The 57671-nt window shown below is 31.9% G+C and carries 56 protein-coding genes, 2 pseudogenes, 1 riboswitch and 1 other annotated feature (2 of these 60 running past the window's edge); of the genes and pseudogenes, 36 read left to right on the top strand and 22 right to left on the bottom strand.

The annotated features are described in order from the left end of the window. The 3 genes in view from EL082_RS11560 to EL082_RS11550 are tightly spaced (each overlapping or abutting the next) and all read right to left on the bottom strand, a layout consistent with a single transcriptional unit that may run on beyond the window. Positions 1-1264, bottom strand: the 5' portion of a protein-coding gene (locus tag EL082_RS11560) for a bifunctional homocysteine S-methyltransferase/methylenetetrahydrofolate reductase (protein WP_049416659.1). 575 nt of this gene lie to the left of the window's left edge; the window shows 1264 of its 1839 coding nt (coding positions 1-1264); it begins with the start codon at positions 1262-1264; its stop codon lies off the left edge, out of view. After that, the gene (gene metC, locus EL082_RS11555) at positions 1218-2393 is read right to left on the bottom strand and encodes a cystathionine beta-lyase MetC (RefSeq protein ID WP_002466548.1); all 1176 of its coding nucleotides are present in this window, start codon (positions 2391-2393) and stop codon (positions 1218-1220) included. Before metC ends, EL082_RS11560 begins: the two co-directional genes overlap by 47 nt. Next, positions 2390-3493, bottom strand: a complete 1104-nt coding sequence (locus tag EL082_RS11550; protein WP_002466535.1) for a PLP-dependent transferase — start codon at positions 3491-3493, stop codon at positions 2390-2392. The genes metC and EL082_RS11550 overlap by 4 nt, the downstream gene beginning before the upstream one ends. 60 nt (positions 3494-3553) lie before the next feature. Further along, positions 3554-3930 (bottom strand) — a binding site (T-box leader). A gap of 266 nt (positions 3931-4196) precedes the next feature. Here EL082_RS11550 and EL082_RS11540 point away from each other — a divergent pair. From EL082_RS11540 to ychF, 4 genes are all read left to right on the top strand, one after another. After that, the gene (locus tag EL082_RS11540) at positions 4197-5036 is read left to right on the top strand and encodes a ParB/RepB/Spo0J family partition protein (RefSeq protein WP_002466534.1); all 840 of its coding nucleotides are present in this window, start codon (positions 4197-4199) and stop codon (positions 5034-5036) included. Positions 5037-5183: 147 nt separating this feature from the next. Continuing rightward, complete coding sequence (locus EL082_RS11535; RefSeq protein ID WP_002466537.1) at positions 5184-6062, top strand: mechanosensitive ion channel family protein; 879 nt, start codon at positions 5184-5186, stop codon at positions 6060-6062. 20 nt (positions 6063-6082) lie between these two features. Continuing rightward, positions 6083-6286: a DUF951 domain-containing protein gene (locus EL082_RS11530; protein WP_002451525.1), complete on the top strand. Its 204-nt coding sequence runs from the start codon at positions 6083-6085 to the stop codon at positions 6284-6286. A gap of 11 nt (positions 6287-6297) precedes the next feature. Further along, positions 6298-7395 carry a redox-regulated ATPase YchF gene (gene ychF / locus EL082_RS11525; protein ID WP_002451524.1) on the top strand — a complete coding sequence of 366 codons (1098 nt, stop codon included), beginning with the start codon at positions 6298-6300 and terminating at the stop codon, positions 7393-7395. Positions 7396-7557: 162 nt separating this feature from the next. Here the strand turns inward: ychF and EL082_RS11520 are convergent, their stop codons facing one another. Together EL082_RS11520 and EL082_RS11515 are read right to left on the bottom strand one after the other, a co-directional pair. Further along, the gene (locus EL082_RS11520) at positions 7558-7749 is read right to left on the bottom strand and encodes a hypothetical protein (RefSeq protein ID WP_002451523.1); all 192 of its coding nucleotides are present in this window, start codon (positions 7747-7749) and stop codon (positions 7558-7560) included. A gap of 61 nt (positions 7750-7810) precedes the next feature. Further along, positions 7811-8632, bottom strand: coding sequence for a GH25 family lysozyme (locus EL082_RS11515; protein ID WP_002466546.1), 822 nt, complete (start codon positions 8630-8632; stop codon positions 7811-7813). 375 nt (positions 8633-9007) lie between these two features. Between EL082_RS11515 and rpsF the strand changes: the two genes are divergently transcribed. The 3 genes from rpsF to rpsR are packed head-to-tail and all read left to right on the top strand — an operon-like array spanning position 9008 to position 10128. Then, complete coding sequence (rpsF, locus tag EL082_RS11510; protein ID WP_002451521.1) at positions 9008-9304, top strand: 30S ribosomal protein S6; 297 nt, start codon at positions 9008-9010, stop codon at positions 9302-9304. Between the two features lie 21 nt (positions 9305-9325). Beyond that, positions 9326-9841: a single-stranded DNA-binding protein gene (gene ssb, locus EL082_RS11505; RefSeq protein ID WP_002466536.1), complete on the top strand. Its 516-nt coding sequence runs from the start codon at positions 9326-9328 to the stop codon at positions 9839-9841. Positions 9842-9885: 44 nt separating this feature from the next. Continuing rightward, complete coding sequence (gene rpsR, locus EL082_RS11500) at positions 9886-10128, top strand: 30S ribosomal protein S18 (protein ID WP_002451519.1); 243 nt, start codon at positions 9886-9888, stop codon at positions 10126-10128. A 216-nt stretch (positions 10129-10344) separates the two neighbouring features. On the opposite strand, the gene EL082_RS11495 is transcribed toward rpsR, so the two are convergent. From EL082_RS11495 to EL082_RS11485, 3 genes are all read right to left on the bottom strand, one after another. After that, positions 10345-11568: a tyrosine-type recombinase/integrase gene (locus EL082_RS11495; RefSeq protein ID WP_049416665.1), complete on the bottom strand. Its 1224-nt coding sequence runs from the start codon at positions 11566-11568 to the stop codon at positions 10345-10347. A gap of 13 nt (positions 11569-11581) precedes the next feature. Then, complete coding sequence (locus tag EL082_RS11490) at positions 11582-12970, bottom strand: SAP domain-containing protein (RefSeq protein ID WP_049416667.1); 1389 nt, start codon at positions 12968-12970, stop codon at positions 11582-11584. A 67-nt stretch (positions 12971-13037) separates the two neighbouring features. Beyond that, positions 13038-13574 carry a helix-turn-helix domain-containing protein gene (locus tag EL082_RS11485; RefSeq protein ID WP_049416668.1) on the bottom strand — a complete coding sequence of 179 codons (537 nt, stop codon included), beginning with the start codon at positions 13572-13574 and terminating at the stop codon, positions 13038-13040. A 28-nt stretch (positions 13575-13602) separates the two neighbouring features. Between EL082_RS11485 and EL082_RS11480 the strand changes: the two genes are divergently transcribed. The 12 genes and pseudogenes from EL082_RS11480 to EL082_RS11415 all read left to right on the top strand — a co-directional run bounded on the left by EL082_RS11480 (position 13603) and on the right by EL082_RS11415 (position 24445). Continuing rightward, positions 13603-13962 carry a hypothetical protein gene (locus EL082_RS11480; RefSeq protein WP_049416671.1) on the top strand — a complete coding sequence of 120 codons (360 nt, stop codon included), beginning with the start codon at positions 13603-13605 and terminating at the stop codon, positions 13960-13962. Position 13963: 1 nt separating this feature from the next. Further along, positions 13964-14305: a hypothetical protein gene (locus EL082_RS11475; RefSeq protein WP_049416672.1), complete on the top strand. Its 342-nt coding sequence runs from the start codon at positions 13964-13966 to the stop codon at positions 14303-14305. A gap of 96 nt (positions 14306-14401) precedes the next feature. Continuing rightward, a pseudogene (locus EL082_RS11470) lies at positions 14402-16654 on the top strand (phage/plasmid primase, P4 family). A 271-nt stretch (positions 16655-16925) separates the two neighbouring features. Beyond that, on the top strand, positions 16926-17276 hold the full coding sequence (locus tag EL082_RS11465) for a hypothetical protein (protein WP_049416674.1): 351 nt from the start codon (positions 16926-16928) through the stop codon (positions 17274-17276). Next, positions 17273-17914 carry a pathogenicity island protein gene (locus tag EL082_RS11460; protein ID WP_049416676.1) on the top strand — a complete coding sequence of 214 codons (642 nt, stop codon included), beginning with the start codon at positions 17273-17275 and terminating at the stop codon, positions 17912-17914. The genes EL082_RS11465 and EL082_RS11460 overlap by 4 nt, the downstream gene beginning before the upstream one ends. Before the next feature lie 285 nt (positions 17915-18199). Beyond that, on the top strand, positions 18200-18544 hold the full coding sequence (locus EL082_RS11455; protein WP_049416679.1) for a hypothetical protein: 345 nt from the start codon (positions 18200-18202) through the stop codon (positions 18542-18544). An 11-nt stretch (positions 18545-18555) separates the two neighbouring features. After that, entirely contained in the window at positions 18556-19317 is a 762-nt protein-coding gene (locus EL082_RS11450; protein WP_049416681.1) for a hypothetical protein, read from the top strand. Between the two features lie 13 nt (positions 19318-19330). Then, complete coding sequence (locus EL082_RS11445; RefSeq protein WP_049416683.1) at positions 19331-19927, top strand: pathogenicity island protein; 597 nt, start codon at positions 19331-19333, stop codon at positions 19925-19927. Next, positions 19920-20222 carry a hypothetical protein gene (locus tag EL082_RS11440; protein WP_049416685.1) on the top strand — a complete coding sequence of 101 codons (303 nt, stop codon included), beginning with the start codon at positions 19920-19922 and terminating at the stop codon, positions 20220-20222. Before EL082_RS11445 ends, EL082_RS11440 begins: the two co-directional genes overlap by 8 nt. Positions 20223-20278: 56 nt before the next feature. Further along, a complete protein-coding gene (locus tag EL082_RS11435) occupies positions 20279-20764 on the top strand; it encodes a terminase small subunit (protein ID WP_049416686.1) in 486 nt (161 codons plus the stop codon). A 2598-nt stretch (positions 20765-23362) separates the two neighbouring features. Next, complete coding sequence (locus EL082_RS11425; RefSeq protein WP_049416688.1) at positions 23363-23632, top strand: hypothetical protein; 270 nt, start codon at positions 23363-23365, stop codon at positions 23630-23632. A gap of 558 nt (positions 23633-24190) precedes the next feature. Then, on the top strand, positions 24191-24445 hold the full coding sequence (locus EL082_RS11415; RefSeq protein WP_049416691.1) for a GlsB/YeaQ/YmgE family stress response membrane protein: 255 nt from the start codon (positions 24191-24193) through the stop codon (positions 24443-24445). Between the two features lie 74 nt (positions 24446-24519). Here the strand turns inward: EL082_RS11415 and EL082_RS11955 are convergent, their stop codons facing one another. Beyond that, a complete protein-coding gene (locus EL082_RS11955; protein ID WP_162837427.1) occupies positions 24520-24696 on the bottom strand; it encodes a hypothetical protein in 177 nt (58 codons plus the stop codon). Between the two features lie 413 nt (positions 24697-25109). On the opposite strand from EL082_RS11955, the gene EL082_RS11410 reads away from it, so the two are divergent. The 3 genes from EL082_RS11410 (at position 25110) to EL082_RS11970 (ending at position 26834) form a co-directional block, all read left to right on the top strand. Continuing rightward, entirely contained in the window at positions 25110-25739 is a 630-nt protein-coding gene (locus EL082_RS11410) for a LysE family translocator (RefSeq protein WP_002451495.1), read from the top strand. Between the two features lie 20 nt (positions 25740-25759). Beyond that, on the top strand, positions 25760-26338 hold the full coding sequence (locus EL082_RS11405; RefSeq protein WP_049416695.1) for a histidine phosphatase family protein: 579 nt from the start codon (positions 25760-25762) through the stop codon (positions 26336-26338). 283 nt (positions 26339-26621) lie between these two features. Beyond that, a complete protein-coding gene (locus EL082_RS11970; RefSeq protein ID WP_174221800.1) occupies positions 26622-26834 on the top strand; it encodes a hypothetical protein in 213 nt (70 codons plus the stop codon). A gap of 120 nt (positions 26835-26954) precedes the next feature. Here EL082_RS11970 and EL082_RS11395 read toward each other — a convergent pair whose 3' ends face one another. The 4 genes from EL082_RS11395 to ahpC form a co-directional block, all read right to left on the bottom strand. Next, complete coding sequence (locus EL082_RS11395; RefSeq protein WP_049416697.1) at positions 26955-27581, bottom strand: NDxxF motif lipoprotein; 627 nt, start codon at positions 27579-27581, stop codon at positions 26955-26957. 139 nt (positions 27582-27720) lie between these two features. Then, on the bottom strand, positions 27721-29367 hold the full coding sequence (locus EL082_RS11390) for a hypothetical protein (protein ID WP_049416698.1): 1647 nt from the start codon (positions 29365-29367) through the stop codon (positions 27721-27723). 205 nt (positions 29368-29572) lie between these two features. Beyond that, positions 29573-31096, bottom strand: coding sequence for an alkyl hydroperoxide reductase subunit F (ahpF, locus tag EL082_RS11385; RefSeq protein WP_049416700.1), 1524 nt, complete (start codon positions 31094-31096; stop codon positions 29573-29575). Positions 31097-31113: 17 nt separating this feature from the next. Beyond that, entirely contained in the window at positions 31114-31683 is a 570-nt protein-coding gene (ahpC, locus tag EL082_RS11380) for an alkyl hydroperoxide reductase subunit C (RefSeq protein ID WP_002451489.1), read from the bottom strand. Positions 31684-32204: 521 nt separating this feature from the next. Between ahpC and EL082_RS11375 the strand changes: the two genes are divergently transcribed. After that, a complete protein-coding gene (locus EL082_RS11375) occupies positions 32205-32960 on the top strand; it encodes an NADPH-dependent oxidoreductase (protein WP_049416702.1) in 756 nt (251 codons plus the stop codon). A gap of 148 nt (positions 32961-33108) precedes the next feature. Here EL082_RS11375 and EL082_RS11370 read toward each other — a convergent pair whose 3' ends face one another. From EL082_RS11370 to EL082_RS11350, 5 genes are all read right to left on the bottom strand, one after another. Then, complete coding sequence (locus tag EL082_RS11370) at positions 33109-34497, bottom strand: L-cystine transporter (protein ID WP_002466442.1); 1389 nt, start codon at positions 34495-34497, stop codon at positions 33109-33111. A gap of 264 nt (positions 34498-34761) precedes the next feature. Continuing rightward, positions 34762-37275 (bottom strand): glycosyltransferase, encoded by a 2514-nt coding sequence (locus tag EL082_RS11365; RefSeq protein ID WP_049416704.1) that lies wholly within the window; start codon positions 37273-37275, stop codon positions 34762-34764. Between the two features lie 178 nt (positions 37276-37453). After that, complete coding sequence (locus EL082_RS11360) at positions 37454-38323, bottom strand: hypothetical protein (RefSeq protein WP_049416706.1); 870 nt, start codon at positions 38321-38323, stop codon at positions 37454-37456. 116 nt (positions 38324-38439) lie between these two features. Then, complete coding sequence (locus tag EL082_RS11355; RefSeq protein ID WP_002466432.1) at positions 38440-39108, bottom strand: hypothetical protein; 669 nt, start codon at positions 39106-39108, stop codon at positions 38440-38442. Between the two features lie 152 nt (positions 39109-39260). Beyond that, a complete protein-coding gene (locus tag EL082_RS11350) occupies positions 39261-39668 on the bottom strand; it encodes a general stress protein (protein ID WP_002466426.1) in 408 nt (135 codons plus the stop codon). A 213-nt stretch (positions 39669-39881) separates the two neighbouring features. Beyond that, positions 39882-39984: riboswitch (purine riboswitch) on the top strand. A gap of 266 nt (positions 39985-40250) precedes the next feature. Between EL082_RS11350 and xpt the strand changes: the two genes are divergently transcribed. The 6 genes from xpt (at position 40251) to EL082_RS11320 (ending at position 47586) form a co-directional block, all read left to right on the top strand. Further along, positions 40251-40829, top strand: a complete 579-nt coding sequence (gene xpt / locus EL082_RS11345) for a xanthine phosphoribosyltransferase (protein ID WP_049416707.1) — start codon at positions 40251-40253, stop codon at positions 40827-40829. Next, the gene (gene pbuX / locus EL082_RS11340; protein ID WP_002466441.1) at positions 40829-42097 is read left to right on the top strand and encodes a xanthine permease PbuX; all 1269 of its coding nucleotides are present in this window, start codon (positions 40829-40831) and stop codon (positions 42095-42097) included. Before xpt ends, pbuX begins: the two co-directional genes overlap by 1 nt. Before the next feature lie 36 nt (positions 42098-42133). Further along, positions 42134-43600, top strand: coding sequence for an IMP dehydrogenase (gene guaB, locus EL082_RS11335; RefSeq protein WP_002466427.1), 1467 nt, complete (start codon positions 42134-42136; stop codon positions 43598-43600). 27 nt (positions 43601-43627) lie between these two features. Then, a complete protein-coding gene (guaA, locus tag EL082_RS11330) occupies positions 43628-45169 on the top strand; it encodes a glutamine-hydrolyzing GMP synthase (protein ID WP_002466433.1) in 1542 nt (513 codons plus the stop codon). A gap of 130 nt (positions 45170-45299) precedes the next feature. Continuing rightward, positions 45300-46163: a patatin-like phospholipase family protein gene (locus EL082_RS11325; RefSeq protein ID WP_049416710.1), complete on the top strand. Its 864-nt coding sequence runs from the start codon at positions 45300-45302 to the stop codon at positions 46161-46163. A 223-nt stretch (positions 46164-46386) separates the two neighbouring features. Next, positions 46387-47586: a GTP-binding protein gene (locus EL082_RS11320; protein ID WP_049416712.1), complete on the top strand. Its 1200-nt coding sequence runs from the start codon at positions 46387-46389 to the stop codon at positions 47584-47586. Between the two features lie 109 nt (positions 47587-47695). On the opposite strand, the pseudogene EL082_RS11315 reads toward EL082_RS11320, so the two are convergent. Continuing rightward, positions 47696-48552: pseudogene (locus tag EL082_RS11315) on the bottom strand (trypsin-like serine peptidase). A 582-nt stretch (positions 48553-49134) separates the two neighbouring features. On the opposite strand from EL082_RS11315, the gene EL082_RS11310 reads away from it, so the two are divergent. After that, positions 49135-49752, top strand: coding sequence for a CadD family cadmium resistance transporter (locus tag EL082_RS11310; protein WP_002466443.1), 618 nt, complete (start codon positions 49135-49137; stop codon positions 49750-49752). Positions 49753-49955: 203 nt separating this feature from the next. Here the strand turns inward: EL082_RS11310 and EL082_RS12210 are convergent, their stop codons facing one another. Together EL082_RS12210 and EL082_RS12205 are read right to left on the bottom strand one after the other, a co-directional pair. Then, positions 49956-50024, bottom strand: a complete 69-nt coding sequence (locus EL082_RS12210; RefSeq protein ID WP_219350386.1) for a hypothetical protein — start codon at positions 50022-50024, stop codon at positions 49956-49958. 65 nt (positions 50025-50089) lie between these two features. Continuing rightward, on the bottom strand, positions 50090-50158 hold the full coding sequence (locus tag EL082_RS12205) for a hypothetical protein (protein WP_219350386.1): 69 nt from the start codon (positions 50156-50158) through the stop codon (positions 50090-50092). Positions 50159-50816: 658 nt separating this feature from the next. Between EL082_RS12205 and EL082_RS11305 the strand changes: the two genes are divergently transcribed. From EL082_RS11305 to EL082_RS11295, 3 genes are all read left to right on the top strand, one after another. Continuing rightward, the gene (locus tag EL082_RS11305) at positions 50817-52307 is read left to right on the top strand and encodes an NADH dehydrogenase subunit 5 (RefSeq protein ID WP_049416737.1); all 1491 of its coding nucleotides are present in this window, start codon (positions 50817-50819) and stop codon (positions 52305-52307) included. A gap of 13 nt (positions 52308-52320) precedes the next feature. Beyond that, positions 52321-54894, top strand: coding sequence for a DUF2309 domain-containing protein (locus tag EL082_RS11300; protein WP_049416715.1), 2574 nt, complete (start codon positions 52321-52323; stop codon positions 54892-54894). Positions 54895-55006: 112 nt separating this feature from the next. Next, a complete protein-coding gene (locus tag EL082_RS11295; protein ID WP_002466421.1) occupies positions 55007-55378 on the top strand; it encodes a Na-translocating system protein MpsC family protein in 372 nt (123 codons plus the stop codon). A 52-nt stretch (positions 55379-55430) separates the two neighbouring features. Here the strand turns inward: EL082_RS11295 and EL082_RS11290 are convergent, their stop codons facing one another. After that, positions 55431-55676, bottom strand: coding sequence for a hypothetical protein (locus tag EL082_RS11290; RefSeq protein WP_015365379.1), 246 nt, complete (start codon positions 55674-55676; stop codon positions 55431-55433). A gap of 251 nt (positions 55677-55927) precedes the next feature. On the opposite strand from EL082_RS11290, the gene EL082_RS11285 reads away from it, so the two are divergent. The 3 genes from EL082_RS11285 to EL082_RS11275 form a co-directional block, all read left to right on the top strand. Then, positions 55928-56635, top strand: a complete 708-nt coding sequence (locus tag EL082_RS11285; RefSeq protein WP_049416717.1) for a GNAT family N-acetyltransferase — start codon at positions 55928-55930, stop codon at positions 56633-56635. 75 nt (positions 56636-56710) lie between these two features. Continuing rightward, a complete protein-coding gene (locus tag EL082_RS11280; RefSeq protein WP_002466446.1) occupies positions 56711-57400 on the top strand; it encodes a phosphatase PAP2 family protein in 690 nt (229 codons plus the stop codon). Between the two features lie 78 nt (positions 57401-57478). Next, on the top strand, positions 57479-57671 hold the start of the coding sequence (locus tag EL082_RS11275; RefSeq protein WP_049416739.1) for an alpha/beta hydrolase. Its footprint extends 539 nt past the window's final position; the window shows 193 of its 732 coding nt (coding positions 1-193); it begins with the start codon at positions 57479-57481; the stop codon falls past the right edge of the window.

Genomic DNA, 57671 nt, shown 5'->3' with positions numbered 1-57671 from the left:
GACCTACTTTTGATGGGTCACCTGTAATGGCTAAAATTTCATTAACACCAATGAGTGAGAGACCTAATAGGTGAGATTGTAGACCTATGAGATTTCTATCACGACAGGTAATATGAACGAGGGGTTCAATATTAAATCGTTGTTTGATAATACTTGCTGCAGCAATGTTACTAACGCGAACAGTTGCTAAGGAATTATCTGCTAATGTCACTGCATCAATATCTGCGTCATCAAGCTTGCCAATATTGTTGAAGAACTGATCGGTATCTAAATGTTTAGGTGTATCTAGTTCTACAATGACAGTAGGACCTTGTTTGACTTTGGAAGTCAGTGATTGTTTGAAATTTAAGTCCTTTTTGCGATTTACTTTTTTATTAATTGGTATGACGTTTTTATGGGTAACAGGTCTCAAATTCTTTACAGATGTTTTAATGTATCGAATATGTTCAGGTGTAGTACCACAACAACCACCAATCAGTCTTACACCTTCATTGATTAACTCTTGTGCCACATCACCAAAATATTGTGCGTTATCACTATATTTGAATTCGCTATTTTCAATATCTAACAAACTTGCATTCGGATAACAGGATAGAAATGCTTTATCTGGTAACTCGATATGTGAAAATGAGCGTTGCATATGATGTGGGCCATGATGGCAATTAAGTCCTACAATATCTGCTCCACATTCAACTAATTGTTTTAATGCATCATTGATTGGTGTACCGTCTACAAGATAATTTGTGTTAGAAGCGGTTAACTGAGCGATTATTGGAATGTGATGTCTCCTTTTTGTTGAAATGACGATACCTTTTAATTCTTCTAAGTCATAATAGGTTTCAAACAATAAAGCATCTACACCTTCATCAACTAAAGTATCTATTTGATGTTCAGTATGATATTGGATGGAGGAAAGACTTAGGTCATCTTGTTTTACACCTCTAAAGCCGCCAACTGTTCCTAAAATAAAAGTATCTTCATTGGCAGCTTTTTTAGCAATTTGAACAGCTGCTTTATGAATTTCTTTGACTTTATGTTCTAGACCAAAGGCTTTTAACTTTTCAAAATTGGCACCGTACGTATTTGTTTGTATAACATCAGCACCAGCTTCAATATATGAACGATGAATATGTTCGACCTTTTCCGGGTGAGTTAAGTTATAAGCTTCTGGGCATGTATCTAAGCCTTCTGAATAAAAAATGGTTCCAATTGCGCCATCAGCTACTAAAACGTTGTTCTGTAATTTGTTCAGGAATTGACTCATTAAATGCCTCCTTTAAAGCGTAGTTGATGTCTGCAATAAGTTCGTCTGGATTTTCTAATCCCACACTTAATCGGAATAATCCAAAGGTAATACCACGTGCATTTCTAATGTCTTCTGGTATCGCTGCATGTGACATCGTTGCCGGATGAGATAAAATTGTCTCTACACCACCTAAACTTACTGAAACCAACGGAATAGTTAACGCATCTACAAATGCTTGTGCCTTTGTCTCATCTTTTAGTCTGAAACCAATGACAGCACCACCTGTTTTAGCTTGTTTAAGGTGTGTTTTGTTATTTCCTGGGTAATACACTTCTGCGATTTCATCTCTTTGACTTAAGAATGAAACAAGCTTTTCAGCATTCGCTACAGATTGTTTGAATCTAATAGGGAAAGTCTTAAGATGTTTAGCTAATGCCCAGCTATCATAGGTAGATAGGGCGTTACCAGTGCCGTTTTGAATTAGATATAATGCATCTGCCACATCTTCACGATTTGTAATAACTGCACCTGCTAGTAGGTCACTATGCCCACCTAAAAATTTAGTGGCACTGTGAATAACAATATCTGCACCAAGTGCTAAAGGTGATTGTCCTAAAGGTGTCATAAAAGTATTATCTACAGCTAATAACAATTGGTTAGCTTGGGCAATCCTTGCAACTGCTTGAATATCTGTCACTTTAAAACACGGATTAGAAGGTGTCTCTACATATATTAATTTCGTATTAGATTGAATTGCATTTTTAATATTTTCTGCTTGAGTCGCATCTACAGTTGTAAATTCAATGTTGAATCTTTTTAAAATATCTTCAGTTAATCGGAATGTGCCTCCATAAACATCATCAGGTAATATGACATGATCGCCAGATTTCAATGTAAGTAAAACTGCAGAAATAGCTGCAATTCCTGATGCAAATGCAAAACCATATTTACCTTTTTCTAGATGAGCTAATTTTTCTTCTAAAATTGTTCTGTTTGGATTACCACTACGTGCATAATCGTAAAGTGGACTACCACCAAGTTGGTCTTGATGAAATGTTGATGAATCATAAAAAGGTGGATTGGCTGAGATATAATCCTTTCCTCGACGTTCATCGAAAATTACTTCAGTATCTATTGATAAATTCATGAAATCACTCCTACTTTTGAATGCGTTAATGCTTGAATAATGTCTGCTTCAATATCAGAATAGTTTTCGATTCCTATTGATAAGCGAATTAAAAACTCATCGATACCTCGTTTATCTTTCTCTTCATCGGGCATATCCACATGAGTCTGTGTGTAAGGAAATGTAATAAACGTTTCTGTACCACCTAAACTCTCAGCAAATATACAAGTTTCTAAATTTTCCAAAAATTTAGGAACACTATATGCCTTGTTGAGTCGTAAACTTAACATGCCAGTTCTACCGCTATATAAAACCTCATCAATTGCTTCTAAATCTTGGCATTTAACTGCTAATTTTTGCGCATTTTCTTGTGAACGATCGATTCGTAAATGCAAAGTTTTTAGACCTCTTTGTAGTAAATAGCTATCCAACGGTGATAGCGTAGCGCCTATCATATTGTGGAATTGTCCCAATTGTTCAGCTAACTTGTCGTCTTTTACTGTAACAACACCTGCTAGCACATCATTATGACCACCGATATATTTTGTAGCCGAATGTAAAACAATATCGGCACCTTCTTCTAATGGTGTTGAAAGATAAGGTGTTAAAAAGGTGTTATCAATGATAGTTAATAAATCATGTTTTTTACTGAGCACGTAATAAGGTGTCACATCGATATCAATCATTTGCGGATTAGAAATGGGTTCAATGAACAGTGCTTTTGTTTGTGATGTAATTTGATTTTCAACTTCTTCATAGTTTAGGAAATCTACGTACTTAAATTTCACTCCGTATTGCTGTTCGTAAAAATCAAATAGTCTAAATGTGCCACCATATAAATCAAATGCAACTAATACTTCATCACCAGGTTTAAAAAGGTTACATACAAGTTGAATTGCAGCCATGCCACTTGAAGTTGCAAATGATGCTACACCTTTCTCTAGTTTGGCGAATGATTCTTCAAAAGCTGTCCTTGTTGGATTCTTCGTTCTTGTATAGTCATAACCTGTTGACTGACCTAGTTGAGGATGTTGATATGCAGTTGATAAATATATTGGATTGGCAATAGCTCCTGTATGATCTTTAGTCAAAGAAATTTGTGCTAATTCTGTATCCTTCATTACTAGACCCTCCTTAAAATTAAAAAAAGCTTCCGTCCTTTAAACCCGATTCTTTCGGATGTAAAGGACGAAAGCTTTGATTTCGTGGTACCACCTTTGTTTGTTACTTTATTACTAAAGTAACCTCTATCAGTACACCATTTTGGTAATAGGCACTGATAAAATGAAGAAATCACAAAAATATCGTTCATAAAAAAACTCATTCATTCAGAAATTGAAGAAATGAGTATTAACGATAAAATGTGCGTCTTTAATTCCAGTACGCCATTTAACAAAATGTTAATACTGTATCGCTATAACGGGCGAACCCGTTGACACCTCATATTGGCATCAACACTCCAAGGCCATTTTCAAACTTTCTTACAATATCTTCTCTCAGCTACGAAGATTCTCTGTATAAGCAGTGTAAGTTTTACTTTCCTTTTTACAGTGTGTAAAATGTTTCGTTTTGTAATTGTTAATACATAGCTTACAGATAGAAGAATCATTTGTCAACAACTTTTCTGAAAATTTAGATTAAACTTGCAATTCAGATTTATAGAATCGTTGATATCATAGCGTTATTTTAAAATAAAATTTTTTGAAGAAATTGTCGTAACTTGTGATTTCTACTTGTGAAAAAAGGGGCAAATTTTTAAAATAAAATAGAGATACAAATTATATTAATATCACGGTATTAATTTATAGAGAAAGATGTGAAAAAATGGCTCATCGAGAAGATCAAAGATTGCAATTAAACAAAGATGAACAAGTACATTCCGTTTCGTTAGACTTAATTAAAGCAAATCCTTATCAACCGAGAAAAACATTTGATGAATATAGACTAAATGACTTGGCACAATCAATTAAACAACATGGCATTTTGCAACCGATTGTAGTAAGAAAAACTGTTCAAGGTTACTATATTGTTGTAGGAGAGCGACGCTTTAGAGCATCCAAAAAAGCAGGTTTAACCGAAATTCCTGCAATCATCAAAGAATTGTCTGATGAAGATATGATGGAATTAGCCATTATAGAGAATTTACAACGTGAAGATTTGAATGCTATAGAAGAAGCAGAAAGCTATAAAAAGCTAATGGAAGATTTGAATATAACACAACAAGAGGTTGCAGAAAGACTTTCTAAATCACGTCCTTATATTGCTAATATGTTGCGTTTATTAAAATTACCATCAGACGTTGCTAAAATGGTACGTGATGGTGAGCTTTCAGGTGCACATGGTCGCACATTACTAGGTCTAAAATCTCCACAGAAAATGAAATCAATAGCGAAAAAAGCTGTGAAAGAATCGTGGAGTGTAAGATATTTAGAGAGCTATATCAATGATTATTTAGAAAAAAATGCTCCAAAGACTTCGGTTAATGAACAAACTTTAAATAAACCCAAATTTATTCAAAAGCAAGAAAGACAACTTAAAGAACAATATGGTTCTAAAGTTGATATATCAACACATAAAAATATTGGTAAAATTGCTTTTGAATTCAAATCAGAAGAAGAATTTAAGTCATTAATAAAAAAACTGAATCAAAATTATGAGATGTAAGTGTAGAAGGCATATAGAAATATATTGAAAATAAGCGTTGTTTGCTATATTAATCAGTTTTTAAATCTGAAGACTGATTTAATATAAGTGGTTTTAAGTTATAATGATTTAATTATGAAAAGTTTAAAGTGAGGAGGTAAATGCATAATGAATCAAGTCAAACATATCCTTTCTTCCTTAATAGAGCCACTTACAAAAGTTGAAACGTACGAAACGTTGGCTATTAAGATTATCATGATTTTGATTTATATAATTGCAGCAATTATAGTAATAAGTATTTTAAACAAAGTGATTGAACAAGCATTCAAAATTCAAAATAAGAGCAGAAAAGGTAATAAAAAACGTTCAAAAACATTAATTTCACTTGTACAAAATGTAGTTAAGTATATTGTCTGGTTTATCGTTATCACAACCATCTTAAGTAAATTTGGAATTAGTGTAGAAGGCATTATAGCGAGTGCCGGCGTAGTTGGTTTAGCCGTAGGTTTCGGTGCACAAACAATTGTTAAAGATATCATTACTGGCTTCTTTATCATATTTGAAAATCAATTTGATGTAGGTGACTATGTTAAAATCAATAGCGGTGGTACGACGGTTGCTGAAGGAACAGTTAAATCAATTGGACTTAGATCAACACGCATTAATACTATCTCAGGGGAATTAACGATTCTTCCAAACGGTAGTATGGGTGAAATTACTAACTTCTCAATTACTAACGGAACTTCGATTGTAGCGATACCGGTCTCAATAGAAGAGAATTTAGATCATGTTGAGAAAGAATTGAATAAATTATTCACATCACTTAGAAGTAAATACTACTTATTTGTGAGTGACCCTGTTGTAGAAGGTATTGATTCTATTGATAATAATAAGGTGACTATCAGAATCTCTGCAGAAACAATACCTGGAGAAGGTGCAGCAGGTGGTAGAATTATTAGAAAAGAAGTACAACGATTATTTGTTAGAGAGAATATTAAAATGCCTAAACCCATTTTTGCTCCATATGACGAGCAAAAACGTGGCTAATTATCATTGGAGGTAATTTCATGACGTCAAATTACGGAATAAATGATATAGTAGAAATGAAAAAACAACATGCATGTGGAACAAATCGTTTTAAAATCATAAGAATGGGCGCTGACATTAGGATTAAATGTGAAAATTGTCAACGTAGTATTATGATTCCACGTCAGACGTTTAATAAAAAATTAAAGAAAATTTTAGTATCCAATGAAGATACAGAAAGTTAGGAGAATGATTAATGGCTTTAACAGCAGGTATTGTAGGTTTACCAAACGTAGGGAAGTCTACACTTTTTAATGCAATTACTAAAGCGGGGGCTTTAGCAGCTAACTACCCATTCGCAACAATCGATCCAAACGTAGGAATCGTAGAAGTACCGGATTCACGTTTGTTAAAACTAGAAGAAATGGTTCAACCAAAAAAGACGATTCCAACAACATTCGAATTTACTGATATTGCAGGTATTGTTAAAGGTGCATCAAAAGGTGAAGGTTTAGGTAATAAATTCTTATCACATATTCGAGAAGTTGATGCTATTTGCCAAGTTGTCCGTGCATTTGACGATGAAAATGTGACGCATGTGTCTGGTCGAGTTAATCCTCTAGACGATATTGAAGTTATCAATATGGAATTAGTATTAGCCGATTTAGAATCAGTAGAAAAACGTTTACCTAAGATTGAAAAAATGGCTCGTCAAAAAGATAAAACTGCTGAAATGGAACTACGTATTTTATCTAAAATTAAAGAAACATTAGAAGAAGGTAAACCAGTACGTAGTATCGAATTTAATGATGAAGATCAAAAATGGGTTAACCAAGCACAATTATTAACATCTAAAAAAATGTTATATATTGCTAATGTTGGTGAAGACGAAATTGGTGATGAAGAAAACGATAAAGTGAAAGCAATTCGTGACTATGCTGCTCAAGAAGACTCTGAAGTTATTGTCATCAGTGCAAAAATTGAAGAAGAAATTGCAACATTAGACGATGAAGATAAAGAGATGTTCTTAGAAGACTTGGGAATTGAAGAACCAGGTTTAGATCGCTTAATTCGTACCACTTATGACTTGTTAGGTTTATCAACATATTTCACTGCTGGTGTACAAGAGGTACGTGCTTGGACATTCGTACAAGGTATGACAGCGCCACAATGTGCTGGAATTATCCACACAGACTTTGAACGTGGCTTTATCCGTGCTGAGGTTACAAGTTATAGTGATTATGTTGAACATGGTGGCGAAAATGGTGCTAAAGAAGCAGGTAGACAGCGCTTAGAAGGTAAAGATTACATCATGCAAGATGGAGATATTGTGCATTTCAGATTTAATGTTTAATAATAAAGATTATCAATAATTGATTAGATTTTAACTACTCTAGAGTAACTAGGGTAGTTTTTTTATGGGAGAAATTGCAGATTAAGATAGAAAAAGCAATGTAGTACATGGTCGGAGTTACTAAGTGACAAGACTACATTGCTTAAATACAACATTATTATATTAAAAGAAAGGAATAACCTCACTTGCTTTAAGAATATCTGTAGTTCTAAAAAATTGTTTACCTTCACCAGTATAAGCAGGTACTAAAATCATATTAGCTTTGGCATTGTATAACCATTCAGGGTGCAAACCACAATTTAAAATATCTTGAAATTCTTGAAAGTCTTTATTCCAATCTAAATTTAAGTTCATGTTAAACACCTCACACCCATTATAGAACAAACGTTCGTATTTGTGAAGTGTTTTTACACATTTATGATGTAAACCAGTTTGTGCTTACATTTGAATCAACATAGTTAGCATCTACATTTTGATTTAGTTCTGATGAATAGAAACTATCTGTATATTGCCATAACACTTTTTCTCGAGTTGGCTCTTGAGCCTGATATGAAGCTAACCAATAACCGTCATATGAACTCACTGCATTAGCCACATTATTAACCATAAAGTTTTCGTATGAATAGAATAATACTTTCTTATTACCAGCTAGTTTTTTCATTTGATCAGCCCATGCTACTGTAGCAGTGTTCGCATCGCCAGAAGTAACCGTTTGTTGTTCATAGTCGTTGATATAAAATTCTGCTTTTGGCGCACGATTGTATAACATTCTCGCTTCATAACGAGCATCGTCAGCATTTTCGTACATACTATATGAATAAACACCGAATTTCATATTGTTTTTATCTAACAAGGCAGAATTGTGTTCTAAACATTTATCTACATATTCAGAACCATATTGTCCACGAATAATGATAAAATCATAATTTTTCTTAAGTTGTTTTACTTGAGCATCGGTTAAGTTACCTTGCCATTCGGAAATATCAAGTACACGTTCACCACTATTAGTTGTTGCAGCGCGCGATTTAGTTGAAAAAGTAGATCGATTTTGAGTATCGTTTTTAGCTTTTTCAGGATGTTTTTTCATATATTGTTGATAGCCGTAGCCCATTGTACCTTTTTTACTTTGAGTATCGTTTGTATTATTTGAATTTTCATCTGCATATGATAAATTAATGCCTGAAATTGTAGTAAACATTGTTGCAGCAAACATCGAGTAAGATAGTTTCTTTAACATAAAAGTTCTCCTTTATTTATAAAAAATTAAATGCAATTGAATTGAAAACGCAATGATGATGTTATTACAATTAATTTTTATTTACAATGATACGACTTACACAATATAAAGAATGATTTTATTATGTATATTCATATTGATTGTTATAAAAATTGGTTAAAAAAATTATATTAAAATCAGTTACTATATCGAGTGAATATCAAAAAGAGGATATAGTGCCTATATGTTTGTCATTTCGTTTATTATAATTTCAAATATGATTGTAAAAAGTAATACTCTGTGCTATAATTCTTGATTGTGAGTAATGAAAATTATTCCTTGCTTATCACAAAATGATGATAAGCCGTATAGACCACAAGGAGGTGCAAATATACAATGAGAACATATGAAATTATGTACATCGTACGTCCAAACATTGAAGAAGATGCGAAAAAAGCAGTTGTTGAACGCTTTAACGGTATCTTAGCTTCAGAAGGATCAGAAGTTTTAGAAGAAAAAGACTGGGGTAAACGTCGCCTAGCTTATGAAATCAATGATTTCAAAGAAGGTTTCTATAACATCGTACGTATCAAATCAGATAACAACAAAGCTACTGACGAATTCCAACGTTTAGCTAAAATTAATGACGATATCATTCGTTACATCGTTATCCGTGAAGACCAAGATAAGTAATAATTTGACGGGGGCGTTTAAATGTTAAATAGAGTTGTATTAGTAGGTCGTTTAACGAAAGATCCAGAATACAGAACCACTCCCTCAGGCGTAAGTGTAGCGACATTTACTCTAGCAGTTAATCGTACTTTCACGAATGCTCAAGGGGAACGCGAAGCAGATTTCATTAACTGTGTTGTTTTCAGAAGACAAGCAGAAAATGTAAATAACTACTTATCTAAAGGTAGTTTAGCTGGCGTTGATGGTCGCATACAGTCACGTAGTTATGAAAATCAAGAAGGTCGTCGTATCTTTGTTACTGAAGTCGTTTGTGACAGTGTTCAATTCCTTGAACCTAAGAATTCACAAAATGGCGGTGGCCAACGTTCACAAAACAATGAATTCCAAGACTATGGTCAAGGATTCGGTGGTCAACAATCAGGACAAAATACTTCGTATAACAACAATTCATCAAAACCTAATTCAAATCAATCAGATAATCCATTTGCGAATGCGAACGGACCTATTGATATTAGTGATGATGATTTACCATTCTAAAAAATAACTAATTTAAAAATAAAATTAAAAGGAGGCAGTTAATCATGGCAGGTGGACCAAGAAGAGGCGGACGTCGTCGTAAAAAAGTATGCTATTTCACAGCAAATGGTATTACACATATCGATTATAAAGACACTGAATTATTAAAACGTTTTATCTCAGAACGCGGTAAAATTTTACCACGTCGTGTAACTGGTACTTCAGCTAAATATCAACGTATGTTGACAGCTGCTATCAAACGTGCACGTCATATGGCTTTATTACCATATGTTAAAGAAGAACAATAATATATAGTTCATTGTAAAACCCCGTAAGCATAGGCTTATGGGGTTATTTTTTGTGTTTTTAAATATAGAAAAAGGGCATTATATGAAAGTTTTAGAAATTTAGGCATAAAAAATACGCCTATATTAAAGCGTATTTATTTTGATATTTTATTGTTTTTTTACAGGTCTGTATTCGTGACCTTATATCAGATATAATACAGTTCGCTTTATATTCAGTTAACTATAAGTACTAATATGTTCCAATTTATTCATCATATCTTTAGCCATCTGATCAGTAACATGTGTGTATATCTCTAAAGTGGTTTTATAGTCAGAGTGTCCTACACGCTCTTGTATAGATTTTAGGTTAATCCCTAATTGCGCAAGTGTGGATATATGCGTGTGACGTAATGTGTGCGTTGTAACACGTTTCTTTATTGAACTAATCTCAGTAGCCTCTTTAATAATGCTATTCACTTTGTTTAAGTCTATAGGACTACCAGCTGTATTAGTGAATACATATCCTCTATCAATAAAATCTTCATTCCACTGGTTTTCTTTCTTATTATCCAAAATAAGTGTTTTAAGTAAGTTGATACTTTGGGTAGTGAGTCCTATTGTTCTATAACTTTTACTTGTTTTAGTAGTTTCTTTTACTCCAAATGCTCCCGTTTCTTTATCGGTTACCCAATTAATTGTACCGTCGATATCTAGAGTTTTATCTTCATAGTTTATATTATCTGATTTAATAGCAAGTAGCTCGCCGATGCGCATGCCATTGGCAATTTGAAACTGTACTATAGCTTTAACCATATTGTAGTTACGTTTACGAGATGAATGGTTTTTATGCTTTATTAGATAGTCGAAACAATCCAATAACTCTTTAACTTCACTATCTTCTAAATAATTGTTTCGTTTAGCTTGTAGCTCATCTCTAGTTTTAGCTTTTTTAGGGATATCAATTTTATCTAGTACACTTATATCTTGTAGATCATAGTATTTAAAGGCGTATTTGAACACAGAACGAATAATGATAACTAGTGATTGAACATGACCTTTACTGTGTAATTTAGCCCATTCATTAATAATATTTTGTAGATATGTATGTGTGATGTTGTTTATCAGCACTTCTTTATCAATAGCATTTTTAACTGTGTTTGTATTACTTACTTTTTCTTTAATGGTTGTAGCCTTTGAACCAGAGTGATTTTTATAATACTCTAACCACTCATCACATGCAGCATGGAAAGTTAGTGACTTAAGTGTAGTAGGTGTCTTATCGTTCAACTTCGCCTCTATACGCTTATTTAAGAGTTTCTGAGCCTCTTTCTGTGACTGCTTACCATTCTTATTAAGTACCACGCTAACACGTAGCCATTTGTTTGTGAGTGGATCTTTGTACTTCTCGTAATAGCGATATTGTACGTCACCATGTTTGTTAGTGAATTTCTCATGCCACATGTGTAAGAGCCTCCTAAAAATCATATTTTGTAATTCTTAGTTCATTTTCTTTTTTAATTTTTTCTAAAATATAGTTTATAGTTGGAAGATCATTTAAAGTGATATTTATATTATTATAAATTTGAGCAAATAATAATTCACAGATATCATCACAAAAGTTTTTATCTGTATCTTCAAAAGAATTAACATCTTCATAAAATAAGTTTTTAAATAAACTTCTGTTAACATTGTCAATAAATAGCATGTTTTCATAATATTCAAGATGATAATTAAAATATATAAATAATCTATCTATAATGTTCTCTTCATCAGAGTATAAGAACGCCGCTGAATGAATACCTTGAGCTACTGATAAATAAGTAGAATAATTAGTATATTTTCTTATAACGTTTTTATTCTTATTAGTCTTTTTATAGTAAAACACTAAATTATTTATGATATTTGCTGTTCTATGATCCAAATTGTTTGATTTTTGATTTTGTTGTAATAAATACAAATAAATATACTCTATTTTATCATCTACATTTAATACTTCTTTTGCAATTTTATGTGCTGAGCCTAATGAAATAATTGGACTGTTATAAAAGTGTAAAATATATTCCGTTTCACCAATTATTTCATTCCCCTTTGAAGTTGGAACATATACTTGTGGCAGTTCAATTGCATTTTCATCTATATTAGTTTTGACTCTTTCTATCAATTCTGGCTTATTTCCACCTAATTTGAGTTTATATTCTCTTAATATATCTTTTAATTCAGGAACTTTAAGATAGGGTAAAGAAACATCAAAATTCGATTTTATATCTAGAAAACCTAAGTTGATTAATTTATTTAGAATTTTATCTACATTAATTTGATTTTCTAACAAATAAAAATGATTTTTAACTTCTTTGCCAACTTCTCTATTTTTATTTAGGTGCAATATTAAAATATCGTTAGCATTTAAATCATAATGATAATTATTGTTGTTATCATCTTTAACTTCTATAACTAGATCTTGATTATTTTCTTGAACATTTTCATTCAATTTTACTTGGTCTTTACTTAATGTATTAGTTTTATTGTTTGTAATTGGCTTTACCTGTTTTACTTTTTTAGTATTATTAGTTTCAATATCATGTGTGATATTATTCTTCCTAATATGGTCATTTGATTGAACATTGTTAAACTGAGTTGTCTTAGAATTAGATATATTTTTGTGATTAGTATTGGATTTATTGCTTTTATAATCTAAATGATTATGCTTAAACAATTTAACTATGCTAAATACAATAAGAGATATAAAAATAGCAAACATAAAAATATCTATAAAAGTCAATTTATTTTGAGTAACTTCATTTATTCCCCCAAATATCATTAAAATAGAAAATATCAATAGAAACCAATAAAATATCTTTTTCATTATTTTCCCCTTTGCTTAATATAGTTTTTAAAGTATTCATCTCATATTTGAGAAAGTTTTTTCGTTTTTAATATTCTCTAAATATACTTGACTTTATTTTGAAATTAGCTTCTTTAATACGAGATAAGACTAATTCGTATTCATCAGAGGTGAATTCTGGAAAAAATAATTGATCGTATGCTGCATTGTGTATTACACCTTTAAAATTGGTTGCTAATTTTTTGTTGATTTCTTTATAAACCATATTTTTTAATCCAGGAGTCAAAGTATTAATAATAGACTTTAATTTTTTTTGACTATCTTCATCTTTGATTTCAAATACTAAAACATCTCGTCCTCTTTCGAATTTCATTTCTGAAAGTGTTATTTCACAGTCAAAGACTAGTTTATCGTTATTTATATTAATATCAATTAAAAAATCACAATCTAAAACTAAGAAAGAAAGCATTTCTTTTAAATGAGTTGAAGTAGTATGATGCACACTCATAATTATTTCAGGCTTAGTTAAGGTGAAATCAATTACTAAGGGAGAAAATTCAAAAAAATCAGCTACATCAATATTCAAGTAATTACATAATTTATCAATTGCATCTAATCTAATCATTTCGTTTTCATTGAGGAGAATGAATAAGATGAATAAATTAACTAGAGAAGATTACAAAAATATTGAAAATAAATTGAATTATGATCATATGGTAAATAGTAAAAAGCGCACTAAAAAAATGAGCAAACTACTACAAAAAGAATATCGTAGAGATGCTTCAATTATTAAAAGTGAATACCCTAGATTAAGTGATAGTGAGATATCAGAAATTATTATGGATTACAGAAATTATAAAGAGCTTGTAAGAGCAACAGAAACCTTGATGGACTTCCCTATAAATTATGAAGATTCTAATATTCATAAATTCATTACTAAGGATGATGTTGAAGAATTAAAATGGGCAATCGAAGAAATGACAAGTTTTATTGGGAAGTTGGGGGAATATTAGAATGAAAGATTTAAAATTTCATGTATCAGAATTAAAAAATAGTTTTGTAGATGCTGGGTTAAATTCAAAACTTAATACAATAATTACGCTTATTGGTGAAGAAATGGATCGTGGTGAAGAATATAAATCATTACTTGATAAACAAAATAAGCCGATGGAATCATATATCGTCAAAGAGCATATCAATCACAATTATGTAGTAATGGCAGTATTAAACTCAATATTAAAAGATGTTGATGCAATTGAAGAAGAGATTAAGAATGAATTTGAAAATGCGATGGAACAAATAGAAAAATGCGCATCTGATATGAATAGTTTGGCGACTACATCAGATAACGCATAGAAATTAAATATTTAAAAATCAAAAGGGCAATTAAGAAATTGCCTATATTTATTATAACATCTTTGTCCTTTTGTTTGTATTAAATGGAGGAATTCAATGGCCATAAAAGAAAAAGATAAAATAATTGAAGTTAATGCGCTAGAAATACCCGATGAACTAATTGAATTACCGCAATGGGTATTATGGCGCGCTGAATGGGATAATAAGCGACAACAATATAACAAAGTACCTTACAGTTATGCTGGGTATCGTGCAAGTTCAACTAATAATGATACTTGGACGATATTCGATGCAATTCATAATTTGTATGAAAAAAACGACCAGTATGATGGCATTGGTTTTATGTTAAGCGATGATGATAATTATATTGTGCTTGATATTGATAATGCAATTGATGAAACGGGTCAAATCACTTCAGATTTAGCGTTAGACATGACTGAAATCACATATTGTGAGAAGTCACCAAGTGGTACAGGTTTACATTGTTTCTTAAAAGGAGAATTACCCTCAGAGCGTAAGAAAAAGCGTTCTGACTTGGATATAGAATTATATGATAATGCTAGATTTATGACCGTTACAGGTGAATCAATTGGCCAAAGTGACATAAGTAATGACCAGGATATTTTAAACAATCTAGTTGATCGGTACTTTAAACAAGAGAAAACATTAGAAGCAGTTGCGACATATGCATCAAATCACAGTGAATCATTATCTGATGAAGATGTTGTGAACTTAATGGTGAAATCTAAACAGAAGAATAAAATTACTGACTTACTACAGGGGAAATATGAGCCATATTTTGGAAGTCCTAGTGAAGGGGTGCAAAGTCTTTTGCATTACCTAGCTTTTTATACTAATAAAAATAAAGCTCAAATGGAACGTATATTTTTGAATTATAATAATTTGACGGATAAATGGGGTTCTAAACGTGGCAATACCACATGGGGGCAATTGGAACTGGATAAGGCCATAAATAATCAAAATGAAGTGTATGTTAAACCTGGCAAAGAAAAGCAATCTAAACTTATACAAAAAGGCTCCTGGTGGTTCTACCCTAATGATGATACTAATAGGAAACCTAAGTTCAATCATACTATTATGGCCAAATTTATTTGCCAGGAATATCACATTGTTAGATATCCAGATGCTGATGGAGATATTTATATTTATAATTCTAAAACTGGCATTTATGAACTAGATAAAACAGGACGTAAATTAAGAAAGATTATTAGAAGTTTAGATAATTTAAAAGATAATTCTGTTAAAGAGGTTAGAAACTATATTGTTGATATGTGTGATGTTAGAAGTGTAGTAAATAATGAATATGTGGCTGTAAAAAATGGCCTCGTACATTATCACACAAAAGCATTTAGAACATTTACACCAGAAATTTTTGTTATTGATAAATTGCCGACTGCATATAATCCTAATGCTTATGATGACTTTGTAGATAACACGATACAAAAGGTGTCGTGCAATCATGATGAAACTATCATGAATATATATGAAATGTTTGCACAAGTATTGTACCCGAAAATCCTCATTGACCAAATTATCTATTTATTGGGAACAGTTGCTGATAATGGTAAATCTACCGTGCAACATATGATGAAAGCCACATTTGATAGTGGTGGCCAAATATCATCAGTAAGCCCTCAAAGGCTAGCGAATAATCATTTTGCAGGGTCTAGTATCTACGGGAAAATGGCCAATATTGTTGATGATCTACCGAATGTTGAAATTGAAGATGCTGGAAATATTAAAACGGCCATTACTGGTGGTTATTTAGAGATTGAGCAAAAAGGTAAGGCGAGTCAATCAGTACGTATGCAAACACCATTTATTATTGCTAGTAACCACTACCCTAAATTCAAAGAAAGTGGCGAACAAATTAATAAGCGATTGCATATTATACCTTTTAACTACAGTTTTAAAGATGATGAAGAGCGTTTGAGTGTTACTGAGAGCACTAACAAGATTTACAGTGAAAGTGCCAAAGAGTATGTATTAAAGCTAGCTATTGATACATTGGCTGACATGCTACAATGAGATGGTGCTTATATCACGCCTAATGATCGTTCTGATAAAAGCTCTGAGTTTTTCTCAGATAACAATAATCCTTTAAGTGAATATCTTGAAAATAGAAATGTAGATTTCTTCTTAAATAATCCAGGCGCAGAAACATACAAAGATTACAAAGTATGGTGCAATAGTAATTTTATTAGAAACCCCATTGATAAAGATGATTTCATCACACTATTAGAAAATTATTATGATATTGAGTGGAAACGTTCTGTTAAATATACAGAAAATAATGTTAGATGGGGATTTAAAAAACTAAAAAGGTAGCAGAAAGCTACCTTTTACTACCATATTGCTACCCTTATAAACGTCGTCATTTCAATGGTTTTGGTTGTTTTGGTAGCAGTAGTATTATTTTTTAGAGATTGAAAATATTTTAATAATAAACATTATAAAAAAATATGTACGTGAGTGTAGAAGTTTTTGCTACTACTACTTTTTTTGCTTTAACCATTGGTGTGACTGAGTTTGAGAAGGTAGCGTGTGTGTAGCTTTTGGTAGCATTGAGCTACTTATTACAAGTAAAGGAGAATTTAAAATGATAGATGTAAATCAACCAGAACATTTTGATGAATTAAATGAAGATAAGAAATGTGCACTAATGAAATTTTGTAATTCGCTAGATAAAATAAAGTCTTTTAATACAAGACATTCTTCATACGGTTTGAAACATGTATTTGAAGCAGAATACCGTGAAGAGTTACAAGATGTATTCGAAGGTAGCTATATAACCAATGGTCAGTTTAAAGGTGCGATGTTAAAAGCTGGTTTTGATGTTAAAGATAAAACTCAATTGAATTGGCATTTTAATTTGAGTGAGCGAAGTATAAAGAATCTAGGGGATAGTAAAATTTATAAAAGTATAAAAAGGAGCACGTATTTAATATGAATATAGAAATTATCGCAAATCAATTTGAAACCAGAGCAGGTACGTTATTAAGATACTACACGGGTTTATTAGAAAGTAGCAAAAAGACACCGTTTGGATTCAAAATATATAACGATCCGTTTGATATGGTGTATGTAGTTATGAATGGTAAATTATACGGTCATGTATATATTCAAGATTGTAAAGTAAGACAATCGTTTGAATTAGCGTCTCCTAAGCACACTGAAGGACTTATAAGAAGTATTGAGGGGCATTATGCAGGTTATGAAATAGCAGATGGTACACATGACACTATAAGCGATATGATGTCTAGTTTTATGTTTGATAACGATTATTTTATGTATGAATTGGAAACATTCGCAGAAAGTAATAATACTGATATGTTCGAGTATATGGAAAAAGATTTTGGCGTGGAAGAACTTGAGGGTATTCAGTCTAGTAACGCAGATGTGATAGGTAATATGGAAATGTTATACCAGTTAGCAACAGGAATTAATGAACCAGCAATAGAGTTAGTAGAGGGTTTGAAGTTAGTAACTGAGTTTGTGCAAGACGAGAACGCTACACAAGATGATTATACGGCGTTAGAGCGTAAGTTAAGTGAATTGAAAGCATCTTTTTACAGTTTGAATAAGTAAGGTTAAAAGGGGTCACATGTAGTGTGTGGCTCCTATAAATAGCTAATAAATGTTAATTGTTGTAGAAATACACTAGGGTACGAAATTTTTGAAATACGAACATTAGTTCTTTAGGTGATATACTACATTTTACTACTTAAATACTTTTAAAAGCTTATTTAACAGTAAAATAATGTATGTTAAGAAAAAGTGACAATGGCATAAATAACGAACGTTAGTTTATGTTTTTCGTGTAAATTTAGTATAATTAAGGTATAAAGTAATTGAATAAGTGAGGTGAAACAGATGCAAAAAATGATAGAAAAAGAAAAGACGTACAACTTACCCGATGAACACCGCCAAGTACTCAATGTGATAAGAAATACGTCTAAGAAATATATTACTAAAACCAATATTTTAAATCAATTGGGAATATCAGTTAATCGAACTAACGAAAGATGGTTGCGTTTAACTATCAATAGTTTGATACTGAACTATCATTATCCAATCGGATATAACTACAGTAAGACAAACAGAGGCTATTACATGATTGAGAATGAACTTGATAGACGTAATGCTATCACTAGTATTCAACGTCAGATAGAGAGCAGCCAAGCACGTATTGATGCTATTGAAGAAATGGAAATCTAGGGGATTGAACTATGACTATAGATACTGACTACAAAGGTGATATGGTATGTGACTATGAGTTATTAACTAGATTCAATCCTAACTATATAAATGCAAAGATTGCACTTATCGAGCAAGATATTGAATCAATGTATGATCGCACATATCCTCATTTGGTCGGGGATAATGTAGTGGGTAGTATCTATTATGAATCTTTTTCTTTAGAGCATTTAGCTATAGATATTATGGAACAAAAAGATAGACTAGCTAAATATAAACGTAAGAGTAAACAATATTTAAAATACTTTTATACTGTTTTAGATGAATACACTTCTAAAGAAAAGCGTATTATCAAATCTAGTATTAATAATCATCACATACCAGACACACCACTATTAGAACGTTTTAAGTGTGATTTATATGATTATATTGCACGCGTTAGAGAGCAACGAAGTAAACAAATTGAGAAGTCGTTTGACTACATACCGTTAAACAAACAGCGTCAATCATCGTATATTCATCAATACACTTTGAATGAAGAAAAAGAAATAGCCATTAAAGAAGAAAATAAACGTCAAAAGTATATGGATATTAATGATTTTCAAATGCTAGTTGATGATTATAGAGACCGAAAGTTAATTGATTTTATTGATACACTTACACATCACAATACGAACATGGAACAAGCTGAATGGCTTGAAACGATTGTGAGTAATCGTGTTGATGAATCAGAATTAAGAGAAATATATTACAAGCTATATAAACTAAAAATAGATATCTATTATCGATTATAAAAGGAGTATATAAATGAAAACAGAATCATATTTTGAAGAGTACAATCAGTTTGTAACTGATCAAAGCAATGCAATTAGTGAATTAGAACAACAACGTAATGACTTACAAGCTAAAATCAAAGCAGATAAAGAGGAATATAAGCAGTTAGTAGCGAATAGTGAAGATGATAAGGCAGATGAACTATATCAAACAACTGATACAGAGGAAAAGCAATTAAAGGCTATCAACAAACGTCTTACTACTAAACAAGAAGTATTTGATGAAACTAGAAAAGAAAAAGCTATTGAATTGATTAAACATCAATCTGAATTACCCAAGTTATATGAGGATGAAAAACAAGAACTAATAGCTAAATTTGAACCAATCATTGAACAATACAACGGTATTATCGATGAAATTAATGATTTAAATGAACGATACACAGAGGAGTTTGAACGTTACGCAATTCCTTATAGACGTGAGAATTTCGACGAAGATGCCCAAATAAGAAGTGATCTAAGACCTCATTTTAGAGAATATGCACCACAGTATTATGTTTCTAAAAGCGAGTTACCTGTTATAGGTACAAATCAAAAATTGAAGTTTGTAAAGGAGCGACAACATGGATAGAAAAGATGAGTTATATAGAGGTGTTATAGCTGATTTAATAGCTGGACATGATAAAGAAGGCAACATTAATGTATCTGATGAAGATTGGGAAATTGTAGATAGTATAAGCGAAGAAATCAATAAAGAAGTAGAAGAAGAAAAGAAAAAAGAGAAGCATAAAGGTGAACAATCACTTCGAGAATATGCACGTTTAAACCGTATTACTAATTCTGCACGATCTAAAAATATTCAACACCAAAGTAGAGAGGGCGAGAGTTTTATCGAAATTGCAAGAAAGAATAGAATTGTAGAATAAATAGCATGCCTATCTTGTAGTGAGATAGGCAATTTTTATAATAAGGAGTTGTTTATATGACAAATTTAACGGCAAAACAAGAACGCTTTGTAAATGAATATATTAGAACATTAAACGTTACACAAAGCGCTATAACAGCTGGCTATTCACCTAAAACAGCACACGTTACAGGATGTCGTTTATTAAAGAAGAAACATATTAATGATTATATCCAAGAGCAAAAGAAAAAAGTTATAGATGAAAGTGTATTAAGTGCTAATGAGCTATTGCATCTATTAACTAATTCAGCGGTTGGTGATGAAACTGAAACAAAGGAAGTTATTGTTAAGCGTGGTGAATATAAAGAGAATCCACAGAATGGTAAGATTCAGTTAGTTTATAATGAATACGTTGAACTGATAGAAGTACCTATTAAGCCTAGCGATCGCTTACGTGCTCGTGATATGTTGGGTAAATATCATAAATTATTTACAGATAAACAAGAAATTACAAATCGTAATTTTGAAATTAACATAGGTGAATGGGATGAAGAAGTGGAATAAATACCACAATATTTACTGATAAAGTAGATATGAATGTGGCGACACCAGTTTTTATTGATAGCATTGGTCAAGACGATGAAGAGAATGAACGAGATTTAAAAGAGTTGGAAAAATAATATCTAAATAGTGAGATTTAAGAAGTAATATATCTACTTATCTATGTTTAATATTTAAAAAAATGGCTATACTAATGTAGGAGTTATGCATTTGTATAACTTTAAACACTCAAAAAACTATAGTTTTTACTACACTTATTTAAGATATGGTATTTATCTTCTATTTATTAAATAATTATTTTTCCTTTTGATTTTCACCCAATCTATTGTTATTAATAAAGCTTTCGTTAACCATATCTTAATAAGGTAGTTTTTTTATTTTTGTAAAATGCTTCATTTGGGGTTATATTTATAAGAAGTTAATGTTAGATTAATATTAGTGAGATATTAATTAAGTTCTCACGAGGCATTCTATCATCATTATTAGTTTTCTTTCGAAAGATAGTCCTAGTGGCTATCTTTTTGTATTGTGAAAATCTTTGTAAGTGTGTTATAATCTATGTCTAAAACCAAAACTTTTTACATCTAAAGTACTCAAAATTGAGTACTTTAGTTTCAAACTAAAGTTACGTAAATAAAATAGTAAATTTTTGCATTTTAGAGTTCAATATTATATTATATATATTAGTAATTGATAACCTCATATATTCGTTACTATTTAAGAACAGTTTATTTAACTGTTCTTATTTTTATGGTATTATATACAATACATGCAACCCTTTGTAGAAAGCTATAAAAAATCCCTGACTAGTTTACTTATGCATGTCACTGGGTAAATTCGCAATACTTTTTAACTAAGAGTCATTGACCGTATCAGTTATGATACGGTTTTTTTATGAAATGATTGTCAAAAAAATGTAAATTAATTTGGTTCCGTCGTTAGTAAAAAAATGATACATTGAAATTAGGAATATAAATACTACAAAAGAATTGTAGTGGTTTTGCTTTGAATCATTCCCTCTTGTTTCTATTTGTATAAAAGGTAATCATAGTGATTGCCTTTTTTTATTTAAACGGTATATTAAAATTTGTGTTTACGTAAGATAATATGTTATATTTTAAATATCACATGAAATAAGCACTCATTAAATAACTTTTATATTCTTCCAACCACGTTCATTATGATCGTGGTTTTTTATTAGTAAAAATGTTATAATTGTACATGGGGCTCCCCAGCTCCATAATTGCTTACGCATTTAAATAGCTTTTCGCCACACTCAAATAAGAGTGTGGTTTTCTGTATTGAATAAGAATTGTAATGATCGAATCAACTGAATTTAAATAATAGTATAATAATAACCGTCGTACATATTGCATATAAAATAGTCCATAATGTGTAAATTATCTTATGATGGTGGTCTATTAAATTAAATAACATGTATAGATAATAAGAGAACAGCAAAAGACAAATAACACAGAGTATATATAGGCATACTATGACAAAGGTCAATGCACCATCACCTCACTAAAAATTCATATATTTTTAGTTTAACAGATATTTTAATTTATTTAGTGAATACTATGTTTAAAATGTAAGAAATCGGTTAAATAATGGTAGAGTCAATGGAGCCAGTTGGCTCTACCCTTTTGTATAATATTCATGAAAACCCCCACACCACTTTAATTAGTGGTGTTTTTTTATGTTTAAATCACTTAAAATCGGTTATGCACATACTAGAGTTTAATTAACCCTTTTTTTCATTCGATACTCCATTGTTTATACTTAGCTAAATCAGGCTATGCCACATCTTTTTTAAAAGGTGTGGTATTTTTATGTTTAAATCATTAGAAATCGGTTATAATGTTTGTAGAGCTGGTCACTCGTTTTTAAGATCTTCATTATTTTTTCAATCTTTAAAGAATACCATATCTATTTAAATAGGTATGGTATTCTTTTTATGTTCTGAGAAACGTCCTGTGTTACAGTGGCAAATATTATTTCGTAACTATACTATGTGTGTTAATGGTAAATGAATTTGGCGTCATGAAATGCAAGATCAGTATAATTAGTAAATCTAATTATGAAATAGCAGAAGATTAAAGCATGTTAAAGAAAATGATCTTGGCATGGTGAGTGATCAAATTGATTAAAGTCAGTAAATTTAAACAGAACTCAAGTAACTAAATTTATAAAAGTTAGTGAAGAACTTTCTGATGATTCCACGTGGAATCAAACAATTTTAAGGGCAAAAAAAGGGCATAATTTTGAAACGAAGAGCAAGATTATGAACTTTAATTTAATGATGACATAGCTATATATACTGATTTATAGGCATTTTGATTGTTGATGGAATGTTATAAAATATGTCTATATAAAAGAAGAACAATAATATATAGTTTATTGTCGGAACCTTGTAGGCTTAGCCTATGAGGTTCTTTTTTGTTTTCAAAAACTTCATGAGGGATATTCAATATATAAACAATGTGAATCTGAAGACTTTGAAATTTTCCATGTGTGGAGTTGCTTAGTCATTTTTGTTAAGCTTAAAGTATACATAATGATTTATTGATATTTATGGGGTGATGGGTAATCAATTCTAAGGTGAATGAAGCAATTAAAGGTGTATGTATTAATTTAATGATTACGTTTGCAATTGGTATAGCAATTACTTATTTTAACTTTGATTACGGTATTGATAATGCCTTTTTTCATTTTTTAGAAAAAATTAGCGTTGTAAAGTTCTTTGACAATCATTCTGCGAATATTGCAGTGACGCTAGGACTATTGTTAACAGCTTATGAAGTCATTGATACATTATTTTTAGAGGATGATGAAGAGGATGAAACTGAGCGCTCTATAAACGAAAAATAAATCACGAATAAAGAAAAGCTATGGCTGAAACTGATTGCATGTCAGTGCCATAGCTTTTCTTAATTATTGTTATTAAAACGACCTAATAAAAATGAAGTTAAACTACTTAAAATAATTAATATAATAAGAAAAGAAAGTAGATAAATTTGATTGCTTTCAACATGAAAACCCATCTCAAATTGACCATGTAAATGACCATTAATATAAAAATTGAGTGTAATAATGGTCAGAATTAAAATAATAGATATCGCACTTAATAAGTCGAAACCTATTTTAAAAATGAAAAATTTATTTTTATTTGCGTTCAAGATGATACAACCTTTCATATTCTTAGAAAATAATAAGTCGGTACCATCCCATTTGTTTATTGTGCATACGTTATTGAATGAATTGCAATTAGAAATTTTAAACGAATGGTTAATAATTATCAATATATAAATATCTATTTTTTTACTAGTTTTAATAAATTTTTAACTAAAATGGTTTCGGGATGTGATTATGGGGTATACACCATAGGTAGACATAATGATAATTATGTATTGAAAGGAGTGAAGACACATGTTCGGATTAATAGGAATGATCATCGTAGGTGGTCTTATCGGTTGGATTGCAGGTGCAATTCTTGGTAAAGATATCCCAGGCGGTATTTTAGGTAATATTATTGCTGGTATCGTAGGTGCATGGGTTGGTTCAATGATCTTTGGACAATGGGGCCCAGAACTAGGTAAAATTTATATCTTCCCAGCATTATTAGGTTCAATTATTTTAATTTTCTTAGTTTCATTAGCTTTAAAAGCTTTACGAAAAAAATAATTGTAACATAGCAATAGAGATGACCTTAATTGATAAGGACATCTCTATTTTTTTATTATTTAATAGTAGCCAAATTACTCGACGTAAATACTGGCTAAAATGGTCATTAGAAGTGTTAGTAAACATGCTAGAAGGATGATATTTTGTACTTTAATTGAATTACTTTTATCACCATTTTGTCTATATGTATAAAATAAATAAAACCATGACAAAATGACGAGTATACCTAAAATAATAATCACTATTTTCATAACATATATACCTCCTCATTGGTTACGTACCCTAATCGATTGATCATAATTGAAGAGATATGTTGATAAAAGTGATTATAAAAATATATATCATTTAAATTTAGACAAAAAAGAGGATGACGCTGGGTAACGCCATCCAGGAGTATTATGTTCATGAATATAAAAGACTTTGTAGTTACTTATTAACTACATGTATATAATATCATGAATTATATTAAAATACCAATTAAAACAACTTAATTCTAAAATAAATTTTTCGTTGTGTACATTTAATTATAAATATGCAATCATATCATTCATTTTTTAATTTTATTTATCTTATATGCATGAATAGTTAGTCAATTCTCAATATTTTTCGAAGTGTTGTATGTTTATGCATGGATTGATACGATAGCTTTATGGAGGGATTCATTTTGGAAGGTATATTAACATTTATATTGATTTCACTCTTAATCATCATTGTACCTGGTCCTGATTTTCTAATTGTAATGAAAAATACGGTCCATTCAGGAAAAAGAAACGGTATGATGTCCGCATTAGGTATTACCACGGGTCATATTGTTTACGCTAGTTTAGCTATTTTTGGAATTATATACATATTAACAAGTTTATATTATGTCTTTGTTTTGATTAAAGTACTTGGTGCATGTTATTTAATCTATTTAGGCGTACGCTCTATCTTATCAGCACGTCAATCGATGTCCTTTAATGATAAAAAACAAGACTTAAATCAAGTGTCATATCTATCATCATATAGACAAGGTTTCTTAAGTACGATATTAAATCCTAAAGCATTACTTTATTACATGAGTATATTACCTCAATTCTTATCACAAGGAAATATACATATGACCTCTCAAGTTGCAGTTTTAGCATTATCGGTAGTGCTTGTAACATGTTGTTGGTTCCTATTCTGCGTCTTTATATTTCAATATATTAAATTACTGTTCAGTAATCCTAAAATTAAAGCTATTTTTGATTATGCGGTAGGAATTATTTTAATTGGATTATCAATTAATTTATTATTAAGTAAAACAAGTTAATATGAGTGAGGAGATTCAAAATGAAAATATATTTAGTAAGACATGGTGAATCTAAATCCAATTATGATAATAAGTATGGGGAGCCTTATTTTTGTGGTCAACTTAATGTGTCATTAACGGAACAAGGTACGGAGAGTGCACAAGCATTGGTAAATTATTTTACGAATAAAAACATTGATCATGTATACGTTTCAAGCTTATTAAGAACACAACAAACGTATGAAGCAATATTTCCTTATAATATACCGACAACATTTACTGATTTATTAAAAGAAAGATCGCTAGGTGTCTTTGAAGGGAAATATAAAAAAGAAGTGTCACAGGACGAAACTTTTTATAAATATTTTAATGATGATAACTTCAAAGATTTCCGTCATAGCTTTACTCAAAAAGCACCAGAAGGAGAAAGTTATCAAGACGTATTTGATAGAGTAGCAACTTTTTTCAATTCTATTGTTGATCGTAATGCAGATCAAATTGTCATAGTCGCCCATCAGGTTGTCATTAGATGTATCTTTGTGTATTTAGAACAAATAACGAAAGAAGAAGCATTAACTGCTAAAATCGAGAATTGTAAACCTTATCTTATTGAAATGTAAAAAAGAGTGAAATACCCCTATATGATAGGGGCATTTCACTTTTTTTAATTTAAGACGTCCAGTAGTCTAAATAGATACATTTTAATTTGTGGACGTTTTCTTTTGTTTCGATGAATCCACTATGAGCGTTACAAAAACACTTATTATAATTAAAATTGAAGATATAGTAGCGGTAACGCCAACCCAATAGTTTTCCATAAAGAATGCGATAAGCGCCAATAATGCCCATACTGGAACCGCAATAATTTGAAGAATACTTGAAATAATTCTGGTTGTCATATAGTTGAAAAAACATAATATGAGTGCAGGTAATGCCATTGCCACCATAGTACCTATTGCAGACCAAAGTTCTACAGGCTTATCCAAACTGATTGTATTAGACCCAGTGGGATATTTAGCACACGTTAAAATAGTTAACACTGTTGATAAAATCGCGAGCACTACAAAAGATACACGTAACTTCATCTTGTCACTCTCCAAAATGTTTTTTAAATGAGTAAATAAAAAGTTTAACTATCTATAGTGTGACTTAGACGTCGGGTGATGTCAATTTGGCTTAAGATATAAATAAAAGCTTCTAATCCGCAAATTTTATAACGGTTAGAAGCTTTTTAGTTTATTTATCAAATACATCAGTTTTGATATTTTTCTTGTCTAAGAAAGATTTGATTTTATCTTGTTGCTTTTTGTTTACATCGCCTGCATAGTTGGTTGGTACGTCTACGACATTGATTGAATTTTGTGGTTGATAATTCAATTGCTCAATGTCTTCATCAACGTTAGCGATTGTACTATTAAGTGCTTTAAAATATTTGATAATACGATTAGTTGGATCTTTATATTCACTTGGAATCTTGTTATTATTCACAAACTTTTTAAAGTGTAAGTCGTTTTTTACTGCAAGATTAGACAATTCACTTAATTGTTTGGATTGCTTTTTAGTAATCTTAGTGCTGCTATCACTCTGTCTGTCTAATTTATGTTGCATCACGTACTTATTATCTAAAATATCACTGTTAACTTGTAGATATTTTTTTAATGCTTTATTCATTTCGTCTTCACTGATAGTAGCATTGTTTTTATTAGATGTGAAAATATCTTTTTCCTTTAATTGCTTAGCATTTTTAGGTGCATGGGCACTACTATGTGAATCATGATCATTATCATCTTCACTTTTATTTGCACAGGCTGATAAGATAAGTGCAAAAGATAAAATTAACGTGAGTAGAACTCTGTTTTTCATCAGGTTTGGAACTCCTTTTATTCATACAATATTCATTATTTTAAATTCTTACATATTATAGCGTATCACTTATCAAAAATGATTTGAATGTTTAAGCACTTAGTTATTTATGAACTATGAACATTTTGTGTATAAATAATTAAAGTGATTTTGTTTCATTAACAGTATAACCGCGTAAACTCCATAAACGTAGATGTGTCCAACCTTTTTCAATTTGTTTAGATAACTTTTTATCTGGTATTGGTAAAAGTTTATTTTGTTTAATCAAGTTATTCATCATCTCGACTGCATGAGCTTCATCTGGTGCTATTCTTAGGTGGAATAAGATATATCTTACGGTTTTTTCCTTTTTAATATCATCATCTTCTTTTATGTTATTTCTAAGAAACTTGATGAATTGTTTCAACTTGGTATTACGTGTATAAAATTCATTATTTGCATATATTAATAATTCATCGAGATGGCTAGGTTCATAAAATCCTTTTAGTGGATCGTCTATCTCATCAATATTTGCGAGCATAGGAATAACTGGGTGTAATAACATATCATTTTGGACGATGACTAATTCATTGATATTCATAGCTTCTATTTCATTTTTAATGTCCTTTTCTGTCATATCTCTGTCGTATAAGTGTTTCATTAAATGAACCACACGTTCTAATGATGCATATCCATATAAATTCGTTATCGCAAAATAGATATTGAAAGGTGTTACATACTGTTGCATTTTCTTATTATTTTTCAATTGGTTTAGTTGTTCTTCAGCTAAATTTTGACGAATTTCGGGATCCATATAGATTTCAAGTTCTGGAACTTCAGTTTCTAGATCCTGCAGTTCTTCTTTAACAGAATCACTAGAGATATCATCATTACCCGCAGTATTTTTAGTATTTAGACGTAGACCTTCGAGTACTTGATTATCCTCAGAAACTATATGCTGCTCTTGGTGGCTAAGGAATGTCTCAATACCACCATTATCATGAATGTAATTTTGGATGAAATCTAAAGCGTCATAAGGAATAGATACGATATTATAGCGCTCATTATAATTAAATAAAAATAAGTGATCTAACACATCTGATACAGTATGTAATTTTGGATGTTTAGCTATTATGGCTGCCAAATCAATACTATTGTCATAATTGGTATGACTTTTAATGATTTGATGTAACATGAACAAAGATGACGGTTTAAAATGATTAAAGACATTTTCTAACAATGTATAATCTTTGAAAAAGGTATCATTAATTAAATTGATAGCGTCTGATTTTTTAATTTTTGACGGACTTTTAATTTGATAAAATTTCAAAATGTCTTGTAAGTTTTTCGATTTCAAAGTTGATAAATAATCTTTCAAAGATGTATGTTGAATTGCATTGAAAAGTTCTTTATCTAATTGATTTAATTGTTGAATAAGTAGTTGTCCTTCTTCGTCTTGGACTTTATTTTGGTAATGATTAGCGAAAACATGCGTATTGATTTGATTTAAATAGTGCGTATCTAGCATAAATGTATTTGTAGATGTCTTATAAATAAAGCCTAAACGTTGTGATAATTGACATTTATGTTTAATTTCTTTATTAACTGTGACGGGATTATCGTTACTGTTTAGCAATGATTTAATACAGTCTTGTTCGGTTTTATTCATTTGGTTATAAATGAAGTTAATGTGATGTGATTTAAAAGCAATATGTAATGTCTCAAGTGGTGAAAGTTTTCTAGGGATGTCTAAAAATGATTGGATTTCATAGATTTTCACTTTGGTAATATGATTTAAGGTGTTCATAATAGCTCCTTTAAAATTTATGATATGTGATGGATTTAGACTAGAAAACAGTGTCTTGATAATGTAAAAACCCAACGATGTTAAAGATTAAAAGTTTTCATTAATTCCATCATAACATGTTTAAAGAATTAAATAATAAAAAAACAGAATTCCGTAGGGGAATTCTGTTTTGAAGATATATTAATGAAATGTTGAATCCATTTAATTAGTTTCTAATAATATAATCGAAAGCATTCAATGCGGCATTTGCGCCAGCGCCCATAGAGATAATGATCTGTTTGTTTTTCTGATCAGTTACATCACCAGCAGCGAAGATACCTGGAACATTAGTGCTATTATTACGATCAATAACAACTTCACCACGTCCGTTAAGTTCAACTGCATCAGAAATCCATGAAGTGTTAGGTACTAAACCGATTTGTACAAAGATACCGTCTAAATTAACGACTTGTTCTTCGCCAGTGTTCATATCTTCATATTTGATACCAGTAACATGATCTTCACCAATAACTTCAGTAGTTCTGGCTTTAGTTTTAATGTCAACATTTGATAATGAACGTAAACGATCTTGTAGAACACTATCTGCTTTCAACTCATCAGAATATTCAAATACAGTAACATGTTTAACAATTCCAGCTAAATCGATTGCAGCTTCAACACCTGAGTTACCGCCACCGATAACTGCAACGTCTTTATTTTCGAATAGAGGACCGTCACAGTGTGGGCAGAAAGCAACACCTTTGTTGATTAAACGATCTTCGCCAGGAATGTTAAGTTTACGCCAACTTGCACCTGTTGAAATGATGGCTGTTTTAGTTTCTAATACAGCGTCATTTTCTAAAGTGACGCGAATAGCGCTATCTGTTTTTTCAATGTTTGTTGCACGAATACCAGTCATTGTATCGATATCGTATTGAGCGATATGATCTGCTAAATTAGAAGAAAACTCAGTACCTGTTGTTTCTTTAACAGTGATGAAGTTTTCAATGCCAGCAGTATCATTAACTTGACCACCGATACGGTCTGCAACAATACCAGTGCGTAAGCCTTTACGTGCAGTGTAGATTGCAGCACTACCACTTGCAGGGCCACCACCGATAACTAATACGTCATAAGGATCTTTGCCTTCGAATTCAGATGCATCTGCAGTACTTCCTAATTGGTTAAGAATATCTTGAATTGTCATACGACCATTACCAAATTCTTCTCCGTCTAGGAAAACAGCTGGTACGGCCATGATATTTTCAGATTCTTCACGGAAGACAGCACCGTCAATCATTGTATGTGTAATGTTAGGGTTAATTACACTCATTAAGTTCAATGCTTGAACGACATCTGGACATTTTTGACAAGTTAAACTTACGTAAGTTTCGAAATTGAAAGAACCTTCTAATCCTTTAATTTGATCAATTACGGATTGTTGTTCTTTAGGTGCACGTCCACTTACTTGTAAAACAGCTAATACAAGAGAGTTGAACTCATGACCTAATGGAATACCCGCGAAGGTAATACCTGTTTCTTCGCCTGGGCGATTTACTGAGAAACTAGGTGTACGTTTTAAAGATTTTTCAGTAACTGTTATGTGCGCAGACATGTCAGCTACTTCATCTAATAACTCTTTTAATTCTTTTGATTTATCGTCAGAGCCAAGGCTAGCGACGAATTCAACGTCGCCTTCCATAAGCTCAAGTAATTGTTTTAATTGTTGTTTTAAATCAGCATTAAGCATTATCAATTAATGCCTCCTTAAATTTTACCTACTAAGTCTAATCCTGGTTGTAAAGTTTCAGAACCTTCTTCCCATTTTGCAGGGCAAACTTCACCTGGATGTTGACGTACATATTGAGCAGCTTTGATTTTGTGTACTAATGTGCTTGCGTCACGGCCGATACCGTCAGCATTGATTTCAGCTGCTTGAACAACACCATCAGGATCGATAATGAAAGTACCACGTTGAGCTAAACCAAGTTCTTCATCTAATACGTCGAAGTTACGAGTAATAGTTTGTGAAGGGTCACCAATCATATTGTATTGGATTTTGCTAATAGCATCTGAATGATCGTGCCAAGCTTTGTGTACGAAATGAGTATCAGTTGAAACTGAGAATACATTTACGCCTAATTCTTGTAATTTATCGTATTGGTTTTGTAAATCTTCTAATTCAGTTGGGCAAACGAATGAGAAGTCAGCTGGGTAGAAGCAAACTACACTCCAAGAACCTTTTAAATCTTCTTGAGATACTTCTTTGAATTCATCTTTCTTTGGATCGTAAGCTTGTGCTGTGAATGGTAAGATTTCTTTATTAATTAAAGACATAGGTAAATTCCTCCTGATATTTGAAATGTTTTATTAGAATTAGATAACAATCATTGTTTGTTTATAATAATTCTAATCTCTTACTAATTATTATTACATTTAGGATTTAAATAGTCAACTTCATCAACTTATATAATTAATAGCACGTTGAGAAATTGATGATACGTGTATTATAAGCCTATAAATGAAATTGATCGCTTAAGTGAAATAAGTGATATTGATGAAATAATTTACTATTGTCACACATTAAATAATCAATTACATTCTCAACTAAAGGCTTGTTATTGATAATATAGTGTAATTTTATTAGATTCCACTATACTTTGATATTAACATGTTGTCTCAAAACTTTCATAAAAGAAGGTTTGTTATAGGGGTAAGTCAAAATTATTATAAATACATAAAATATGATTAATCATTCACCTGTTAATCCAATTAATTTAATTTCCAGTTGAAAAGGGTATACAATATTTAAAGATTATTAACGAAAATATTATTTTTCGGGAGTAGGAGTGGGAATAGTGTCAGATTATGTATATGAATTAATGAAAAAACATCACTCGGTTCGCCGTTTTAAATCAACACCTTTAAGTGAAGATACAATTAAAAAATTAGTGGAAGCAGGTCAAAGTGCTTCTACATCTAGTTATTTACAAACTTATTCAATTATTGGTATTGATGACCCTGAAATTAAAGAGGATTTAAAGGAAGTATCTGGGCAACCATATGTTGTTGAGAATGGTTACTTATTTGTTTTTGTTTTAGATTATTATCGTCATAATTTAATTAATGAGAATGTAGAATCAAACATGGAAGTTTCTTTTGAATCTGCTGAAGGTCTATTAGTGGGATCGATTGATGTAGCTCTTGTTGCTGAAAATATGGCTGTTGCAGCTGAGGATATGGGGTACGGCATTGTTTACTTAGGCTCATTACGTAATGATGTTGGTCGTGTACGTGAGATTTTAGACTTACCTGAGTATACTTTCCCATTATTTGGTATGGCTATTGGTGAACCAGCAGAGAATGAAAATGGTTCTGCAAAACCTCGATTACCATTAGAACATGTTTTCCATAGAAACCAATATAATTCAGATAAAGAAAAACAAATCAGTGAATTACAGTCCTATGATCAAACAGTAAGTGATTATTATAAAGCGCGTACCGATGGAGAAAGAACTGAAACTTGGTCACAACAAATCGAGTCATTCCTAGGAAATAAAACAAGATTAGACATGCTAAATCAACTTAATGATGCAGGATTAATCAAAAGGTAATAACGCTATTTAATCAATAGTGATGTTATGGTTTCAGGGTTAATTGTTGGTGTCAGAAATAGCATCATCTTAATTGTAGATTTAATAAAATAGTATTAAAAAGGGGGGGAGGCAATTTAATTGTCTCCTCCCTTTTATTTTAAAATATTTAATCTGTTGTCAGTTCACCATATTCATTAGATTCGAATGCTTTTTTGTCCCAATTTTTAGTGAGTTTGGCAGTACCTGTGCCTGCTAACATAGAATCATTAACATTAAGAGCAGTACGACCCATGTCAATAAGAGGTTCGATAGAAATTAAGACGCCGGCTAATGCAACCGGTAAATTTAGTGTTGATAAGACTAATATAGATGCGAATGTAGCACCGCCACCTACACCAGCAACACCAAAGGAACTGATAATGACCACGGCTACTAATGTCACGATAAATTGTAAATCGATATTTACATGTGCAACCGGTGCAACCATGATCGCAAGCATCGCAGGATAGATACCTGCACAACCATTTTGTCCAATAGACAGACCAAATGTTGCGGAAAAGTTAGCGATACCTTCAGGTACACCAAGACGTGTTGTTTGTGTTTGAATATTTAACGGTAAAGAACCAGCACTTGAACGTGATGTAAAAGCAAAGGCCAATACTTCAAATGTTTTCTTCATATATTTGACTGGGTTGATACCAAGAATAGTTAAAATGACTAGATGAATGATATACATTGTGATTAATGCTGCATAAGACGCTATCATAAATTTACCTAGAGTCCAGATAGCAGCAAAGTCACTGGTAGCAATCGTTGAAGCCATAATAGCTAAGATGCCATAAGGTGTTAATCGTAATACGAAGGTTACGATAGCCATGACAATAGAATAAATCGCTTCGATACCACGTTTAAGTGTGTCACCATGTTCAGGTTCTTTACGTGCAACGCGTAAATATGCAAATCCAACAAATGACGCGAAGATAACGACCGCAATCGTAGATGTTGTTCTTTCACCTGTAAAGTCTAAGAATGGATTGCTAGGTAATAATTCTAAGATTTGTTGTGGTAACGTATGCGCAGTTAAATTTTTAGCCTCTTTAGTGATTTCGCTACCGCGTGAATGTTCAGCGCTACCTAGATCAATGGAAGATGCATCTAAACCGAAGAGTAACGCATATCCAATACCAACCAAGGCAGCTATAGCTACAGTCCCAATTAAAAACATGAAGATATAACTACCGATTTTAGCAAATTTGTCCCCAATTTGTATTTTACTGAATGCAGAAACGATAGAAATAAAAATTAACGGCATGACAATCATTTGTAATAGTGCGACATAACCATCGCCTACGATACTAAACCAATCACTTGTTGTTTTGATTACTTTTGAGTCGACTCCATAGATTAAATGCATTGCGATGCCTAAAATAATGCCTATAGCTAAGGCAGTAAATACACGTTTAGGAAATGAAATGTGTCTTTTAGCCATGACATTTAGCATAATAATGAAGGCAATGAGCACAATAACATTAATCACAGTTAAAAATGAGTCCAATGAATAACACTCCTTTTTAATTATTATGTTCTAAATTTATGTATTAAGAATATTACTCATATTTTTATAATTCAAGGCTATAAACTTAAAAGGTATATTTTTTATAATTAAAAATGTGCAAAGTATTAAATTGATTGAATAAATAATTTTATTTGTGGGATATCATAAGATAGATATAAAAATAAGTGTTACATTCCAAATAAAAGAATTGGAATGTAACACTTATATGGAACGGAGTAATAAGATGGTAAGTAATGATTTAAGTTAATCTAATAAACTATAAAATTCATCCATAACTGCTTTGTTATAAGATTCTACATCAAATCTATTATAGCTAGGTTGTGTACCTTTAATGAATGCTTCAATACCATTGGCTATATGTTGGACCTCATTTTTAACTAGCATACCGTATTTTCCATCTTCTAAAACGTAACGATTTACAATAATGTCAGATGCTAATACTGGTGTTCCAGTAGATAAAGCTTCCAATATAACCATTGATTGTCCTTCATAATGTGAAGTCAAAGCAAATAAATTAGCACGTTTTAATAAATAAAATGGATTACGTTGATGGCCTAATAAAAATACATTGTGTTCTAGATTTAGATGAGTAATCATGTTTACAAATGTTTCTTTTAATGGTCCATCACCTAAAATATAAAGTCGGATGTGTGGGTGCTTCGTCTTTAATTCATGAACTGCTTTAATGAGTAAATCAATACCTTTTTCCGGTGATAATCGACCAATAAAGACGATATTAAAGTGACTCTGATCAAATGGCGTGTTAAACAAGTTTCCATCTGAATAAGAGACGATAACTTGTTTGCCATCTTTATTATAAATTTCACTATCATCATTCATTAGACGTTTGATTTTTGAGTAATTGATTGTATTTCGACAAACATTGAATTTATTTTTGGGTACTGTTGATGAAAATTTGCGTTGGTTCACTTTCATTGTTGCTTCAGATACGCTAATTAGTTTATCAAAACGTTTATAAATACTAAACAATGTTTTTAAATTTTGGTAGTGGGGTCGTTTTCCATTAACTGTTCTGTTTTGATCATCTTGCATGTCACTATGCATATAAATATATTTTTTCTTCGCATTAGCAGCTAATACCAAATTTCCCCAGAAAAATGCATACCCACTAAAATCAATAGCATAATCAAATTGTATATCCCCGAATACTTTTCTCATTTCACGACGATAGAGGTGCTTTGGATGAATAACCTCTTCAAAATGATGATATACACCACGTTGTCTAATAAATTCTACTCGATATAAGTCTTTAAATGAAGTAAGGAAAGGGCTACTTCTAAATAATACTCTGACATTACCGTTTATTTGATTGAGATTATTTTTAAATTCAATGTTTTTGCTATTTGTCACCATTAATGTGACGTCGTATTTTTCATAATCAATATTTTCAAGTAAGTTCAACATCGAAGCAGTAATACCGTTGTTCTTTAAACCGCCAGGATAAAATAGTAACTTCGTCTTTTGCTTTTCACTATTTGCATGTGAAGGTGTTGTTTTTAATGTTGTACTAAAGATTGCTTTAATTAATCTTTGACAGGCGTTACCGTCATCATATGAACAGAATTGAGCTTTAAATTGTTGATAATTTTTATCGTATTGCTTATAGGTTTCGTTTTGAATACCTTGAATGACATCATTAATATTTGTATAAATTGGACCAGGAAGTTGCTCTGTATCAATATATAATCCACGAGTGCGTGCGTATTCATCATGATTTGTTGTATAAAAAATAATAGGTTTATCAGTGACTAAAAAGTCGAAGAAAATACTAGAGTAATCTGTAATCATTAAATCAACGACTGATAATAATTGATTAGTATCAAAAGTATTAGGTATAAGATACGGTTTTAAATTATCTGAATGAGCTATTTTTTTATATACAAATGGATGTACTTTTAATAACACCTGATAACCTGTTATAGATTCTAATGCTTTAATTTCATTATAGATATTGTCTTCTTCAATGATAGGTTTATTTACATCTGTACCTTGCCATGTAGGACAATATAATATTATTTTTTCCTGATTTAAATGTACAAATGAGCTTAAGACTTTTCTAATATCTGCTTCTGTTGAATTGATTGTTAAATCAAGACGTGGATAACCTATTTCTAAAAAATTACCCTGATAAATTGGTGACAACTTGAAAGCATGATCTAATATAGTAGTTGTGTGTTTATTTGGCGATATGATGTAATCAGAAATTAAAAAATTACGCATTGTATTTTGCGTTTTGATTAAAGAATGAGGAATATCTAATCCCATATGCTTTAATGGTGTGCCGTGCCACGTGTTGATATAGACTTGGTTTTCTTTTTTTGTAAAATAGGCTGGAAATGTAGCGTTATTAATAAGATATTTGCAAGTGGTTAATGCTTTTAAATATGATTTTGATTCTTTAATAACAAACGATACATGTGATAAATGTTGAAATTGATTACGGTAATGTTGAGCTGTACTTTCAGAATCTACAACCCAAGTATGGTGTAAGTGCTGGTAGGCCTTGTGACGCGTTAAATATAAAAAAATGGCGTATGGACTATCAGTCATGCTTTTGCCATCGGTCACTTGATAAAGTATGTGGGAAGGATTAACGTTATTCTTTTCATAGTAATGTGCATAGGTCATCACTTTTTTGAAGTATGGGGATTTATTAAATGTTTTAATTGGTTTAGTTAAAAAGGAGGTTTTTCTTTTAAACTGATTTTTGATTAATGATTGTGTCGCTTTTCTCATAGTGTGTCAGTCCTTTGTTGTGATATAGCGTAAAACATTATTTATATATATTTAGTATTATATATTATAACATCAATATAAGATTATAAGTAAGATATTGACATAAAAAAGAGGTGAAGCATTGGTTGAGACATAAAGTGACACACTTTTGTCTTAACTTATCTTCACCTTATATTTACTATAAGTTAAATAATCTTGCGAAAAAGCCTTTTTTCTCTTCTTTAGGTTCTGGGTGGCCTAGAGGAGATGATTGTGACTCGGTATGATTATTTGTATTTGAAACTTGAGACTCTGAAGTAGTGTATGATGTTGATTCTGATTGAGCTGTTGATTGCTCAGATGTACTTAATGAAGTACTCTCACTTTTTGTCACTTCGTTAGCTTTGCTCAAACTATTTGAATGTTGAGATGTTGAAGTGGAAGTTGCTGCTACTGAATTGCTTTCACTTGATGTAAGTGACGTAGATTGTTTAGGTTGATGACTTTGGCTTGACTGATGACTTGCACTTGATTCAGAAGCAATAGCTTGTTGTTCATCTAATTTTTTAGTGTGAGATTGCTGTGTTGACTGGATTGCATCTTGAGTTGTTTGAATAGCTTTTAATGATTCAGTATTTGCATCAATTTTAGATGTGATTTGATTTTGTAACTCTTTAAGTTCCTGTTGTTGATGGTGCACTTGACTAATCATTTGACCTAACATTTGACGTTCTTCACGCATTTTTTGTATTTCACTACGTAAGTCTTCAACTAGTGGTGAAATATTCTGATCAGTAGGTAATTGACTATTATCTTCTTTTACTAATACTTGAAGGAAGTCTTTTTCTTTTTCAAGTTCTTCAAATGCTAAGTCATAGCTATTCGTTTGTTTTACTTTATCTGCGATATCTTTAAATAATTCGATATCTTCTTCTTTAAAATCAGTAGCTTCACGTCCACGGTACTCTGTCTTACTAAGTTGATAGCCACGTTCTTCTAAATGTTGGACAATTTTACGGACTTGTTTTTCACTTAGCTCGACGCGTTGTGCGAATTCTTTAGTTAACATTAATAAAGTCCTTTCATATATGGTTTATGTATACTGACGTTTGTCTTCGGTTAGTGAAACGTCAGTCTTACCTCATATGATAGTTTACCGTTAATTATAGTTGATTTCAAGTAATGTTAAAGTGGGCTTCTTAAATTCATCTCTTCTAATAGAGGGTATATAATCTCTCTTGAAATGCCATTAGCAAAGACATATTTCAAAATATAATTAGACTTCACACTTGTACCGTAAATATCTTTGGATAAGACAATATTGGCTTTGATAAATAAGTCGATGTCTTTCGGATTTTCGTCGGTTGTATAATTGGGATGAATATAATCAATTTCACTTTGTTTTTCAAATTGATGTTCATAGAGAAACTGTCGACGACGCTCAAGCACTTTGTTTGTTTCTTCATCAGTTGTTAGTGGTTCTTTAGGTACTTCCATCATAATAAAATTAATGTTTCGATCATGAATTTCATTAGCGTAGACATTGAGTTGCTCCTCGATTTTATCCAAGGTCATAGACATTACCTCATCATGATTGTCTTTATTTTTGGTAATAAGGTATATAAGAAAGGCGGAATTAGTAGTCGCTTCATAATGTGCTGTTGCCATGCTTATTACTTCATTATTTTCAATGCCAACGATAAAGGCATAATCCTTTTCGGTTTTATTGTTTTCTAATGATTGTTTAAAAATATGGCTGTCTTCGGTGAGGCTAATATCTAACTTTGCGTCGTAAATTTGTAATGCTTCTTTGAAATATGGATCTTTAACAGACGTTATCGTTTTAAATTCCATCATGGCACCCCCAAAAATATATTTTTTAAATTATAGCATATGTTTATTTCTGTTAATGGATAAATTTATAAAGTAAAACACCACAACTTAAACGGCTTAGCGTACAAGTTATGGTGTCCTTTTTATATCCATTTCATTTTCACGAGATTGTCTTAAGCTTTTGGGCCTTTAGATTCAGCAGCATAATGTGTGATATCAAGTTCTTCGTAAGCTGCATTATTTTCTTCTACTTCGTTATGAGAAGAACGGTCGCGTCTTGCAACAACTAAAATTTTGTTGTCTAGAATATCTTGTTTATGATTTTCGATTTCTTCATCAGTTAAATCGTATCTTGTAAGAACAGCTTGTTCACCATCTTCACCGATAAGTAATCTAGACATGCGATCACTGAATGAGCCGCTTGTAGCAATTAAACTAATTTGAGAGTCGTGTAAATCATCTAAATGTAATTTTGAACGACTAATAACCGCTAATTCACTTTCTAAATAGCCTTCAGATTTCTTTTGGTTAATCACGTTGTATAATTCTGATTTGTCTTTTACTACTGTAATTTCTGCCATGATTATCGCCCCTTATATTTTCTCTACTTTCAAAATCTATACCCTTACCATTCAATTATAAAACTTTTGTTTATATAAATATATAATTTTACTACTTTATCTACCAAATTTAATTTTGAATTATATATCAAACGCTTTCAGTAAAAATACTGTTAATTCAACGATGATCGTAATTTAATAGATATTGAAAAAGTAGCTAAAATTTGCTATCATCATTAAATAATTTATATGACTCATATAATCTGAAGAATATGGCTTTAGAAGTTTCTACCATGTCGCCTTGAACGACATGACTATGGGTAACAATTCAATACTTAGGAGCAGTTTAAATCGTTCAAACAACACGAAGGACTAGTGTAATGTGTCGTTGATATAAGTTTCTTTAAATAGCATACAAACGACCTCTATATCTTATTGTATACATTTTTAATTATCGATTAATTTGGCGTATCTACTTCTTTATTTGCAATTATACGCAATGTATTGCACGTTCCCTCATAGATCCTGAAACTTATTGAAAGTTTGGGGATTTTTTTGTATCAACAAGTCTATGGATTACATAATTTTGAGGAGGTTTTCTGGGTGGAGTCGTTAGGACGTAAAGTAAAAGAAGATGGTGTAGTCATCGATGAAAAGATACTTAAGGTAGATGGTTTTTTAAATCATCAAATTGATGCAAAGTTAATGAATGAAGTAGGGCAAACATTCTTTGAACAATTCAAGAATGAAGGAATTACAAAAATATTAACTATTGAAGCATCAGGTATTGCGCCAGCAATAATGGCAGCATTCCATTTTGATGTACCTTGCTTATTTGCTAAAAAAGCTAAACCAAGTACTTTAAAGGATGGATTTTATCAAACAGATATTCATTCTTTTACTAAGAATAAAACAAGCACGGTTATTGTTTCTGAAGAATTCCTTGGGGAAAACGATACTGTTTTAATTATTGATGATTTCTTAGCAAATGGTGATGCTTCTCTTGGATTAAACGATATTGTTAAACAAGCTAACGCTAAAACAGCAGGTGTTGGTATCGTTGTTGAGAAAAGTTTCCAAAATGGACGACAAAGACTTGAAGCAGAAGGTCTAAACGTATCATCTTTATGTAAAGTAGCATCATTAAAAGGTAATAAAGTGACGTTATTGGGTGAAAAATAATGAAAAATTTCATTCTTAGTATTCAACATTTATTAGCGATGTATGCCGGCGCGATTTTAGTTCCTATTATTGTAGGAACAAGTTTGAAATTCACACCAGAAGAGATTGCATATTTAGTAACAGTCGATATTTTTATGTGTGGTGTAGCGACATTCTTACAAGTGAACAAAGTCACAGGTACAGGATTACCAATTGTATTAGGGTGTACATTTACAGCAGTAGCACCCATGATTTTAATTGGACAGACAAAAGGACTAGGCGTATTATATGGTTCATTATTTTTATCAGGTATTTTAGTGATTATCATTGCACCATTCTTCTCTCATTTAGTTAAGTTCTTCCCACCTGTCGTGACAGGAAGTGTTGTGACGATTATTGGTATCAATTTAATGCCAGTGGCAATGAATTATTTAGCTGGTGGAGAAGGTGCTAAAAACTATGGTGATCCAAAGAATTTAGTATTAGGTGGGGTTACACTCATTGTGATACTGATTTTGCAACGATTTACGACAGGATTTTTAAAATCAATTGCAATTTTAATTGGATTAATCATTGGAACAGTGTTAGCAGCAATCTTTGGTCTTGTAGATGTTAAGCAAGTAGGTGAAGCACATTGGGTAGGTATTCCTATGCCATTTCGTTTTTCAGGCTTTGGCTTTGATTTAGGTGCAACTTTAGTGTTCTTTATTGTCGCTATGGTGAGTTTAATCGAATCTACTGGTGTCTATCACGCTTTAAGTGAGATTACTGGGAAGAAATTAGAACGAAAAGATTTTCGTAAGGGTTACACTGCGGAAGGTCTTGCAATTGTGATTGGGTCATTATTTAATGCGTTCCCTTATACAGCATATTCACAGAATGTTGGTTTAGTATCTTTATCAGGTGCTAAGAAAAATAAAGTTATCTATGGCATGGTTATTTTATTACTTATATGTGGTTGCATTCCTAAGCTAGGTGCCTTAGCTAATATTATTCCATTACCAGTTTTAGGTGGTGCGATGATAGCGATGTTTGGTATGGTAATGGCATACGGTGTTAGTATTTTAGGTAATATTAATTTTGCAAACCAAAATAACTTATTAATTATTGCAGTGTCTGTAGGTTTAGGTACCGGTATTAGTGCTGTACCTCAAGCGTTTAAAGGTTTAGGAGAACAATTTGCTTGGTTAACACAAAATGGTATTGTGTTAGGTGCCATCTCTGCAATTATCTTAAATTTCTTTTTTAATGGTATAAACTATAAACAAAGTGAAGAAAATGTGAAATAATAGAACAAACTATATAATATTGGAGGCTGTTTTTAAATGTGGGAAAATAAGTTTGCTAAAGAGTCATTAACATTCGATGATGTATTATTAATTCCAGCTCAATCAGACGTACTACCAAGCGATGTTGATTTGAGTGTTCGCTTATCAGATAAAATTAAATTAAACATCCCAGTCATTTCTGCGGGTATGGATACAGTTACAGAATCTAAAATGGCTATTGCGATGGCAAGACAAGGTGGACTAGGCGTTATCCATAAAAATATGGGTATCGAAGAACAAGCTGACGAAGTACAAAAAGTAAAACGTTCAGAGAATGGTGTTATTAGTAATCCATTTTATTTAACACCTGACGAAAGTGTATATGAAGCAGAAGCTTTAATGGGTAAATATCGTATTTCAGGTGTACCAATCGTAAATAATTTAGATGACAGAGAGTTAGTAGGTATTTTAACTAACCGTGACTTACGTTTTATTGAAGATTTTTCTATTAAAATCTCAGATGTTATGACAAAAGAAGATTTAATCACAGCTCCAGTAGGTACGACTCTAGACGAAGCAGAAGCAATTTTGCAAGAACATAAAATTGAAAAACTTCCTTTAGTTGAAAATGGTCGTTTAGAAGGATTAATTACTATTAAAGATATTGAAAAAGTGCTTGAATTCCCATATGCAGCAAAAGATGCTAATGGCCGATTATTAGCAGCGGCAGCAATCGGTATTTCTAAAGATACTGACATTAGAGCAGAAAAATTAGTTGAAGCAGGTGTGGACGCACTTGTTATCGATACAGCACATGGTCACTCAAAAGGTGTTATTGAACAAGTTAAACATATTAAAAATAAATTCCCTGAAATTACTTTAGTAGCTGGTAATGTTGCCACTGCAGAAGCGACAAAAGATTTATTTGAAGCGGGTGCAGATGTTGTTAAAGTTGGTATCGGTCCAGGTTCAATTTGTACAACACGTGTCGTTGCAGGTGTAGGTGTACCTCAGATTACAGCTGTTTACGATTGTGCAACTGAAGCACGTAAACATGGTAAAGCAATTATTGCTGATGGTGGTATTAAATTCTCAGGTGACATTATTAAAGCATTAGCGGCTGGTGGACATGCTGTTATGTTAGGTAGTCTATTAGCAGGTACGGAAGAAAGCCCAGGCGCAACTGAAGTATTCCAAGGTAGACAATACAAAGTATACCGTGGCATGGGCTCATTAGGTGCAATGGAAAGAGGTTCAAATGACCGTTACTTCCAAGAAGACAAAACACCTAAGAAATTTGTACCAGAAGGTATCGAAGGACGTACAGCATACAAAGGTCCTTTACAAGATACAATTTATCAACTTATGGGCGGTGTAAGATCAGGTATGGGTTACACTGGTTCTAAAGATTTAGAAACGTTACGTGAAGAAGCGCAATTTACACGTATGGGACCTGCTGGTTTAGCAGAAAGTCACCCACATAATGTTCAAATTACTAAAGAATCACCAAACTATTCATTCTAACTATAGATTTAAAGGAGAACGACAATTATGGAAATGGCGAAAGAGCAAGAGTTAATTCTTGTCCTAGACTTTGGTAGCCAATACAACCAATTAATCACAAGACGTATACGTGAAATGGGTGTATATAGCGAATTGCACGACCATGAAATTTCTATTGAAGAAATTAAACGAATGAACCCTAAAGGTATTATATTATCTGGGGGGCCTAATTCAGTTTATGAAGAAGGTTCATTCACTATTGATCCAGAAATTTATAATTTAGGCATCCCTGTATTAGGTATTTGTTACGGTATGCAACTTACAACTAAATTATTAGGCGGAAAAGTGGAACGTGCTAATGAGCGTGAGTATGGTAAAGCAATTATTAATGCAAAATCTGACGAGTTATTCTTCGGTTTACCATCTGAACAAACTGTATGGATGAGTCACTCAGATAAAGTCATTGAAATTCCTGAAGGCTTTGAAGTGATTGCAGATAGTCCAAGCACAAACTATGCTGCAATTGAAGATAAATCACGTCGTATCTATGGCGTACAATTCCATCCAGAAGTACGTCATACGGAATACGGTAATGACCTTTTAAGAAACTTTGTACGTCGTGTCTGTAATTGTACAGGCGAATGGACAATGGAAAACTTTATCGAAATTGAAATCGAAAAAATTCGTGAACGTGTAGGAGATCGTAAAGTATTATGTGCGATGAGTGGTGGCGTTGACTCATCTGTAGTAGCGGTATTACTACACAAAGCAATTGGTGATCAACTGACTTGTATCTTTGTTGACCATGGATTACTTCGTAAAGGTGAAGGCGACATGGTTATGGAACAATTCGGTGAAGGTTTTAACATGAATATTATTCGTGTAAATGCACAAGATCGTTTCATGAAAAAATTAGCTGGTGTATCAGATCCAGAACAGAAACGTAAAATTATTGGTAATGAATTCGTTTATGTATTTGATGACGAAGCATCTAAGTTAAAGGGTGTAGACTTCTTAGCCCAAGGTACGCTTTATACAGATGTGATTGAATCAGGTACAAAAACAGCTCAAACAATTAAATCTCACCATAATGTGGGTGGTTTACCAGAAGATATGGAATTTGAACTTATCGAACCGATTAATACGTTATTCAAAGATGAAGTACGTGCATTAGGTATCGAATTAGGTATTCCTGAGCATTTAGTATGGAGACAACCATTCCCAGGCCCTGGTTTAGGTATCCGAGTGCTTGGTGAAATTACGGAAGATAAATTAGAAATCGTACGAGAATCAGATGCGATTTTAAGAGAAGTAGTGCGAGAAGAAGGTCTTGAAAGAGACATTTGGCAATATTTCACTGTATTACCAGGCATTCAATCTGTAGGTGTTATGGGAGACTACCGTACATATGATCACACTGTCGGTATCCGTGCTGTAACATCAATTGATGGTATGACAAGTGACTTTGCGCGTATCGATTGGGAAGTCTTACAGAAGATTTCAAGTCGAATCGTTAATGAAGTGGATCATGTTAACCGCGTTGTCTATGACATTACCTCTAAGCCACCTAGCACAATAGAATGGGAATAAGATACTATGATATAGTCCTCAACCGTATAGGTTAGAGGACTTTTTTATACTACAATGCTTAAAAATTTACCTACATGTAATTACCAGTTACAATTGTAAACGAATATAAAAGATAAAGAGGTTAATTCATATGAATTCAAAAGTAGCATTAGCACTAAGTGGTGGCGGTCATTATGGCATCGCATTTCACATTGGATATTTAAAAGGATTGTTTGATAAAGGGATCGATTTAAGAACTGTAGATTATATCATTGGTACATCTGCAGGGTCTCAAGTAAGTACAACGATATCGTCAATGATTGATTGGGATACAATTTGGCAGGAGCAAATTATTGAAAAAGTTAATGAAACAACACCTATTTCTGATAAAGAAATGGGAGAATTATTCCAAGCGTTTGATCAATTAGCGAAAGAAAGTAAATCAACTAAGGCTTGGGTTGATGGTATGGGAGAAATCTCTAAAAATACTCAACCCAATGTATCACTAGACGCACGTCGTGATATGATTAGAAATCGATTAGGTAGTGTGCCGTTAGAATGGAATGGCAAACTAAATATTGTCGGAACAGAATTAGAGACATCTGAACGTAAAGTATTTAATGCACAATCTGGTGTAGCATTAATAGATGCACTAGCAGCGAGTTCTGCCTTACAAGGTGTATGGCAACCGATTCCAATTAATGGATACCACTATTATGATGGTGGGTCTTATTCAATGGAAAATCCTGATGTCGTTGATGATGCAGATAAAGTGATTGTGTTAACTACTAACTTACCAATTGAAACACCATATACGCTTGATCAACTCGTAGAACAAATGAAAGCTGACGGGAAAGATGTTTATGTTGTAAAACCTAGTGACGAAGTGGTGTCAATTTTACAAGCATATCAATATAATACTGTGAATGCAGATATGAGAGAAGAAATAGCACAAGCAGCCGTTAAACAAGGTGCTGCAGATTATGAACAATTAAAATCTTTTTTAAACGGATAGATGAATTGATTTAATATATTATTCTTTGTATTGAAAGGTATAGTTAAAAGTATTTAGGGAAGGTAAAAATCCTAGATGCTTAAGACTATGCCTTTTTATATTTGTAAAAATAATATGATGAATGGCCCTATTAAGATAAAAATCGTTATTGATAAATCGGAATTAACCCTATAGAATGTAAAACGTAATAATTACTATTTACAAATAAGAGAGGGCGTATATTATGGCTAAAATTCCAGTAACTGTCTTAAGTGGGTATTTAGGTTCTGGTAAGACGACATTATTAAACCATATTTTACAAAACAGAGAAGGACGACGTATCGCAGTTATTGTAAATGATATGAGTGAAGTTAATATTGATAAAGACTTAGTGGCAGAAGGCGGGGGCTTGTCACGTACGGATGAAAAATTAGTAGAGCTATCTAATGGATGCATCTGTTGTACATTAAGAGATGACTTACTCAAAGAAGTTGAACGTATTGTGAAAAAAGGTGGCATCGATCAAATTGTCATAGAATCTACTGGTATTTCTGAACCTGTACCCGTCGCTCAGACATTTTCATATATAGATGAAGAATTAGGTATTGATTTAACAGCGATTTGTAGATTAGATACGATGGTTACAGTTGTTGATGCAAATCGATTTATTAATGATATTAATTCAGAGGATTTATTAATAGATCGTGATCAAAGTGTAAGTGATGAAGATGAAAGAACAATTGCTGATTTATTGATTGACCAAGTAGAATTTTGTGATGTAATGATTATCAATAAAACGGATTTAGTTTCCGAAAAAGAATTAGAACGTTTAGAACAAATCTTAACTACATTGCAACCAGATGCTAAGATCATTAAAACAGTTAATTCAGAAGTAGATTTAAAAGAAGTGTTGAATACACAACGTTTTGATTTTGAAAAGGCGAGTGAGTCTGCAGGATGGATTAAAGAATTAACAGAAGGTGGTCATGCTGAACATACACCTGAAACAGAAGAGTATGGGATTTCTTCATTTGTGTATCGCCGTCGACTTCCATTTCATGCTGAAAGATTTAATGCATGGTTAGAACAAATGCCAGATAACATTGTAAGGGCTAAAGGTATTGTCTGGTTAGCACAATATAATCAAGTTGCTTGCCTGTTATCACAAGCAGGGTCATCATGCTCCATTCATCCAGTGACGTATTGGGTAGCTAGTATGTCTAGAACACAACAGGAAAGTATTTTGGAAGAACGTCCAGATGTTGCAAAAGAATGGGATATTGAATATGGAGATAGACATACACAATTTGTAATTATTGGAACAGATTTAGAGAAAGAAGAGATAGTTAAATCACTCGATCAGTGTTTATTAGATAGTCGTGAAATTGATGCAGACTGGTCACAATTTTCAGACCCATATCATTGGACTATCACACAACAATAATTACAATTGATGAATAAAAAAGTTTCACGTGAAAAAAACATATAAAAATAAAGGTACGCAATGACACTACTTTAGATGATAATTGTAGTGATTTGCGTACCTTTTGATATTATTTAATATTATCTTTTACAAATTGACCAGCTTTACCTTTAAATGATTCACCGCCTGCCATTTCTTGTTTGGCGTATTTGTCAGTAGAATTATTCCATAGATTATAACCGTAAGTACGCAGACCATAAATCTTAGAATATTTGCTATCTAACATTGGAGAACCTGAGGCACCTGCTCTAAAGATATCTTTAGTCATAATTTCAGTACCATTGGCTGAAAATTGTGTAAATCTTAATTGACTGTAATAGGCTTTCGTATTATCACCATTTTGCCAAGGGTAGCCTAATGAATATAGTGGTGTATTAAATTTCAAACTATTAATTTCTTTATCTTATGCGATACGAATAGGCTTAGCATATTTAGACATTTTTTCTTTAGTGTGTACAATAGCAATGTCATAATGCGGTAATTTTTTACATCAGATGCATGGAACTTATATGGGATATGTTTGTCATCACGATTCATTGCGAAAGTAATATATTTAGCGGAAGCGGCTTTTCCATTTTTATCATCAATGACATGTGCATTTGTAATTAGAGTATGATCACCAATAACAGTGCCTGTCCCCATCGAATCTTTCCCTTTCCCTTTGTGACCGTTCATGTTCGATACTCGACCAATGGCTTTTAAATTATTTTGATTCGCTTTCGTGTAATGTTGAATGCTAATCGAACGCTTACTAATTTTTTTAGCTTTTTGATATGCTTGTTGATCGGAAGGATAATTTAATCCATCACGATAATAATAATCGTTATCTGCATGTGCTTGATGTGACATTGTGGCTGTTGCAGACATTGCAAGTGAAGCGATTAATGTGCTACAAATCAATGTTTTAATTGGTTTGAAATATGACAAAATATAAATCCCCTTTGTGTTTGTTTAGTATAAAATCATTTGAAATGTGTGTTTATCATTTTTTAACCTTTGTTACCCCCAATTATATGCGAAATAAGTTGCATTACAATAGAAAACTTAAATCTTTTTATAATTATTTAATGATACTAACAAAATGATCATTTGTTAATTTTAGGATAAAGGTTCAAATATTAATCCTTTCATCTATAGTTACCAGAAACATGTTTATATATCAAAAATATGGCATTACCAAATAATTTCACGAAATATCTATATCTTTTCTTATATAGATATGATAATTTTTATTATAAAGAAAAATCATTTTATCCAATAAGAGGTTAGAACAAAGTTCTTTAGGATCTAATCGATGCGTTAAATATTACATTTAAACCAGATGCTTCTTAATTTTTGACGTATTGTAACCTAATCTGAGAGTTCCTGATATCGAGGTGTCACACTTTGCTTTTAAAGTGGGGGAGCTTAATGATGTTCTAATCTCTTTTTTTATGTTATCTATGACCGATGTTAAGAAATGAAATTAGATGATGTACAATAGCTATGTATAGATGGAGTGTGATATTAGTGCTTTCAATTATATTTACAGCAATAGTTTTATACACAGCAACGGCGATTGATTTATTAGTCATTTTATTGATATATTTCGCTAGAGCTCATACTAAAAAGGAATATAGAGACATTTATATAGGACAATTTTTAGGATCGATGACGTTAATTATCATTAGTTTATTTTTCGCATTTGTATTACACTATGTTCCTGAAAAATGGATGCTAGGATTATTAGGTTTAATACCCATTTATTTAGGCATTAAAGTTGCAATTTTTGATGATTGTGAAGGAGAAAAAAGAGCAAAAGACGCTTTAAATGATAAGGGTTTGTCAAAATTAGTGGGAATTGTTGCTCTGGTAACGATAGCAAGTTGTGGTGCAGATAATATAGGTCTGTTTGTACCTTACTTTGTATCTTTAAATTTCAGTCAGCTTATTGTGACGCTAATTGTATTCGTTATTCTTATTTTTGTACTTATTTATACAGCACAACGGTTAGCTGATATTAAGGATATTGGAGAAATCGTTGAAAAATTTAATCGTTGGATTATGGCAGTTGTTTATATAGGGTTAGGTATATTTATCATTATCGAAAACGATACGATAAAGACATTGTTTGATTTTATATTTTAACTATGAAATAGATGTTAATGGCCAAACTAAAAGAGGTAGGACGATAGGTCCCACCTCTTTTATGTATCATTATTTATTATTTGAAGAAGCCAAGGATTGTTTTGATAATTGAAATGATGCTTGTTACGATTTCCATAATTTAGTCCTCCATTTCTATCAATTGTAGTTTATTTTGGGTTTGTACAAGTTTTTAAGTCATCTTATTATTTGTTGCCTTTAACAAGGTCGATGATTGTTTTAACTAAAGAAATGATACCTGAAATGATTCCCATGATTATATCCCTCCAATTTCAATTTTTAGTGATATCTAAGTTCGTATAGCAAGTAATAATACGAATTATTTGTTGCCTTTAACAAGGTCGATGATTGTTTTAACTAAAGAAATAATACCTGAAATGATTCCCATGATAATTACCTCCCTCGATTGATTTGTTAATTACATTGTAACGAGGATATTCAGTAGATATGATGAAATTTCCTAACTCGTATGTTAGAGGTCATAAGTGGCCCATTTATATGAAAACAGTACAGTCTCTCATGCCTAAGTGTGCACTGTTTTGGAATCGTTTACACAAGCTTTACAAAGCTGTTTTATAGTTGTAATATAATGGGTTTTTAGGGGAAAGAGATTTAATTTGTATGAGGTTTGACATAATAAATATAATCAACTATATTTATATTGTTATGCTCAAAAGTAGAATTAAGCCTTAGCTAGCGATATATGCTAATGATTTTTAAGTGTATATCGAAAGAAAAGGAGTAATTGACGTTTGAACGGATATGTTGATAAACAGGTAGCTTTTTAAATGGAAATATAATCAATCTAATAAATGAAAGAGTTTAACATGTATAGACAGTACGTTAATACGCATACTTTTTAGCTAGAAAGTGTGCCTTAATATTTGTTTAATGTTGAAACCTTAATGATCATATTTCAAGTTGAAATGAAGCCTACAGTAGCAAGTTTCCCATTTGTAAAAGTTGGGGAAGTGACTATTGTAGGCTTTTTATTATGCATAAATTCAAATGATCGAATCTTTATAAAGGAGGTATCTAGAGTAAGTATGAGTGTACTCTTAATTTTGTTTCTTATTACACTGTTGCTAGCGATGTTAAGTGGCTTAATATTTTTATCTGATTCAGTTCCTACGCAATATATCAAGATACATATGTATATTATTGTTTTACCAATCATAGTAGGTCTTATTGGATTATTTACTGTAAATAATTCAGTGATCATTGGACCTTTTACGTTGGATAAATTAGCGTGGTTAATGGGGAGTTTTATTTTAATATTAGGTTTTATTATTCAAAAGTTTTGTGTGCGTTATTTACTTGGTGATAAAAACTATCGACAATATTTTCCACTGTTTACACTCATTACTGTATTTGCGTCTGTAGCTTGGTTAAGTGGGGATCTAAGACTAATGGTTTTAAGTTGGGGCGCAACGTTGTTGTGTCTGACTTTATTAATTAGAGTCAATCGATTCTGGAAAGTGCCACATGAGGCAGCGAAAATTTCAGCTAAATTGTTTGTCGTTGGATGGTTATCATTAGTAATTGCCGTACTATTGTTATTTGTTTCAACAGGTCATTGGTATATCGACGCAGTAGCTGTTGATTATAGTCACATGTCTTTTGGTATGAAATTGATTATTGATTTATTTATTGTGCTTGCAGTGATTATCCCAGCAGCTCAGTTTCCTTTCCAAAGTTGGTTGATAGAATCTGTTGCGGCACCTACACCTGTATCAGCAATTATGCATGCAGGCATAGTAAATGCTGGTGGCATTATATTAACTCGATTCTCCCCGGTATTTGATAACCCAATTGCTATTACAGTGTTGTTATTAATTGCGAGTGTGTCTGTATTGTTAGGCTCAGGGATAAGTCTAGTTCATGTTGACTATAAACGACAACTTGTTGGATCGACGATGAGTCAAATGGGCTTTATGTTAGTACAATGTGCATTAGGTGCTTATTCAGCAGCTATTATACATCTAGTGTTGCACGGTGTATTTAAGGCTACATTATTTTTACAATCTGGTTCAGTTGTAGGTAGGTTTAATATTCCTACACCACTTACAGCTAAGCAATCATATAGTTGGATTGTACTTGGCAGATTGTTAGCGATAGTGATTGCATTTGTCTTTTGGTTTAATAGCGATCACAGCGCATATGAATTGATTAGTGCATTAATTTTAGCATGGTCATTAATGGTGTCATGGAATCAACTCGTTGCGTTTAGTAAATCTGCAATGGGCAAACTGATTGGTATCGGCATGATTGTTATTGTTGCTTTAGTTTATATCGTGACACATCATTTCTTTAATTATTTATTAAACACAGTGCATATAAGTGTGACACATCCACCATTACTAAGTAGTATATTAAGCATTGGTATCATTGTATTTGGAAGCATTCTAAGTATTTGGGTAGCACATCATCGAAATTCACATACCTTTGCTGTGTTGTATTTATGGCTAGTTAAATTGGGTGAAGCAAAATCTGCTTCCATTGAAAGCCATCCGAACTATTTGAAAAAGTATTTATAAAAGGGTGAAAACTATGGTTAATTCACAACAACAGAATGATATAGAAATGATTGTCTCAGAAGCGAAACGTGTCATTACACCGTTATCTCCGATTTCAATTTTCGCCGCAAGAAATCCTTGGGAAGGTTTAGAAAATCAAACTTTTAATGAAGTGGCAACATGGTTGAAGGATATTAGAGATGTTGATATGTATCCTAATTACAATGCTATCGAAGATGCTAAAGCACATGGGGAAATAGATATAGATATTTTTGAATCTTTATTAAATGATGCGCTTCAAACGTCGGAAATCAACATTGAAACAGACCTTGAAAAACGCTATATCAAAAACATCCAATATATTAAGCGTGTGCCAGATCGCTTTTTAGGAAATCAAATACGCCATGATATTTTGAATTCATTACCTAATCAAATTAAAAAGAATAAGCCAACAGATTTACATAGACCTAAGAGTGCGGACCGTGTAAATCATCAAAATGAAATGTTAATTGATGAGGTAGATGTACATATCATCAAGTGGTCTAAATTGTACTTAGATCAATTTCAATCAAGTTGGACGATGCCTAAACGAGAAGAAGGCTTTTATACAGCATGGTTACATTTAGCACAACATGATCCTGCTTTAACTAAAGCAGCTAGACAATTGATTCGTCATTTGCCATCAAAGTCACATGAATTAATTAAGCATGTATTATCAAAGTTAGATATTTCTAAAAATCATTGGCAATCTTATATAGAAGGTCAGTTACTGGCTTTGCCTGGATGGGCAGGGATGATGTATTACAGAGCAGAAGAAAATGAATCAGAACGTCAATTGTTAACAGATTATGTAGCAATCAGATTAGCTACTGAATGGATATTATTAACCACTACCAAAGACCAATTTCAATTATCAGAGCTACATCATCATAAAGAAATTGAATTAGTGAGTGCGTTTATGTTTTATGCGGAATTATCGTTAGAAGAATGGATTGATTTGTCAGATGAATTAAAGTTGAGATATTTAAATTTTGCGCGTCAATTTCAGCGCCAATATTTTCAAAATTTATGGCTTAACGCTTGGGAAGAAACGCATGAACGTGACTTAGTCAATACAATTTATGAATCGCAATCTGAAAATGAGTCTCAAAAGATACAAGCACAGTTAGCATTTTGTATCGATGTCCGTTCTGAACCATTTCGTCGTCATCTTGAAGGTGAAGGACCATTTGAAACGATTGGTATTGCAGGATTCTTTGGTTTACCTATAAAAAAAGAAGTGATTGACGCACAATTTGAGCATGAATCATTACCAGTGATGGTGCCGCCAGCATATAAAATTCAAGAATATGCAGAACGACATCAACTAGAACGTTATCAGCAACAACAACATACGATCACTTCAATGTTTTATACATTTAAATTAATGAAACATAATGTATTGCCTAGTTTATTATTACCAGAATTAAGCGGTCCGTTCTTAAGTATAAATACGATTGCTAATACACTCATACCTACTCAAGCTAGGCAGTTTGTCCATCGATTTAAAAAGAAATGGCTTCAAAAACCTGAGACAAAATTATCAATTGCTCGTGAACATCATGTTTATTCGGAATTACCAATTGGATTAACAGAAGAAGAACAAATTCAATTTAGTAAGCAAGCATTACAATTAATGGATTTAACTAAAGATTTTGCACCGCTTGTTGTTTTAGGTGGACACGGTAGTGAATCGCATAATAATCCATATCATTCTTCTCTAGAATGTGGTGCTTGTGGTGGCGCGTCTAGCGGATTCAATGCTAAATTATTAGCGATATTATGTAATCAAACATCAGTCAGAACAGCACTTAAAGAAGACGGTATCATCATACCAGATGAAACTGTATTTGTAGCAGCCGAACATAAAACCTCTGTAGATGAATTAGAGTGGATTTATGTACCAGAATTAACGCAAAGTGCACAACAGGCATTTGATTTATTAGAATCGGTTATGCCTCAAGTGAGTTATAAGTCTAATTTAGAGCGTTTAGCACATTTACCTAACTTAGATAAAGTGCATAAAGATCCAGTTGCTGAAGCCTATCAATATGCAAGTGACTGGAGTGAAATCAGACCTGAATGGGGCTTAGCTAAAAACGCAGAATTCATTATTGGGAAACGTTCGATTACTGAAAACAGTAATTTAGAAGCACGTGCATTCTTGCATAATTATGATTGGACACAAGATGAAGATGGCCATATTCTAAATACAATTATTTCAGGACCAGCGCTTGTTGCACAATGGATTAACTTACAATATTACGCGTCTACTGTGGCACCTCATTTTTATGGCAGTGGTAATAAAAGAACACAATCTGTAACATCTGGACTTGGTGTCATGCAAGGTAACTCTAGTGATTTAATGTATGGTTTACCATGGCAATCAGTGATGGCACAAGATAATGAGATTTATCATTCCCCAGTACGCTTATTAGTGGTTATTCAAGCACCAGACACACATATTCAAAGATTACTTACTGAAAATCAGAAATTTGCACAAAAAGTAGACCATGGATGGGTGAGACTAGCAAGTATAGATGAACATAATAGTTGGAAAGATTGGTAAAATATAGGCGGTATGTAAAAAAGTAATTGTTGATTATAGAGATAATCATGTTATTTCCGAATCAAAGATAAGATGTTAAACTATAATTAATCAATGTTTAGGAGTCGTCTATATGAAAAAATCTAAAGGTGTATATGAAGCTGAAATCAGTAAAGCCATCACGCAATGGGAAAAAGATTTTTTAGGTAGAGGTTCATTATCGGTTAAGACAGATATATTAAGAGATATGGTCATTATCAATTTACAAGGTATATTAACACCTGCAGAATATCGTGTGTGTGAAACCAATGAAGGATTGTTGAATATCAAACGAACAAGATCTGAATTAGTGGAGTCAGGGCAAGATGATCTCAATGATCTTATATTTGAAATTACTGGTGTCAAAGTAAGTAGCTTTCATAGTGATTTGAGTACAGTTACTGGAGAGAGAGTAATTGTATTTAAATTAGAAGATAATTTTGAGAAGCTGATTAACCAAGGTTAAATTATATAGAGCAGTATGATCTTACGAGAATGAAAGAGGTCATACTGTTTTTTTATTTCAAATATATCAAGTACATAACGTAGACATACAGTCGATAAATAATACCTAATAAGTTTGGAATCATAATCATAGTGGCAATTAATTTGTCACCTTTGAAACCAATGATGCATAAAATGATTGGTATCATATAAAGAATAAATAGCCAATATAATAATGTTTCGAATGACGGATGGATAGGTAAGAAAAAGCGAAATAATGTAATTAATAATGCGAGATAAATCATAATTATTTTGCTCATAACGAATGCCTTCCCTACTATCAAGCACATAGAATTATTGTATGTAGTACAAGGTTTAATGTGTGATAGTCATATATTTGAAATTTATAATTATTTCAATTATACAATATTTTATATGCAAAAGGTATTAGAAATAAACAATACTATAGTATTTCATTTCATATTATATAATCGATTATTATAAAGCACGTAATAGAACGGAATCAGTTATAATACATATTAAGATTTCAAAAATGAAGGGATGGTTGTTTATGAAAAAGAATATACATCATCAACCAATAGGTGAGTCAGTAACAGATTTTGAACCGCTAAATTTCCCAGATATTAAACAATTAGACGGACGGTATAGTTCATTAGTTAAATTAAGTAAATCACACATTAATGATTTGTTTAACGTATTATGCAATGAAGATAATGATGCAAATTGGACTTATTTGTTTAGCGAACCCATCCATGATTACGATGTTTTTGCAGATTATATTAAAGGTTTAATGTCTAATGTAAACTCGTATTACTTTGCAATTATTGATCATAACTGTCAAAAAGCATTAGGTTACTTATCACTAATGAATATCGATTCGATTAATGGCAAGATAGAGGTTGGAAATGTACATTATTCAAATCAATTAAAAAAGACGAAAGTCGCCACTGAAGTTCAATATTTATTAGCTAAATATGTGTTTGAACAATTAGGGTACCGTAGATATGAATGGAAATGTGACAGTTTAAACGAACCTTCTAGAAAGGCAGCATTGAGGTTAGGATTTATGTATGAAGGTATGTTTAGACAGGCGGTATTATATAAGGGACGTAATAGGGATACAACATGGTACTCAATGATTGATAAGGAGTGGCCGGTATTAAACGAACGTTTCGAACAGTGGTTAAGTCCGAATAATTTTGATGAAGACGGTCAACAACGTATTCGATTACAAGATATAAATAGGGCACGAGACTGAGCGAATTTCCTTTTATTTTCTATAAAATAGAAGAGAAGAATAATTTGAACTAGAGAAAGAGATAAAGGAGAAAGTATGAAAAATAGACGGACAACAACAGGTATGTTTACTATTCCTTTATTTATCATAAGTATTATGATATTTATTTTAATGACTGTCGGCGTTATACAAGATGTACCATTTTTAAAATTTGTAGATAGCCATTCATTAGATTGGTTTACTACTACATTTGGTACGCCACAACGACAATTTGAAGGAGACATGTTGAACTACTATATGACATTTTGTGCCACAATCGGAGATGTTAGTGGTGTTATTGTGATGTCAGTAATCATTACAATAGTATTATTATTTAAATATCCACGTTTAGCTATATGGTTCATTTGCACAATATTAAGTGGAACATTGATTAATATTTTGATTAAAATGACAATCGAACGAATGAGACCGTATAATCATTTACCTATTGATTCAGGGTTTTCATTTCCAAGTGGCCACTCTAATGCGAGTACATTATTTTTTGTGACTTTATTGATTGTGGTGATACCTTTAATCAAAAGAGCGGGTTTGAAAGCTATTTTGAGCGGTCTTGCATTAATATTATGGATAAGCGTTTTGATTTGTCGATTATATTTCCATGCGCATTATCTGTCAGATGTGGTTGGCGGCGTGACATTAGGTTTAACTTGGATAGCTTTATGGTTAATGGTTTACCCACTGTTTGAGCGAATCAAGTTTAAAAAGAACAAAGATGCGATACATTGATAATTTTAAAATGAGAATTGATATAAAGGCACGTTTCGTTGTCTATACGATAATTAAAACTAGGGGAGTTATTTTATGATGAATATTAAATCACCAAGTCCACTTTATTTAAAAGGGACAAGTCAACAAGCTATACTATTATTACATTCATTCACAGGTACTGTTAAAGACGTGAAGCACCTTGCTACAACGCTGCATGAACAAGGATTCACGTGTTATGTACCTAACTATCCTGGTCATGGATTACCGGTTACACAGTTTATTAAGTATG

This window comes from Staphylococcus warneri (assembly GCF_900636385.1).
Taxonomy (GTDB): domain Bacteria; phylum Bacillota; class Bacilli; order Staphylococcales; family Staphylococcaceae; genus Staphylococcus; species Staphylococcus warneri.
The sequence above is the reverse complement of the archived record's forward strand: the minus strand, read 5'-3'. Positions and strand labels throughout refer to the sequence as shown.

Bases quoted from the DNA above. Each gene is read 5' to 3' on its own strand.
- EL082_RS11395 (WP_049416697.1), bottom strand. From the start codon at position 27,581: ATGAAAAACAGAGTTCTACTCACGTTAATTTTATCTTTTGCACTTATC.
- EL082_RS11955 (WP_162837427.1), bottom strand. From the start codon at position 24,696: ATGAAAATAGTGATTATTATTTTAGGTATACTCGTCATTTTGTCATGG.
- EL082_RS11350 (WP_002466426.1), bottom strand. From the start codon at position 39,668: ATGGCAGAAATTACAGTAGTAAAAGACAAATCAGAATTATACAACGTG.
- ychF (WP_002451524.1), top strand. From the start codon at position 6,298: ATGGCTTTAACAGCAGGTATTGTAGGTTTACCAAACGTAGGGAAGTCT.
- EL082_RS11540 (WP_002466534.1), top strand. From the start codon at position 4,197: ATGGCTCATCGAGAAGATCAAAGATTGCAATTAAACAAAGATGAACAA.
- EL082_RS11490 (WP_049416667.1), bottom strand. From the start codon at position 12,970: ATGAAAAAGATATTTTATTGGTTTCTATTGATATTTTCTATTTTAATG.
- EL082_RS11355 (WP_002466432.1), bottom strand. From the start codon at position 39,108: ATGGAATTTAAAACGATAACGTCTGTTAAAGATCCATATTTCAAAGAA.
- pbuX (WP_002466441.1), top strand. From the start codon at position 40,829: ATGAAAAATTTCATTCTTAGTATTCAACATTTATTAGCGATGTATGCC.
- EL082_RS11300 (WP_049416715.1), top strand. From the start codon at position 52,321: ATGGTTAATTCACAACAACAGAATGATATAGAAATGATTGTCTCAGAA.
- rpsF (WP_002451521.1), top strand. From the start codon at position 9,008: ATGAGAACATATGAAATTATGTACATCGTACGTCCAAACATTGAAGAA.
- EL082_RS11465 (WP_049416674.1), top strand. From the start codon at position 16,926: ATGATAGATGTAAATCAACCAGAACATTTTGATGAATTAAATGAAGAT.
- EL082_RS11305 (WP_049416737.1), top strand. From the start codon at position 50,817: ATGAGTGTACTCTTAATTTTGTTTCTTATTACACTGTTGCTAGCGATG.
- EL082_RS11290 (WP_015365379.1), bottom strand. From the start codon at position 55,676: ATGAGCAAAATAATTATGATTTATCTCGCATTATTAATTACATTATTT.
- EL082_RS11295 (WP_002466421.1), top strand. From the start codon at position 55,007: ATGAAAAAATCTAAAGGTGTATATGAAGCTGAAATCAGTAAAGCCATC.
- EL082_RS11360 (WP_049416706.1), bottom strand. From the start codon at position 38,323: ATGTTAACTAAAGAATTCGCACAACGCGTCGAGCTAAGTGAAAAACAA.
- ahpF (WP_049416700.1), bottom strand. From the start codon at position 31,096: ATGCTTAATGCTGATTTAAAACAACAATTAAAACAATTACTTGAGCTT.
- EL082_RS11485 (WP_049416668.1), bottom strand. From the start codon at position 13,574: ATGATTAGATTAGATGCAATTGATAAATTATGTAATTACTTGAATATT.
- EL082_RS11515 (WP_002466546.1), bottom strand. From the start codon at position 8,632: ATGTTAAAGAAACTATCTTACTCGATGTTTGCTGCAACAATGTTTACT.
- EL082_RS11285 (WP_049416717.1), top strand. From the start codon at position 55,928: ATGAAAAAGAATATACATCATCAACCAATAGGTGAGTCAGTAACAGAT.
- EL082_RS11460 (WP_049416676.1), top strand. From the start codon at position 17,273: ATGAATATAGAAATTATCGCAAATCAATTTGAAACCAGAGCAGGTACG.
- ahpC (WP_002451489.1), bottom strand. From the start codon at position 31,683: ATGTCTTTAATTAATAAAGAAATCTTACCATTCACAGCACAAGCTTAC.
- EL082_RS11530 (WP_002451525.1), top strand. From the start codon at position 6,083: ATGACGTCAAATTACGGAATAAATGATATAGTAGAAATGAAAAAACAA.
- EL082_RS11365 (WP_049416704.1), bottom strand. From the start codon at position 37,275: ATGAGAAAAGCGACACAATCATTAATCAAAAATCAGTTTAAAAGAAAA.
- EL082_RS11535 (WP_002466537.1), top strand. From the start codon at position 5,184: ATGAATCAAGTCAAACATATCCTTTCTTCCTTAATAGAGCCACTTACA.
- EL082_RS11495 (WP_049416665.1), bottom strand. From the start codon at position 11,568: ATGTGGCATGAGAAATTCACTAACAAACATGGTGACGTACAATATCGC.
- EL082_RS11435 (WP_049416686.1), top strand. From the start codon at position 20,279: ATGACAAATTTAACGGCAAAACAAGAACGCTTTGTAAATGAATATATT.
- EL082_RS11445 (WP_049416683.1), top strand. From the start codon at position 19,331: ATGAAAACAGAATCATATTTTGAAGAGTACAATCAGTTTGTAACTGAT.
- EL082_RS11450 (WP_049416681.1), top strand. From the start codon at position 18,556: ATGACTATAGATACTGACTACAAAGGTGATATGGTATGTGACTATGAG.
- metC (WP_002466548.1), bottom strand. From the start codon at position 2,393: ATGAATTTATCAATAGATACTGAAGTAATTTTCGATGAACGTCGAGGA.
- EL082_RS11550 (WP_002466535.1), bottom strand. From the start codon at position 3,493: ATGAAGGATACAGAATTAGCACAAATTTCTTTGACTAAAGATCATACA.
- EL082_RS11415 (WP_049416691.1), top strand. From the start codon at position 24,191: ATGTTCGGATTAATAGGAATGATCATCGTAGGTGGTCTTATCGGTTGG.
- EL082_RS11440 (WP_049416685.1), top strand. From the start codon at position 19,920: ATGGATAGAAAAGATGAGTTATATAGAGGTGTTATAGCTGATTTAATA.
- rpsR (WP_002451519.1), top strand. From the start codon at position 9,886: ATGGCAGGTGGACCAAGAAGAGGCGGACGTCGTCGTAAAAAAGTATGC.
- ssb (WP_002466536.1), top strand. From the start codon at position 9,326: ATGTTAAATAGAGTTGTATTAGTAGGTCGTTTAACGAAAGATCCAGAA.
- EL082_RS11455 (WP_049416679.1), top strand. From the start codon at position 18,200: ATGCAAAAAATGATAGAAAAAGAAAAGACGTACAACTTACCCGATGAA.
- EL082_RS11390 (WP_049416698.1), bottom strand. From the start codon at position 29,367: ATGAACACCTTAAATCATATTACCAAAGTGAAAATCTATGAAATCCAA.
- EL082_RS11280 (WP_002466446.1), top strand. From the start codon at position 56,711: ATGAAAAATAGACGGACAACAACAGGTATGTTTACTATTCCTTTATTT.
- guaB (WP_002466427.1), top strand. From the start codon at position 42,134: ATGTGGGAAAATAAGTTTGCTAAAGAGTCATTAACATTCGATGATGTA.
- EL082_RS11475 (WP_049416672.1), top strand. From the start codon at position 13,964: ATGAAAGATTTAAAATTTCATGTATCAGAATTAAAAAATAGTTTTGTA.
- EL082_RS11320 (WP_049416712.1), top strand. From the start codon at position 46,387: ATGGCTAAAATTCCAGTAACTGTCTTAAGTGGGTATTTAGGTTCTGGT.
- EL082_RS11405 (WP_049416695.1), top strand. From the start codon at position 25,760: ATGAAAATATATTTAGTAAGACATGGTGAATCTAAATCCAATTATGAT.
- guaA (WP_002466433.1), top strand. From the start codon at position 43,628: ATGGAAATGGCGAAAGAGCAAGAGTTAATTCTTGTCCTAGACTTTGGT.
- EL082_RS11480 (WP_049416671.1), top strand. From the start codon at position 13,603: ATGAATAAATTAACTAGAGAAGATTACAAAAATATTGAAAATAAATTG.
- EL082_RS11520 (WP_002451523.1), bottom strand. From the start codon at position 7,749: ATGAACTTAAATTTAGATTGGAATAAAGACTTTCAAGAATTTCAAGAT.
- EL082_RS11325 (WP_049416710.1), top strand. From the start codon at position 45,300: ATGAATTCAAAAGTAGCATTAGCACTAAGTGGTGGCGGTCATTATGGC.